The sequence below is a fragment of the Neolewinella agarilytica genome, assembly GCF_900110645.1.
Classification (GTDB): Bacteria; Bacteroidota; Bacteroidia; order Chitinophagales; family Saprospiraceae; genus Neolewinella; species Neolewinella agarilytica.
The window spans coordinates 115,343-173,013 of the sequence record NZ_FOFB01000011.1 but is presented as its reverse complement, the minus strand read 5'-3'; the positions used below and the strand labels follow the sequence as shown (position 1 = coordinate 173,013).

Below are 57,671 nucleotides of genomic sequence, written 5' to 3'. Positions count from 1 at the left end.
ATGCAGGCCTTGTTTCACCTCTGTGCCGTTGCGGCTGAAGGTGAGCTCCACCTCCTTGTCCACGCTGGGCCGGCTGAAGTAAAACTCCCGGTTCTGCTTCGGGTCAATCCGCTGGCCGTCAATCGCCACGAGGCGATCTCCCGGGCGGATGTCTACGCCCTTTCGGTCTGCTGGCCCATCCGTAATTACCCGGTCAACCAGGTAAGCATCCTTGCTCCTGAAAACCAGGCCTGCATCCAGCGTCCGCGCCCCTTCTTTTGTCTCCTCCTCTTCCCCGCGGGAGCTAAACCCGTAGTGAGAAGTGTTCAACTCGCCCAGCATATCGTTGGTGATCCGACGCAAGTCTGCCCGGCTGGAAACGTACGGCAGAAAAGCCGCATACTGCTCGCGCTTGGCGTCCCAGTCCACCCCGTGAAAATCTTCATTGTAGAAGTTCTCCTCCATATTCGCCCAGGTCTCCTGAAACATCTGCTTAAACTCTGACTCCAGCGTACGGCGGAAGGTTTTCTTAAGCTCGATAGCTTTCGCCTTTTTCGTCCCCAGATTAACCAGCTGGATTTTACCCGCCCCCACCAGATAATGCTTTCCTTTTACCGTTATCAGATCCGTTGCATTCCCTACGCCCTGCGCCGCGATGGCCTCGGTCTTGGGCGACTCAAAAGGCTCAAAGACCGTCATGAACAACTTGCCGCGGCCTTCGTCATGGTTAGAGCCATAAACGACAATGGTCTTGTCCTTCTCCTGAACTACCATTGGCCCCGACTGGGTTCCAAAGCGCGGGCCCACCGTCTGCATTCGCTCCATAATACCGTCAAAATCGATACTAACGACGACAGAATCTTTCTTCTCCTTAGCCTTTTTCTCCTCTTCGTCCGCGAACAACTCATCCACTTTTTCGGAGCGGTAGGGCTGGTCATATGACTCCAGCGGCAGTCGGTAAAGATTGACGTCTCCCCCACCCCGCGGATAACTGGGTTGGTGACGGGCCGAGGTGAAATAGATGTACTTTCCGTCAGGAGACCAGACGGGATCTTTCTCCGACACGCCCGTCTTCGTCAGGTTAATGACCCGCATGTCTTCCTTTAGGTCCGCCAGAAAAATGTCCTCTTCAAAGTCGATAAAACCGGTAAACATCAGGTAACGATCGTCGGGCGACCAGCGGGGAATCGCTCCGCGAAACCAAACTTCCCGCTTAGCAACGGTGCTAACGGAGAAATCACTGAGGTCCATAATCCGGACTTCATCCCGGCCGCTCAAATAAGCCACCTGACTCGTATCGTGCGCCATTTCCAGGTTACGGCTATTGCGGGCGTCAGAAGTCCGTCGCGTCGGAGCAGCACTGCCATCTGCCGGGATTGTGTGCAGGTTCTGGTAGCCGTTGTAGGTCTGGGTAAACAATAGGGTTTTATCGTCTTTCAGCCACTTGACTTCGAGCACACGGTCGGGGCCGGTCTCCAGCTGACGGATGAATTTGCCTTCTATATCCGAGATGAACAACTCTCCCCTGGAAACGAAGGCGATCTTCTTCCCGTCGCGGGCAACATCAAAATAGCTGACTTTACCATCGGTGCTGAAGTCTTTCGTTTTGGCCAGTCCCGCAAAAGCATTCAGCTCTACCGGAACGGTACGGCTCTTTCCCGATTTCACCTCATAGACCTGCAGCTGATAATCCCGGATAAAGACGATCGCGCTGCCGTCAGCGCTGATGGAAGGGGAAAAGACGGAGGTTTTGAATTTGGTCAGTCTTTTGGCGTCTTTGCCTTCCAGCTGGTACAGGTTGTATTCCTCATTTCCCCGGTCGGAGACGAAGTAGCTTTTGCCGTTCCGGTCTACCATCGGCCACATATCCTTCCCTTCCCAGTCCGTAAGTTTCTCCACTGCGCCGGTGGCGGGGTCGAAGGTCTTGATGTCGGGGCTGTTGGGCCCTACGTAGCGTTTACGATTGGGGTAACGGCTGCTTTCGGAGCTTTCGTTGAAGAAGATCTTACCGTTTGCAGGGTGCGGAACGGCATGATGGAAAGTATTAAAGTAGTGCTTCGTTAAGGCTACCGGCGTGCCGCCAGCGGCCGGCACGGTAAAGGTTGTTCCGCCGTTATAACGGTTGGAAGTAAAATGAATGGACTGACTGTCCCAGCTCCAGCTGGCCACCTCATCGCTGGCCTGGTGAAAGGTGAGCTGTTTGATTGCACCACCGCCCAGCGGAGTGACGTAAATATCATTATTGCCATACTGGGCGGAACTGAAGGCCAGCCATTTGCCGTCCGGGGATACTTTCGGCTTACTCTCTGCACCGTCCAGGGCGGTAATCCGGTTGGCCTGGCCGCCGGTGGCGGGCATTTGCCACAGGTCACCGGCGTAGGCGAAGATGATCGTTTTGCCGTCGGGGGTTAACGCCGGGTCGTCAGGGAAGTAAAGGCCCTGGCCATAAAGAGAGCTCACGGAAAAGAACAGCAGGGCCAGAAGGGGTGTCAGGTTTTTCATTTGGTGGGGTGGTTAAGGGCCTCAATTTAAGAATTTTGGGGGAGAACCTCTGCTGTTGTTAACCGAGCATTACAGCGTAGTCGCTTTAATACAGTTTAGTGGCTTTGTGACCGGCGGCCTGGGGTGGAAACCGATCTAGAAACAGCCCCTGAGCTTGTTGCGTACGGAGCTTGCTGAAATATCGAGGGGGCAGAAATCGACTTAGACTTTTCTAATTCGACTTCCCTGACCAAAGAAGGGAAACTGCCGCTCTTTTGGAAATAATTCCGTAATTACCGTCTATATAAAAGGATTCCACCTTATGCCCATTAACCGGTCAGCAATTCTCTGCTTCAGAATGCTCTTATTTTTTTGCCTTCCGGCTACGGCTTATGCGCAATCTGAGCCTCTTACTTTTATCGACGCTACGAATATGGCAGGTCTGGGCGGAATTCAACATCTGCTGGAACAGCGATTTGCCACCACAACTGAACAAACAAGCGGAGGCATTGCCGTTGAAGATGTTAACCTGGATGGCTACGCAGATTTTTTTGTCATTACGGGCGAAAGATCTGGCGGAGAATTATGGCTCAACCAACAAGACGGAACCTTTAAGCAGGCCAATCACAATGGCCACATAGAAGCCCCGGATGCCGCCACCGGACCATTATTTTTTTATTACAACAATGACCCACTTCCCGACTTATTCATTGGGTCTGCTAATGGGGCAATTCCCGTCTTGTATCTGAATATGGGCAATGGTAATTTCAGCCTGGTGGAAAATACCGGTCTGGAATTATATGAAGGACTCAGTACAACCGGAGCTACTGCCATCGATTTTGATCGGGACGGATGGGAAGACCTTTTCCTTTGTCATTGGAACGAACCCTTTACCCCCTTCCATTTCTTTCGTAACCAGCAAGGAAATGGGTTTTCCCCCTATGATACTAAACTCAATTTTTACAATCTGTTCGCTCCGGAGCTTGATCATGGCTTTACTGCCAATTTCCGGGATCTGAACCAAAACGGGTTCCCGGATTTACTGCTAAGTGGAGATTTTGGCACCACCCAGTTGTGGATCAATGAAGGTGGGCAACAGTTCGTTCCTACCGATCCGGCAGTATTCACGGATCAAAATGGTATGGGAGCTGCCGTTGGCGATTATGATAATGACGGAGACGAAGACTGGTTTGTTACGGCAATCTTTGACGGAGACGGTGTACTGGAAGGGAATTGGGGAGGCAGCGGTAACCGTCTTTACCGGAATGAAGGAAAGGGGAAATTTATGGAGACCCCTCCCCACCCTTCCATCACTCAAACCGGCTGGGGCTGGGCAGCTTCCTTTGCTGATTTTAACCATGACGGTTGGTTAGACTTAATGGTTACCAATGGCTGGCCACGGGGGGAAGACAGTTTTAAAGGGGATACCAGTCGCTTACTCATTAACAATCATAGTGGGCAATTTCTTCCCCTGCCCAACTTTCCTCCAGACACCTTTCAAGGCAGAGGTATTGGTATTCTTGACGTAGAGCTGGATGGAGACCTGGATATTCTCATAGCCAATAATAACGGGCCTCTAAGACTATACAAGAACCAATTAAACGACGACAACTGGCTACGCATACTTCCGCTGCAAGCCGGCAGGACCGCCCATGGTGCTTTAGTCATTCTTTACACTACGTCCGGCGTTTTTCAACGACAGGTCGGGGAGAGCTCAAATTATGTCAGCCAAAATGAAACCGTTGCTCACTTCGGTTTACCCCAGGCAACGAATATTGACTCTTTGATCATCCAATGGCCCGATGGCGCCTCCAGCACCTACTACCAGATTGAAACCAAAACGACAAACCTTCTGACCCAAAAGAAAGGTCAGGAGTATTCAACACCCCCTGATTTCCAGGTCTTTCCTAACCCCGTCCGGGCGGGCAGCTTACTTCACATTCAATCCGATGTGTTTATTAATGACAATATCTTCATCTGGTCTTCTTCAGGTCAGTTTATTGGTTCAGCAATGGTAATCCAACGAGACAATCGGCTGCTTACGCTTCAACTCCCCCCTGCTGCATCCTTGCCACTTGGCGAATATTACATTACATTTGTCTTGCCTGAAAGGGATAATCCCTTTCCTCCTATTAAAATAATTATAGAATGAACAAAACCCTGTTATTTTTCATTTTTGGCATTTTCTTAATCGCTGGCTGTGACAGCGATGATGACCCGACTGAGACTGGTGATGGCAAAGGCGATGTTTTTGTCCAGGTGTTTTTCAATGGTCAACCCGTAGAAGATGCCACCATCACAACCGACCCTGAAACCCTCGAGTTCACAACCGACGATCTAGGATCAGTTCTGCTCGAAGATCTCGAGGTAAATAATTATCGCGTTTTTGCGGACCGGGCTCCATTGGGGAGAGGAGTCTCTCCGGTAATGGTGGACGATAACAACCTGACCGAGGTTAGAATTAATCTCATTCCTGGCCAGTACGTCAGTCCTAACCTCACGCTCTCCACCTCTGAGGGGCAAAACACCTACGATATTGAAGATCCGATAACCTTTGTCGGCAACCTATCGGATGATAGCGATCCAAATACTTTTACCATCACCATTACCAGCGACGTTGACGGAGAACTTGGCCAGGTACAACCGGGTGAAAACGGAAACTATTCCCTGCTTGTCAGTGAACTCAGCGAAGGCCAGCACCTTATCACCGCTTCAACGGTAGACGAAGATGGTCTTGAAGCAAGTCGCCAGATTACTATCTTCATGGTTCGGGAACCAGAAGCCGTCATTTTTGACTCCATCGTAGTCGTTAATGGTCAATTTAAGCTGTACTGGCAGCCCTCGCAAGAACCTGAATTTAGCGAATACAACATACTGCGTTCCGATAATGGCGCCGATGGCTTTTTCCGGAATATTAACGTCAATACTGATCAGGCAACCAGCAGTTACCTTGACCCGGATATCGAGTACGCAACCAACTACTTCTACAAAATCCGAGTTGTTACTAATAACGGGGCTGCTGTCGAAAGCGAAAGCTTATCCGCCCGCTATCTACTGGAAGGTATTAACCTGGAAACCGGAATTGTCAGACTCAAAGCAGACCGTACCCGCCCCTATTTATACGGACTGGACCGTGTCAACAACAATTTGCTCTTCATCAACACCTCAACCAACGAGGTAGAAAAAACTATTTTTGTTGGCTCAGCACCCGTTGATATCGCCTTCAGCCTTGACAATTCTGAAGCTTACATCGCCAATTTTGGAAGTACTCAGATTGCCGTCGTCAATCTCGACACTCAGGAAAAAATCCGGGACATAAATGTCGACGTGAACATTGGGACCTGGGACGGAAACCCATACCGTCTGGCCGTTTTGGCCGGGGATCGTCTGGCCTTTACCAGTGAAGACCAATGGAATAATATTAAGGTCGTAAGAACAAGTAATGGTGTAAACCTCTCATCGGCGGGTTCGATCTATCAGCCGGGGCTCCTCACCAATTCGACCGGAACTATTCTTTTCGCTACGGAGTCTGGCTCTAGTGGAAGCTCCGCTATCCGCTACAACCTGGAGGGAGATAACCTTGTAGAGGTATCCGAAAGCGCCAGCCTGTCTAATTCCTTCCGGGATGCCTGCCTCACGGCTGACGATAAGTACCTGTTTTTCAACGGCAACAAACTCCTGACCAGTAACCTCAGTACTTCATTAGGCAGCTTCAATGATAAAATTCTGGCCTGTACAGACTCCGGAGACATCGTTGTCGGAGAAAGAAACATCTGGGATGGCGAAACATTCGCTATTATTTCTTCACTCGTCGTCTCCCCTGACCTGGCGGTGATTCCTCCCGGAAGCCGTCAAGCATATTTGTACGTTAATGAAACTAGCCAGTTAATTATCGTTGATTTGACCGAGTAACTCCTGAAGTTCAATCCTTACCAATGCTTGTGCCTGCCCAAAAGCCTCCACTATCTGTCAGCATACAAAACCTCACCGCCCGATTAATAGTCACCAAAATCAAACTGTCAACCTGATTTAGGACTATTCTGAATCTAGTATCTTTGCGCCCCGAATATCAAAGATATGTCCCGCCAGCGCACTTATAAGATCAAAGAATGCTTCTACACCCTTCAGGGCGAGGGCGCGCAGGCTGGCCGTGCGGCCGTTTTTTTGCGGTTTACGGGGTGTAATCTCTGGAGCGGTCGGGAGGAAGACCGGCACGAAGCCGTATGTAAATTCTGTGATACAGACTTCATCGGCACGGACGGACAGAACGGGGGGCGCTACACGCAGGTGCAATGCGGGGATTTGGTGCAAAGTTTGTGGCCCGGTGGTGGCCGGCCTTACGTCGTCTGTACTGGCGGAGAGCCATTGCTACAGCTGGATGAGCCGCTCATCGGGGAGCTACAGTCTCGTGGCTTCGAAGTTGCCGTAGAGACCAACGGCACCGTCCCGGTACCGGAGAGTATCGACTGGGTCTGCGTCAGCCCCAAAGCTAATGCCGACCTTATCGTCACCCGGGGTGACGAGCTCAAGCTCGTCTTCCCTCAGTCCGAAGCAGAGGCCCAACCCGAGCAATTCACCCAGCTGGATTTCGAACACTTTTTCCTGCAACCCAAAGACGAAGCCGACGCGGACCACACCCCGGCTACCGTTGCCTATTGCATGGCTCATCCGCAGTGGCGCATCAGTTTGCAGACCCATAAGCTGATGGGGATTGATTAAGTGAGAGAATGAATCAATGATTGAATAATGCTAAAAGAAGTCAGCAGTTAGAATCAAGCTCATTCACTCATTCCCACCTTCTCTCCTTCAATTTTCCCTACCTTAAGCCCGTCTTATCTACGCACCCACACTACTCATGCAATTAGGAACACTCGACTGGAGCATCATTGCTGCCTTCTTCATCGTCTCTCTCGCAATTGGTCTTTGGACCAGCCGAAAGTCCGGCGAATCCTCCAAAGAATTCTTTCTCTCCGGCCGGAATATGCCCTGGTGGTTACTCGGTGTCTCCATGGTTGCGACGACCTTTTCAGCGGATACCCCCAACCTGGTTACGGACATCGTACGGAAACAAGGGGTGGCCGGCAACTGGGCCTGGTGGGCCTTTCTCCTCACGGGAATGCTGACGGTGTTCGTCTACGCCCGCCTCTGGCGGCGCTCCGGCGTCATGACCGATCTGGAATTCTATGAAATGCGCTACAGCGGAGCCCCCGCCCGCTTCCTGCGTGGCTTCCGGGCCATCTACCTCGGGGTGTTTTTCAACGTCATGATTATGGCCACCGTCTGCCTGGCGGGAATCAAAATCGGTAGCGTGATGCTGGGCATTTCCGCCGAAACGACCGTCATTCTGGTGGGTGTAATTACGGTTGCCTACTCAGCCCTGGGTGGCCTGCGGGGTATTGTGATTACCGACTTCGTTCAATTCGGCCTGGCCATGATTGGTGCTTTCTGGGCCGCTATTTACATCGTCGGCTTACCGGAGGTAGGCGGACTAGACCAACTGTTCACCCATCCCAACGTCAGCGACAAACTGAACTTCATTCCTGACATGAGCGATCCGGAAATGTACATTCCGCTACTCGTCATCCCCCTCGCCGTGCAGTGGTGGAATGTTTGGTACCCTGGCTCCGAGCCCGGTGGCGGCGGTTATATCGCCCAGCGAATGCTGGCCGCTAAAAACGAACGCCATGCCGTTGGGGCCACCTTTCTCTACAATGCTTTTCACTACGCTCTGCGCCCCTGGCCGTGGATCCTCATCGCCCTGGCTTCGCTGATCGTTTTCCCTGACCTCGACAGCATCCGGACAGCTTTCCCCGGCGCCGACAAAATCGACGACGACCTGGCTTATTCCGCCATGCTCACTTACCTCTCTCCCGGCCTGAAGGGACTCGTCGTGGCTTCCCTCATCGCCGCGCTGATGTCTACCCTCTCCACCCACCTCAACTGGGGCGCCTCCTACGTCGTCAATGATTACTACAAGCGCTTTCGCAAACCGGATGCTACGGAGAAGGATATGGTAAACGTCGGCCGTATCAGCACCGTCGCCCTAATGGTGCTGGCAGCCCTCTTTGCCCTCGTACTCAATAATGCCCTGGAGGCCTTCAACATCCTCCTTCAGATTGGTGCGGGCACCGGTCTCATCTTCATCCTCCGCTGGTTCTGGTGGCGGATCAATGCCTACACGGAGATTGCTGGGATGTTTATCTCCTTTGCGGTTGCCATCTTCATGAACTTTGCCTACCCTTCACTCGGCTTACCAGAACTAGAATCCTGGCAGGTGCTTCTCATCGGCATCGGACTAACGACCGTTGGCTGGCTCGTTGTCACCTTTATGACCCGCCCAACGGACGAAGCCACCCTCATCAGCTTTTACCAAAAGATTAAGCCCGGTGGCCCCGGCTGGGACCCTGTTATCGCGGCCATGCCCGCAGGTACTACCGCCACGGGGAATGGCAACCTCGCCTTCGGCATCCTGGCCATGCTCCTGGGCGCCATGACGATCTACTCCGTACTCTTTGCCACCGGTTTCTACCTCTATGGCAATCTGACGGGAACGATAGTTTCATTGGCGATTACGGCCATTGGCTCCATTTTCCTTTGGATGAACAGAAGCCGGTTCTGAGGAAACTGCCTCCTCCGGGAAGACATAAAAAAAATGCTTCCCGATAAAATCAAGAAGCATCCAAAAAAACACTATGAACAACACGTAGTACTAGATCTTGAGGAAATAAGTCCAATTTCTTTCAGAAACCATACTTACTAACCTCACTGTAAAAGTGCGAACATCCTGCTCCTTCGGAAGTGACAATTGTCAATTTTTTCAATGATTTGGTCCCATTTTTCGAAAAAAGATGCTTTTGCGTGATCACCATCCTTGTCTCATGGCCAGATACACCCCGTTGCTCCAGCCAAAGCCATCCTGTACGGGATACTCTCCTCCACCTGCTTCCAGGCTGATGTCTTCTACATTGTACTTCTCCACCATCTTATTGACGTTGGCGTAGACCCGTTCGTTGTTGTCCATCCAGCGGTCACGGATTTGATTCGCCACTGAGTTTTCGTTGTAATTTTTTAGTCCCTGGCAGGTCATCCATTGTAGCGGTGGCCAGCCGTTCGGAGCGTCCCATTGCTGGCCGGTTTCGGTCAGGCTGGTACGGACACCGCCGGGGGCCAGGAACTTCGCAGCAATTACTTCACCGACGTCAGCAGCGTGGCGGTTATCCACCATTTTCACGAAGAGCGGGTACACACCAGCCAGGGTGAGATAATCGGTGAACTTTCCGGTTGTCCAGTTCAGGTCCTGATAAAAATGCGTGGTCTCATCATAGAGGTATTTATCGATGGCTTCGCCTCGTTTAGCGGCACGATCCTGAAACTGCCTCCGTTTACCGTCTTCAGGATGATGGGCAGCGATCATCGCTTCCAGCTTCCAGAGGAGGCTGTTCAGGTCGGGTGGGACGATGTCAGTCGTCACGATCGAGCTGATGTTTTTGCCATCGGCAAACCAGCGGGCGGAGTAATCCCAGCCGGATTCTGCGCCCGAGCGCAGGTGGCGGGCAACGGTCTGGCTGTCGCGGCCGGATTCCCGGATGGCCAGTACATCCTCCCGGTAAGACTCAGCCCGGGGGCGATCTCCGGCGTCGTAGTAGCGGTTCAGCAGGGTACCGTCTTCAATCCGGACAACGTGGTCGACGGCGGGGGTTTCTGCACTGACCTCGGACTCGCCATTCATCCAAAAAGCGTGCTCACCAAGGAGCTGTGGCATAAACTCCCGGTAGACTTCGGGGCCTTCCATTTGGGCCAGCACCTCCACCATGAAAGCGAAGAAGGGCGGTTGGCTGCGCGTCAGGTAGTAGGTCCGGTTTCCGTTCGGGATGTGGCCCACTTCGTCCATCAGATAGGCAAAGTTCTCGACCATGTCCCGTACCAATTCTCCCTTACCCGCCGTCTGCAGCCCCAGCAGCGTGAAGTAGCTATCCCAGTAATACACCTCCCGGAAGCGGCCACCGGGAACGACGTAATCATTGGGCAGCGGGATGAGGCTGCCGGCGGCCCCTTCATCAGCTCCGGCCTTACGCGTCAGCACTGGCCAGAGCGCATTGATGTGCTCCGTAATCGAACGGGAACCGTCACTGGACCAACCACTTTCGGGCGCCATCGGTGGCGCGAAGTATTTCTCGGTGAAGGCTTTGAGGTTGAAGCCGGGCTTTCCTTTCTCAGCATCGTAAGCGGACATAATCTCACTGACGGATGCCCTGGGAACCATGTCTACGAAGGTTTTACCGTCCGCAAAAATGCGTTCCATCTGTACGCGGCGGAAGAGTTCGCCGAAGAGCAGGTCGGGGGGCTGGCGGTTTTTGGTGGCAGCCTGCGCGTCAGATTTCCGGGCCTCGGTCGCTATCGGGGCAGCGGTTGCGGAGGCCGGAGGGACGGATGTTTCCTGGCAGCCTGTAATGAAGATGATGAATGGTAAAAAAGGTAGAAGAATTCTTTGCATACGAGATCTTTAAGCTCGGTACAAGGTAGGTACTTCAGCGTGAATGAGTGAGCGCCCGAAGATCCTATCAGAACGCTTCGGGCTTCGCTTCACCGGCCGTAGTGCATGATGATCATACCGTACCTTCGCCAAAATTTTTCCAACATGACCTACCACACCGCCCCCTGGATCTACCCCATCACCTCTGCGCCCATTAAGGACGGGATTATCGCCATCAGCGACAACGGGAAGATTGAGGCTCTTTTGGACCCTGCTTCTCCAACCTTCATGGCACCTGCGGCCGCGCCCAAAAAGCACGACGGCATCCTGATTCCCGGTTTCATCAACACCCATTGCCACCTTGAGCTAAGCCACCTGGCGGGTAAAAGTCAAACGGGAAAAACCTTATTGCCCTTCCTGGTGGATGTGGTGACAATGCGCGAGATGCCGCAGGAGGAAATTAATGCTGCCATCGAAAAATGGGACGCCTATATGTGGGAGCAGGGCATCCAGGCCGTCGGTGATATTTGTAACAAACTCGACACGGCCGCCGTCAAACGCAAAAGCCCCATCCGCTACTACAGCTTTGTGGAAATGTTTGACTTCCTGCAACCCGACCGCGCAGAGGCGAGTTTCGAGGGGTACAAAACGGTTTACGAGGGGCAATCTGGCGTAATGGACAGCAACTCTAAAAGTGCCGTCCCGCACGCGCCCTATACGGTCAGCGATCCGCTCTATGAGTTGATCAACGGCCTTAATGACGGCAACGAGACGGTCTCCATCCACAGTGAAGAAACGCCGGCTGAAGACGAACTTTTTCGCCACGGAACCGGCGGCTTCCATGATTTCTTCAAGGGCTTCGGAGCCAGCATCGAAGGGTTTAAAGCAACGGGAAAGGGCTCCATCTTTCACGCCATGGACAAAATGGACCCGGAGAAACGCACCCTCTTCGTCCACAATACCCTCACGACGGCCGAGGGTATCCGCGCCGCGAAAGCCTGGGGAAAAAACGGTGTCTTTTTCGCCACCTGCCCCAACGCCAATCTCTACATCGAGAACCGCCTGCCGCGCTATGACACTTTCATTGCCGAAGGGGCTAAAGTGACCGTCGGCACCGACTCCCTGACCTCTAACTGGCAGCTTTCCATCCTGGAAGAACTCCGGGCCATCAGCAAGTACCAGAGCTATGTCCCCTTCGACACCCTACTGCAATGGGCGACCATCAATGGTGCCGAAGCGCTGCAGTTCGACCATGAACTCGGCAGCCTTGAAGTAGGTAAAAAGCCCGGATTATTATCACTGGCCGGCCTCGAAGGCGATACGCCCGAATCATTTCGGATTGGGGCGCTGACGCGGGTGCAGAGAATTGTTTGAGGGCAGTGTGGGCCCCAGGGCAAACGCATCAAATCTAAAACTGTAATCTAATAGTTGATTTTTGTTTCGATCGAACGCAGTGAGCTGTCACTTGCGGTAGCAAATCAAGAATCAAATATCGAGAATCGCCAATCGCCAATCAAAAACGTAGCAAACGAAGTTTGATGCGTTTGCCCTGTGTGGGCCCGGATAATGCCTGCAACTTATTCAGGAGCTCATTATATTTGATCGGTATTATTCACCTGTACACCCATTAACTATGTTAGGACTTGCCCTCCTCTACTTTCTTGCAAAGCCATTTTACAAACTAGCCGAACAGTACGGTCGCAACCAAATAGGGTATTCGCTGCTGGCCATCATCGTCTATTACGCAGGCGTGTTAGGCTTTGGGCTTATGCTCGGTATTGCGCTAGAACTAACCAGCCCGGGATCGGTAGAAGGTATGAATGACTTTTTCCTTGGTCTGATTTGTATTCCCGCTGGTTTATTTACCGCCTGGATCTTGTACAATTATCTCGAAAAGCGCTTTAAGGGGCACCTTAGCGTAGACCGTCAGTATGACGCCAACATTATCGATGCAGAATTGATCCGGAAGGACGACTGATGGGCTTGGCGTAAGGCGTTACTTTTCCCACTTTCTGTAGCCCCGGAGGGGCGCCTCTCGTAGCGATGAGTGACGGAGTCGACAAAGTCGACGGGGGAACCCATCGTTTTCGTTCGTGTCCTTTTTGCCCCCGCGGCAGGGCCGTTCACGCGCAGGAGCGCGTAGAGACCACCAAAAAGCCCGCCCCTCCACAAGGGAAGGACGGGCGCATTTAAAACTACGAATCAAACTACTCATTAATCGTTTCGGCGTCTTCCGCCGGAGCGGCGGACTGGCCGTTGGTAGCTTTGGGTGCAGCAGGGGCTTCCCCCTGCTTAACCAGACCGGCGGGCAGGCTCATGCCACTCTGACTGAGGAAGTCGTTGAGCTGAGGGACCATACCGTAGAGGCCCTGGACGAAGTTGCCTACACCTTGCCCGTTGCCGTTGTCGTAGACGACGACCTTGTCGATCTCTACGTCCTTGATGGCATCCGTCTGGATTTTCGCCAGTTCGGTGAGCTTATCTACCATCAGGAATCCGATGGCAGACTGGGCGTCTCCGCCGGCAGCTTTGACAAGTCGCTCGAAGCCTTCGGCCTGCTTATTGAGGAGCTCGGCCATACCGTCAGCTTCTGCTTTGTAGCGGGCCAGCACGGCATCAGCTTCACCCTTGGCGATCTCCCGGCGACGCTCGGCTTCTGCCTGGGCGGCAATGACGGCTTTCTGGCGGTCAATGTCAGCGGCAACTACCTCTTCGGCTTCCTGGCGGGCTTTCTCGGAGGCGGCACGGGCAATCTCGGCCTTCTGCTCGGCTCGGTAAGACTCTTCCAGCGCCTGAGCGGCGGCTACCTTACGCGCGGCTTCGGCGCGGCGGTTAGCTTCGGCCATCTCGATGTCACGAGCGGCGTTAGAATTAGCAATTTCGATGGCGGATGCGTTGCGGCCCTGAGTTGCTTTGGCTTCGGCTACGGCTTCACCGATGGCAGCGCGGGAGTCCGCATCAGCGACCTTGGTGCGCTGGTCCTGCTCGGCTTCCTTCTGACCAATTTCACCCGTACGGCGCTCGTTAGCCACCTTAACTTTGGCTTCGTTGATGGCCTTCGCAGCAGCTTCCTGACCAAGCGCGGAGATGTAGCCGGACTCATCCTGAATATCCGTTACGTTTACGTTGATGAGACGCAGACCGACTTTGTGCAGCTCTTCGCCTACGTTAGAGTAGACGCTGGAGACGAACTTGTCCCGGTCCGTGTTCAGTTCCTCGATGTCCATGTTGGCAATTACGAGACGCATCTGTCCCATAATGATGTCCTGGCTCAGCTTAGCCACCTGGTCGCGGTTCAGCGACAGCAAGCGGTTGGCCGCGGCCAGCATCAGGGTTTCATCTTCGCCGATACCGACGGTGAACTGAGAGGGAACATTTACGCGGATGTTCTGCTTGGAGAGCGCATCCTTGAGGTTAACGTCAATGGACAGTGGCGTTAAATCGAGGTAGCGATAGTCCTGAATAACGGGCCATACGAAGGCAGCACCACCGGCATAACATTTAGCGGATTGCCCGCCACCGGTTTTACCATAGACGACGAGGATTTTATCCGACGGACAGCGCTTATAGCGGCTAACCAAAAAGAAAACGAAGAGGACGACGATGAGGCTAATGCCTCCAATTAGTTCTAACATGGTAAAAAGGGTTTAATGCGTGAAAGAGTAGTGTGAACAGGGTTAGTGGGTAATAGGTGTTTACTCGGTTGGGGTAACCACAATGGAGCCATCCGGGCCGAGATCTTCAACGATGACGGGAGTTCCCGTCGGGATTTCTTTATTGTCAGCCGAGCGGGCTTTGAGCTCGCGCTTGCGCCCCCGGACGGGGATGTGCACGAGGCCCTCGCCCTCGGCGGGAATTTTGAGATATACGGTTCCTTCTTCCATTAAGGCGTCTTCAGTGGCCCAGTTTACATTCTCCTGCTGACTGAGCAGGAAGCGAAGAATCATACTCAACACCCAAACTCCCACTGCACCTGCGGCCGCGCCCCCAACGAAGGCCAGCACGGGATCTACCTGTGAAATGAGGAACAACTTGACCACCCAGGAGCCGAGCGAGAAGAAAGCCAACACGCCCTTAATAACACCCAGCCCGCCACCGCCGTCAATATCTGCGTCGGCGTCTCCGAAGTCCAAATCGACGTCGAAGTCCAGCTCCAGACCACTGATAATGGATAGTACCAGCAAGGTAACCAGGATAACGCCGCAGGTAAGCGCAATGTAGGTAAGTATGGCAATCATGGTGCGTTTCGTTTTAACACCAATATAACGTTTTGCCGAGGGGGTTTCGTTGTGCTAAAAATTTGGCATTCGTCGAGATTGGCGGGATGCTCGTCGATGGAGTGCATCGGGCAGGGAACCAATGGAGTCCTTATCAGATAATGAAAAGTAAGAAAGGGGCGCGGCCGCGGGTGCAAAGATTTGTTTTGGAGCCATGCAGGAAGGGGTGTCGCTCTGCGCCACTTACGATACATCCTTCATCTTTTTACCCCGGATTCCGCCTCGGGCTGCGCCCTCGGCTACATCCGGGGCTAAGGGTGTTGGACCACTCCGTGGTCACCCTCATCGCGCCGGGCGCGATGAGTCCGTACACGCGCGGGAGCGCGTGGTGGCCGGGCTATTCCTTTTTATGCCGGGCAATGTGCTTATCCGGATCGAAGGTGAAATTCCAGTTGTCGGCGTATTGCTGGATGGGACCAAGACCGACAGTAGCGCGGATGCTATCAATCTTATGGGGCTCGGCGATTTCGGAGAAAAAGTACTCGTTGGTTTCCTTATCGCGGCTCACCTGGCTACCGTATATCTGAGGGCGACCGTTACGCATCTCGACCCGGTCAATGAGGAGGGCGAGGGAGGACCAGCTTAGCTCCCCGGCTTCCGCCGCTTCGCGTAAGACGGGGAGGAATTTTTCCTGTATGGGTAAGTCAGCGTGCTGGATAACGAGAAAAGCCGTACCGGCCTGATCGCCAACAATTGACTTGCCGGGGTAGCCCATCATTTCAATGGTTGCGGTGATGTATCCTGTATTATAAGAGTCTGACCTGTTCTGTATTTTCCAGAGAGAATCCATTTGGGGAGATTCCCACCCATATTTATCGGAATACTCCCTCATGAGGCCCCGTTGCTCCTGATCAGTTTTGCGGATTTCGGCCAGTTTATCGGCGAGATCCTGATTAAAATTTGGGAAAGCGGCGAGGAAGCGGCTCTGTATCATTTGGGCGAAGGGGGTCTCCCGCAAATAATCGAACTCGTCGTAGTTTTCGAAGATGCCCTTGCTGCCGTCGGGGCTCAGTTCGAAGGCTTTGTCGAGGTATTGGTCGCGGATCTCCGTCTTTCCGGCGGAGTGCGCGCAGGCGGCAGCCCGCAAAGTGGACAGGAAGCTGGTTTGCTTGATGGCGAAGGCGGTGGCGTAGAACGCCAGGCAATCATCGTATTCCCCACCCTTCAGGGCAGCTTCACCGGCTTTGGCGTTTTCGATGTAGGCAGGATCGGTGGAGCTGAAGTTCTGGGCAAGGAGGCCTACACTAAAACAAAGGAACAGGAATGGTAAAAGGAATACTTTCATAGTGGCGTGTGGTTTTGGCGTCGATGACGACCTAAATATAATGCGGCAGTCAGGATGTTTGGCGGGTGTTAACGATGATTAACCTTAATTGGAATGAAGTGATCGATTGTGTTTTCGCAAGGATACCACGCACACATAGCCCCGGAGGGGCACCTACCGTAGCGATGGGTGACGGAGTTGACGTAGTCGACGAGGGAACCCATCGTTTTCGTTGGCCATTCATTGTCCTCAGCGCGCTCCGCGCGATGAGGACGCCCACGCGTGGGAGTGCGTGGTGACCGGGAGCGCGTAGTGGCCGGTATAGCCATCAATTTCCTACCTTCGCATCCATGGCAAAACTACGTCGCAACCACACGCCTCAGGGCACGCCTGCCTCTGGCGGCACCATTGCAAAAGTTGGCATCTTCGGGGCTATCATCGCGGCCCTGGTCTGGGCCTTTGGCAACTTTGGCGGTATGACCGGAGAGGAAAATTCCGCCGATGACCGGATTGACTACGCTGGCGAGGATTATGTAGCTCCCGCGGGTACCCGCGGGCAGGTAATCAAACGCGATGGCTTCACCCTTAGTTATGACGAAGAGTGGGAACAAGCCGAATGGGTTGCCTACGTGCTCGAGCGCAAGAACCTCCAGCAGGAATGGAGTAAGCGGCCCAGAGACTTCAAGTCAGACCCTGAAGTACGAACACAGTCCGCTACTGACAATGACTATCGGGGCTCCGGCTACGACCGGGGTCACCTGGCCCCCTTCGCTGACTTTGCCTGGAACCCGGCGATGGCCAAGGAAACCTTCTACATGTCTAACATCAGCCCCCAGGCCCGGCAGTTCAACCAGGGCGTTTGGCGGGAGCTGGAAGAGCTTACCCGTGATTGGGCCAACCGCTTCAAACGGCTCTACGTTGTTACCGGCCCGGTGATGACCGAAGACCCCAAAGGAACGATTGGGCGGAATAACCGGATTGCCATCCCGGCGGCCTATTACAAAGTCCTGCTCGACCTGGACGACCCCGAGCAAAAAGCCATTGGCTTCGTCATCCCGAACGAGATCAGCTTTGACCCGCTGCCTAAATACGCCATGAGTGTAGATGAAGTGGAGAGTATCACCGGCATCAATTTTTTCTCCGAGCTGATGCCTGCGGATCAGGAAAAACAGTTGGAAGCCATTGGCAATCCGGACTTATGGCCCTTCAGCAAGAAGAAGTACGATAAACGAGTCAATAGCTGGAACAACGTGCGCTAATCAATGACTCCGGTTTTTCATTACATGCTTACCGGCCGAGGGTTTGGCTCAGAAATCAACAATTTGCTTTTTGCGCTACAGTACGCTAAGGACCAGAGTAAGCCGGAGCCACCTGTGTTCGTCCTGAATAGCCAGCATTGGAATGCAGGCGTTGATCGTGGCTGGGAAGATTACTTTGAGCCCAGCCCTTTGTGGCACTCAAGCCTGGACTCAACGAGATTGCGGGCCGTCAACGGTTTGATTTTCCTGGCGGTAAAAGGCGGGCTTTACCTGAATGATTATCCGTCTGTCTGGGACAGAAACCTCAGCGGTAAACACGTCGTGTTTAAGTCTGTACTGAAAACCATCGCAGGAAGGCACATCTTCCTTTTCTTTCCCCTTTTCGGGCAAGCCCGAGAGGCAGGGCGACAGCAAATGATGAAAGATCCGGTAGCGCTGAAATCCTCGCTCCATCAATTTCTCTTATCCCTTTGGCGGCCAAAGCAGACCATACAAAAGGAAATTGAGCAAAGCCGAATAGCGGGTAAATACGCCTGCCTGCACATCCGGCGAGGCGATAAAATCGCTACGGGGGAAGATATTCATTACGCGGTATCAGTCTACGCCGAAAGGTTGAAAGCCCTTAAGCTAAGCACGCCTACAGTTCTGGTACTTTGTGATGACTACCGCGCTTTTGAAGAATTACAAGATGCCCTGCCGGAGTATCAACTCCTCACGAACACCCCGTCCAACGTACGGGGCCACGACCAGCGCACCTTCAACCGACAACCGAAGGAGGTAATTTACCAGGACACCGTAAGATTCATAGTGGACATTGAACTCGCACGTAATGCCCAGGTTTTTATTGGCAGTCATCATTCGAATGTCTTTCGGTTGGTAGAATACTTTAAGCTAAAAAACTGCTACAGCGTAGCACCTGATTTCCGGGACATCGTTTAAGGGTTAGGTCTTGCATACGCCTAAACCCGGGCTTTAGCCTTCTTCTCAGGGCCTTGCGACCTGATCACAGGTGACTTTTGAAAAAGTCATCCGTTTTAAGAAATGTCTGTCAGTTGCAATTCACCGAAGATTGTTCTGAACTTATTACCTTGCCAACCAAAGAAAGTAAACAAGCATGTCCAACCAAGATCAATTCCGTCAGTCCATCGAAGAGGGGTACACTTTTAAAGGCCCCAGCTTTGTGCTTGGTGGAGCGATGCTCGGAGAAGAGACCCTGACGGGCAGCCTGGTCCGCATTCCGCTTGGCACCCTGAACCGCCACGGCCTGATTGCCGGTGCTACGGGTACGGGTAAAACCAAGACGCTTCAGATTCTGGCCGAGCAATTGAGCAAAGAAGGTGTCCCGACATTGCTAATGGACATTAAAGGTGACCTCTCCGGTATCGCCGTAGCCAGCGATGGCCACCCGAAGATCGATGAGCGCCACGCGGCCATCGGTCACCCCTTCACCGCCGGCGCCAGCCCGGTGGAGTTACTGACACTGAGCGACGAGCCCGGTGCCCGCCTTCGCGCTACGGTAGTGGAGTTCGGCCCGGTCCTTTTCTCCAAGATGCTGGATCTGAACGATACCCAGAGTGGTATTGTAGCCGTCGCCTTTAAGTATGCAGAAGAAAATGATCTGCCACTGCTTGACCTTAAAGACTTCCGCAAGATTCTTCAGTGGTTGACCGGTGAGGGCAAAAAAGAAATCGAGGCCGACTACGGCCGAATCAGTTCCGCCAGTACGGGTGCGATTATGCGCAAAATCGTTGAACTGGAAAGCCAGGGCGCGGAGCAGTTTTTCGGAGAAACCAGCTTTGAGGTAGAAGACCTTACCCGCATTGATGAACTCGGCCGCGGGATGGTATCCATTATTCGACTGACGGACGTACAGGACAAGCCCAAGCTCTTCAGCACCTTTATGCTGCAACTGCTGGCGGAGGTCTACGCCACCTTCCCCGAAGAGGGGGATCTGGACCGGCCCAAACTCGTCGTTTTCATCGACGAGGCTCACCTGGTCTTTGAGGAAGCAACGGACGCGCTGCTCGACCAGCTGGAGTCCATCATTAAGCTCATTCGCTCCAAGGGCGTAGGGCTGATCTTCGTCACCCAGAACCCGGCCGACATTCCGAGCGACATCCTCGGCCAGCTGGGACTCAAAGTGCAGCACGCCCTGCGTGCCTTTACGGCTAAGGACCGCAAAGCCATCAAACTGGCCAGCGAGAACTACCCCATCACGGAATACTACGATGTCGACACTGTGTTAACGGAACTCGGAACGGGAGAAGCCCTGGTGACGGCGCTTGACCGGAAAGGCCGCCCTACCCCGCTCGTACGCACCATGCTACGGGCACCGGAGAGCCGGATGGACGTGTTAACCAAATCTGAGATCAAGAGTATTGTTGACAGCAGTCCGCTCGTCAAGAAATACAATAAGGAAATTGATCGGGACAGCGCCTACGAGATGCTGCAAAAAAAGATGGACGCCGCCGCAGCCGCTGAGCATAAAGCGGAGATGGAAGAGCAAAAGGCGAAGGCTAAAAAGACGTCTTCTCGCTCTCGCCGCAAGGAGAAATCCATGCTGGAAACCATCATGAGCAATACAACGACCCGACAGATCGGGCGTACGGTTGCGCGGGAGTTTACGCGGGGGCTGCTGGGCGTATTGGGCATTAATAAAAGACGGTAGTCTTACTGCACGCTCCGCGTGCAGTACAATTCCCGCATCGAAATATGCGGATACCCTGAAAGAGATTAAAAAAATCCTGCACGCGGAGCGTGCAGGTACCCATAAAAAGAGATCATGTCAAGAAAAATAAGAATGGGAATGGTCGGCGGTGGCCGAGGAGCTTTTATCGGTGGTGTTCACCGGATTGCGGCAGCGATTGACCAGCAGATCGAATTAGTCTGCGGAGCCTTTAGCTCTAACCCGGAGAAGAGCCGCCTGAGCGGAGAGGATTTTTACCTGCCCGCCAACCGGGTGTACGGTAGCTACGAGGAGATGATTCTGGAAGAGAAGAAGCTACCATTGGGGGAGCGCATGGATTTTGTATCCATCGTTACGCCCAACCACGTTCATTTCGGCCCGGCGAAGCTCGCCCTGGAAAATGGCTTTCATGTGGTGTGTGATAAGCCCGTGACGTTTAACGTAGACGAGGCCCGCATTCTGGTAAAACTGGTGGAAGAGACCGGTTTGATCTTTGCCCTGACGCACAACTACACCGGTTACCCGATGGTAAAGCAAGCCCGGGTGATGGTGGCCAACGGAGACATTGGCAAGGTTCGCAAAGTCGTAGTGGAATACCCACAAGGCTGGCTGGCCACCAAAAAAGAAAACACGGACCACAAGCAGGCCGGCTGGCGGGTAGACCCCGCCAAATCCGGCATGGGTGGAGCGATGGGAGACATCGGCACCCACGCGGAGAACCTGGCGGAATACATCACCGGATTGAAAATCACGGAAGTCTGCGCTGACCTGACCTCCTTCGTGGAAGGCCGGGTGCTGGACGATGACGCCAACATCCTGCTTCGCATGGAAGGCGGTGCCAAGGGCGTGCTGCACTGCTCTCAGATCGCCGTTGGCGAGGAGAACGGACTCAACATTCGGGTATGGGGAGAAACCGGTGGCCTGGAATGGCACCAACAGGAGCCCAATACATTGATTGTAAAACAGCATGAAGGTCCCGCTACACATTTACGTACGGGAGTAGGCGCACTATCAGACGCAGCTAATGCTCACACCCGGGTGCCGGCGGGTCATCCCGAAGGTTACCTCGAAGGCTTTGCTAATATTTACCGCAACTTTGCATCCTGCGTCCGCGCCCGCCTGGAAGGCACTACGCCCGATCCGCTGCACACCGACTTCCCTACCGTGGAAGACGGGCTGCGGGGCATGATCTTCGTCGAGAAGGTGGTGGAGAACAGTAAGGGGACGGAGAAGTGGACGAAGTTGTAATCACTCCATTTTCTTCAGAAAATTTTCAACCTGTCGCCGGTGCCGCAGGATGTGTACAATCGCATGCTCGAAAAGCTGATCAACATCATAGAGTTGGCCCCAGCGGACTTTGATTTTGTTGACAGGGTCGTATTCTTCCAGCTTCAGGTCGGGATAGTCCCAAAAGAGTTCTTCATTGTAGGCCATCATGGCGTCAAGTTCGGCTACGTAGGCAGCAGCCGTAGGAAGTTGTATTCGGGAAGGGTAATCTAAGGCTTCTCCTTTCGAATTACGGACGGCAATGGCGTAGCCATAGCCGGCTTTAACCACGTGCGTCAGGATGGTCTGGATGGACCGACAATCCTCATCCTTAGTTTCTGTGTCAACGATGCGGCAGAGGGTTTCGTCGTCCAGCCCCGCAATCACGGTCTTCAACTCCGTTATGGCACGGCTGTACTCATCGGTAAGGGCGGATTTGGCGCCGGCGTCGGTGTGGGAGGTAGGGTAGATCATGGAAGGGAAGGTACGAATTGTGCTAATCTTAGATTGCGTAGCACATTCAGTCGCTAAGCGGCACATTTTTCCGGAGGAGTGGGAGGAGAAAAGGAGAAGGAGGAGGAGGAGGGACTTTCAATTCCCTGAAAATCCTGTTTTTATTTCACAGGATTCGTTGCACAAAAATCCACTTCTTCCGGCTTGGTCTATTCTTTGATTCCGTAAGGTTGAGTATCATCTTACTGAGCTTGCCAAATGTACGGGTGCAATGTGATCAGCGGCATTCATCCTGCTAAATTTAGGTTTTTTGAGCGCTGGGAGAGGTTTTTTATGGCGCGGACGCAGGTGCAGGGGGAAGTTTAACGAGCGGTGAATCCGTCTCTACCAGGTTCCTGCAGGAGATAACAGAAAGTCCGTCGGATTATCAATGTCGTATAAATACTGGTGGCTCTTGCTGTCCTTCTGGCAAAACGGGGCCAGCAGCGTCAGCATGTGCCTGTAGCCATCCAGGGTTAAGGCGCAGTAGAAAGTCTCCCCATCCACGCTGAATATGCCCTCGTCAGACTCGTAGATGCCCAGAATCAAATTACAGTTTCGCCGCTCAATGAAATCCACCTGTGACAGGTCTAGTTTTTTCTTCCCCTTCACGATCGTCTTTTCAATTAGATCGCTGAGTTTACTGGCTTCATCTTTATTAAAATTATAGAGCCTCACGATGTTTTCGCCATAGGCGTTCACGTTTCCTATGTAGTCGAGTTCCATGGTGTGTTTATTTGTCAGGGGTTTGCGAAAGAGTTGCCGGAGAAGGCCAGCAGAACTCCTGGCCTTACTTCGTCATTTCGCTGAACTTGATGCCCAATGACTTTTCGATTTCCTTTACCTTTTTCATCTCACCGGGAATGATCAGCGCAATGGACTGTCCGGTTTTTCCCGCCCTGGCCGTCCGGCCACTACGGTGGGTGTAATACTCCAGGTGATCCGGAAGCTGATGGTGCAGGACAAAAGAGAGGTTGTTGACGTCGATGCCCCTGGCGGAAACATCCGTGGACACCAATATCCGCAGACTCTTATTTCTAAAAGCACGCATTACTTTATCGCGTTCTTTCTGTTGCATGTCTCCCTCCAGGGCACCCGCAGCGAAGTTTTTGCTTTGGAGTTGTTTCGCAAGTTTTTGTGTACCGGCTTTCGTCCGGCAAAAAATAATGCCGCGTTCTTCCTTTCGCTCCATTAAGAGCCTGACGATGAGGTTAGTCTTATCACCAATTCTGGTATTGATAAAAAAGTGCGAAATATTTTCATTCACCAGCGCATTCCGGTTGGCTTCCACCCGCATGGCGTCTTTTGACATATACGTCCTGACGATTCGCTTAATGCCTTCGGGCATGGTAGCGGAAAACAACCAGGTATTTCGGCTGGACTTATTGTAACCCAGAATTTTATTCAAATCCTCCTTGAAGCCCATGCTCAGCATTTCGTCGGCTTCGTCGAGGACCAGTGTTTTAACCTTAGAGATATCAACGGCTCCCCGTTCGATCAAATCAAGTAAACGCCCGGGCGTAGCGACGACGATATGCGTAGGTCGCTTCAGGGCTTTGATCTGTCGGGTGATGCGTTCTCCGCCGTATACGCCTTCGGCAAAGATCATCTCGTCGAGATACTTCGTAAACTTGAAAAGTTGCTTTTTGATCTGCTGTACCAGCTCACGGGTAGGAGCAATAACCAAACCCTGCACCTCAGCTTTTTTTGGGTCAACAGCGTGTAGCAGGGGCAATCCGAAGGCTGCGGTTTTCCCCGTCCCCGTTTGCGCCAGGCCAATTAAATCGGTCTTTCGCTTGAGCAGCGCTGGAATGACGGCTTCCTGAATCTTAGTCGGGTTTACGATGTTAAGTTCTTTGAGCGCCTTGATGTAGGGCTTACTTATTCCTAAGTCAGAAAATGTTGCCATTACTTTTGGGCGAAGATAGCCCGTAGCTTTGGTAGTCGATGGGTTAAGGAGCAAAATCACCAGGGCTGGTCGCAAGCTCGGGAAACGCGGACGCTCGAAGGTCCTTTCAGGACGCTATGAGGTCCGCTTAGCCCAACTCAAGGGACCTTTTAGCGTCCCTGCATGGAGCTTGCAATTGCCCTGGCAAAATCACCAGGCTGGTCGCCATCTCCAAACGGGGCGCTTTTCACTGAAGTTCTTGCGGGTAAAAATTCATCCGGCAACTGATTATGATTTTATTCCCACCCGACCGAACAGCACGTATTGAGCCCGGGTTGTACCGAATATCTCAATTCCGGGATAATTCATGCAGCCAAGAATCATACTGAGTCATGTCCAAGAATCCGTCTAAATATCCTAAGCCGGAAATGGCGATTAAGGATGGGGAGACTCAACGTCATGTCTGGGCTCCGAACGCTAAAGCCGTTGCCCTCCTGAATGAATTTAACGACTGGGAAGAAGTTGGGCCAGACTTCCAGGAAGATGAACATGCATTTTGGTCAGGCAGTATCAATCAATTGGATACGGACGACGAATTATAAGTTCGCCATCAGCACCTTCGGTAGTGACCAACTCTGTGGCGACAAACATCCCTTTCAAATAGTTTTATTCGGCAAGGCCACGACTTTGCCATACTGACACTGAACCACTCCCGACCCAGGTATTTCACGGATTTACTACTGTGTATCGTAACCTGATGCAGACGGGTATAACCGAGGCTTATCCGTAGCTTTGGGAGTCGATGGATGCAAAGACAAAATCACGTTATAGGGGCTACCTTGCCACTCAATTGCTTTGGGTCAGCGAGCAAGTGTCTCCATTTCCCCAAATTAAGTTAAACAAAAGCGTTGACCTCATCGGCGAAGGCGCTGTCTTTAAGCATCGGCGCTTAGGTAAGCTTGTCGAAGAGTTCGTTTTTCACCAGCTAAAAAACGAGCCTTCGGTCACCTGGATCAGCGATAATCTGCAAATTCAGGACGGTAAGCGAACGGTTGGAGAAATGGACGCGCTCTACTACGAAGGAGAAACGCCCATTCATCTGGAGGTTGCCTACAAGTTCTACCTCTACGATACTGTTGATACCTACACTGAGCCATTGGCGTATTGGATTGGTCCGAATCGTAAGGACAACCTGTCCTACAAACTGACCAAGCTTCACCGCAGGCAGTTTCCATTACTGCATCACCCATTGAGCAAACCGCTGTTGGCCGCCTACGGCCTGGCGGCCAATACCATTGTCCAGAAATTATGCTTTAAGGCGCAGTTGTTTCTACCCTACCAAAACAGGGCTATGGACGTCGGTCCGCTCAACAAGGATTGTATTGCGGGCTTCTACATCTCCTATTCAGCTCTACGTCAGTTAGCAGGCTATGTGTTCTTCCTTCCTGCGAAGCTGGATTGGATCGTCATCCCCCACCCTTCCGTTACCTGGCTGGAATATGCTGTGGCGGTAGCGCTGCTTGAGGCTGACATCCGTAACGGGCGGTCTCCGATGATTTGGATTAAGGGACCAGACGGTAAGATTAGGAAGGGGTTCGTGGTTTTCTGGTGATATTTCCATTGGGTGGAGGAGGAGTTCCTGCTCCGACTAAATAAGGGATCGGAGCGATTTTGCTTTTACAACACCATCAGCTGGCGGTGAGACTGCACTTACACGCTTCGGGAGCCTGCGGCCCCGTTCGGGGTCGGAGCTGGAGCTCCTCCTCCCATGCTCCTACTCTTTCTTCATCTTCAGATAAAGCGCCTCGACTTTGTCTCTGGCCCAGGGCGTACGCCGCAGAAATTTGAGGCTGGACTTTACCGAAGGGTTACTCTTAAAGCAGTTGATGTTGATTTTGGTGGCCAGGGTTTCCCAGCCGTAGTGTTCTACTAAGGACTCTACGATCGTGGCTAGTTTGACGCCGTGGAGAGGGTTATTAGGTTGCCCTTCAGGGGGGGTATTTTCTTCGGCCATGGTTTTGCTTGGTCTGGTGGAGATGGAGTGCAAGGTAGCGCTCTTGTAAGGTTTACGTTGGGCGGAGGAGCTCGACTTTACCAGGAAAGCTAAAGGTTTTCCCCATTCATCTGCCTCCAGCGTCCGTTCGTCGATCAATGGGGTAAATGAGCAAAAAAGGCTGGGTTAGTTGCAGCCATAGAAAGACCTTTGCCGTCTTTCCGGGAGGAACGACTATTTCACCAACACTCCTATCCAGATGAAACTAACAATACTACGCGCTTATTTTCTTTGCTCTTTCAACCTTTTACTCTGCACCTGCGTCAGCGCCCGGAAGAGTCAGGTAGTCAGAAAGTTAAATGGTCAAATAGTAGCTACCGCGAATACAGGGCTCGCTCCGTTCGTGAAATTGTCCACTTGGGGTTTCCTGCTGGCACTGCTTTCCTCCTTCAACCTGCAAGCCCAAACGGCCGTGGCTCCCGCCATTGACGGTATAGAACTAACCGGCGATTATGAGATCAAGGGCCAGGTACAAGACGCCGACGGACTTCCCGTTCCCTTCGCCAACGTTGCGCTTTACACCACCCCGGACGGTAAACTCGTGAAGGTGGAAACCACCGACGATGCGGGCCTCTTCAAGATGGAAGGCATTGCCGATGGGATATACGATCTGGTGGTGACCTACCTCGGTGCGCCGGATCTTCGCAAGGAAGGCATCGAAGCCCAAAACGGGGTACTGGACCTCGGCGTACTACAAATGGCACCCGCCGCCGTGGAGCTGGCCGAAGCCACCGTCACCGCCACCCGCGCCCTGGTGGAAGTGAAGCCCGACCGTACCGTTTTCAACGTTCAGGGCACCATCAATGCCGTAGGCCAAAACGGGCTCGACCTCTTGCGCAAAGCCCCCGGCGTGACGATCGACAACAACGAGAACATCAACGTGCTGAGTCGCTCCGGAGTGCTGGTTTACGTCAACGGTAAACGCCTGCCGCTGGCCGGCGAAGAACTGGCGAACTACCTGCGCAGCCTCACCGCCGAGCAAATTGACCGGATCGACATCATCACCAACCCCGGAGCTAAATACGAAGCGGAAGGGAATGCTGGCATTATCGACATCCGGCTGGCGAAAGCCGAAAACGAGGGCGCCAACGGAACCGCTAACCTGACCTCTACCCAGGGCCGCTACAACCGCTCCAACGCCTCCGTGGCGGGCAATTACCGAAACGCAAAAATGAACGTATACAGCCGGGTGGGTACCGTTCGTAGTGAAAATTTCAACCGCATCAATTTCGACATGATTCAGAACGGGCTGAATCTGGTGGAAACCATGTTCGGCAGAAACAATGCACGGGATTACTTTGGCCAGTTCGGCACTGACTTTTTCCTGAGTAAAAACAGTACCGTTGGTTTCCTGGCCAGCGGAAGTATGCAGGACGTAAGTGGTTATGGCACGGATGATTTCCTGATTTCTACCGTCGGTGGACCAGTAGACAGCATACTACTCGCAGGTTCCTCCGGAAATGGCGAACGAAACCGGGCCGAATTCAACCTTAATTACCGCTACGACCCAGGAAAGGGTAAAAGTCTGAACGTTGACCTGGACTACGGTACTTTCCGAAACACCGAAATGCGCCGACAGCCTAATATTTACGTTAGTCCAGACCGGGAAACAGTACTCACAGAAGTAATTAATACTTTCGACACACCGCGCGACATCGACATCTACACCTTTAAAGTGGACTATGAGCAGCCGATTGGCAAGGGGCAGTTTGGTGCGGGCATCAAGCTGAGTCAGGTAGGTACGAACAACACCTTCCTCTTCTTTGATGAGATTGGTAACGAGGAAATCCGTAGCGACGTCCGCTCGAATATCTTTGACTACGACGAAAACGTGTACGCCGCCTATCTGAGCTACGCCGGAAAGATCAACGATAAAATCAGTTACTCCGCGGGACTGCGAACGGAGATCACCGACGCTACCGGAGCACTTACGGCCTTCCGGGAAGACCTGCAGGAAGACCCCGTGGAGATTAACTACGAAAGTTTGTTCCCATCAGCGGGTATCACCTACACGCTGGACCAGCGCAAGGGCAACACCATCGCGCTGAACTACGGCCGCCGGATCAACCGGCCGGATTACAACGTGCTCAACCCCTTCCGCAACCAGATCAGCCAGCTCAGCTACGAGCGGGGCAACCCTAATCTGCGGCCCGAGATTGTCGATAACCTCGAAATTGGCTATACCCTGGCCTGGCGCTACAACTTCAAGCTGGCTTACAGTAAGACCTCTGACCAGATCACACGCCTCATTGGCCCGGACGACATCGACCCGCGGGCCGGCTTCATCGGCTGGGACAATCTGGCCGAAAAAACGGTCATCAGCTTCAACGCCAGCCTGCCCTTCACGGTCACCAAAAGCTGGGATGCCTTCGTGAACTTCAGCGCCAGCCACATCAACAATCAGGCGGACTACGGCGAAGATGGCACCATTGACCTGCAAGCCTTTAGCTACAGTGTCTTTCAGCAGCAAACCTTCAAGTTGCCCGGTAAATTCACCTTTGAAGTGTCGGGCTACTTTGCCGGCCCCGGCATCTGGGGTGGCGTGTTTGAGTACGACGAAAGCTGGGCGCTGAACCTGGGGTTGCAGAAGAAATTCCTCAAAGATCAACTCAACGTCAAGCTCAGCGCCAATGACATTTTCTTCCAGAGTGGCTGGACGGGCGTATCCGACTTCAACGGACAGTTCAGCCGGGGTGGCGGTAACTGGGACAGCCGCAACGTGGCCCTTTCCCTCAGCTATGCCTTCGGCAACCAGAAAGTCAAGAGCCGCAAGCGGAAGACGGGGCTGGAGGATGAAGCGGGGCGGGTTAATTAGTATGGTAGTTTGGTAGTATTGGTAGTTTGGTAGTAGCTGCCGCTGGTTCAGGGCACGCTGCTGCGCAGCTGGAGGGGGAGGTAGTCTTGTAGGGCTGCCGCTGTTGCGGGGCATGCTGCTGGAGGGAGAGTCTGGGCGTTAAGCAGTGCCCTACGGTTTGACTGTTTGACTTCCTAACTATTTGACTAAAAAAGAGGCGCGGACGCAGGGTGCAGGGGAAGGGTTTAGGAGCAATGTTTGACGCTACTTCCCTGCTAAAAGAACAGCTTCCTGAATCTGGCCGGAAGTTCATCCTCCAAAACCATCCTCTTCCCCGTAAATGGATGAATAAAGCTTACCGAATGGGCGTGGAGGTACATTCCCTTACCGTGTAAGATTAAGCCTTCGATGCCATAATCTTTATCCCCCAGTATCGGATTACCGATGCCGGAGAGGTGTTTTCGCAACTGGTGCCTGCGGCCCGTTTGGGGCTTTAGTTCCAGGAGGTTAAGCTGGCCAAACCTTTTTGAGGGCACCGATTTATGTCGCTTATAAATGGATTGGGATGGCTTGCCGTCAATGGCAGTAGTAATTTCTCCTTGTTCGCTGATATCGCCAATGGCGACGGCGTAGTAGATCTTCTCGATTTCTTTGTTGGCAAACATCCGGTTAAGTGCCCGGATGCTGCTGCTCGTTTTACCAACCAATAGTATACCCGTTGTGGCATAGTCCAGCCGATGAACGGGTTGTGGCCGGGTTGCATCCGGCAACCGACTTTGCTGAAGGTTTTGCGGTAAGGCATTAGTAATGGTTTTAAAGCTGTTCCCACTGACCAATATACCCGCAGGCTTATGGATTGCCGCCAGGTGATCGTCTTCGAATAAAACCCTGAGGGAAAATACCAGCTTTTTCCCCGGCTTTATTTCCTCAGGGAAGGACAAGCTGATCTCCTCCCCGCCGCGGATGAAGGTAGCCGTAGTAGCCATCTCTCCGTCAACCCTTACGAGCCCTTTCTTTATCGCCTTCTTCAGAGCAGACTTCGTTCTCGCCCCAATGAAAATACCCACCCCATATTCTTGTAATCGAATGGGGGCCGGGAGATTGGGGGCCCTATGGGTTTCGGCTGGCTTACTCAGGGTCTTCGCTTTCAGGCTTATTTACCAGCTTATATATAAAGTATAAGGGGATAATGGCGAAGAAGCCAAAGCCGTTTTTAACGAATCCGAAAACAAGGACCCCAACTAAAAAACCGATCAAAAGGGCATTAAGGATAGCCTTTGATCTAGCTTTTTTTGCTTTCTCTGAAGATTCCATAAAATTTGCCTTTTGGGTGTAGAACCCGTTTAATCTTTTAGTCTTTCGTTCGGTTGAAGAAATAGCGGTTGATGGCATCTGAATTGGCTTCGATGATTTCGGGCAGTCCGTCACCATTCAGGTCGGCGGCGATGATGTCGTAGGTATTAAACCCATCCTCCGTAAGGGGATATATTTGCCAGGCCTTGCCCTGGCCTTTATTTAAGTAAACAGCGTTAGGGCTTTCGTAATCCCCGACGATGATGTCTTGATCACCATCGCCGTCTACGTCAGCGATGGCGATAGCAAAGCTGTAACGTTCTTCCGGTCCAAGGCTTTTGCTGCGGGAGAAACTCCCTGCTTCACTACCGAAATAGATCACGTTCGGCTCTCCGATATTAGCCGTGATAATGTCTGGGAAACCGTCTTCGTCAATGTCTGCGATACCTACAGAGCGCGTGTTGTCTTTGCCGGTGCCAAAGGGGACCTTCTCCGTGAATCCCAGCTTACCGTCATTGAGATAAACGTAGTTCTGTTGATCGTCCCGATTGGCCAGAATTAGATCGAGCTGCCCGTCGCCGTTCATGTCCGCAATTTCAACGTCGATGGTCGAATCGCTTTTATTGCCGAATTCCCGGGTATCTGAGAAGCCGCCCTTTCCGTCATTTAGGCAAATCTCATTAACGCGGCCCCGGTTGGTGATGAGGATGTCAATGTCCCCGTCCTGGTCCAGGTCTCCCAGGGTAAGGTTACGGGTGGAAGAATAGGCCTGACCAAAGGTGCCGGCGTAGGTAAAATGGCCCGTCCCGTCATTCATAAACAAGGCATTCGGGGCCATATCGTTGCCTACGGCTACGTCCAGATCACCGTCGCCATCCAGGTCCGCCAACTCAGTGGCGTAAGTAGTGGCCCGGTCGGTGCCCAGGTCACGCTCTACGGTGAAGATGCCTCGGCCGTTATTCACAAACACGCGGTTTTGTCCGGGCCAATGACGGCCATTGGCGACTAACAGGTCATTGTCTCCGTCTCCATCGATGTCTCCGCAGGAAACGGAAGCCGTCCGCTCAACGTAGGTACCCAGAATAAGCCGGCCGCTGGCCTGCATTTTTAGCTCCTGGGCCTTAATCGTAAGAGACAGAAGGCCGCAGAGGATAAAGAGAAGTGCTTTCATAAAACGTAAGTTATGGCAACTTAGAGGGATACGCGATATTTTTAATGGATGAAAGAGCGGCGGAACGCCTCTCCCCCATGTTTCGCGAGCGACATTTAATCATACACCTCCACCACCAATTCGATTTCTACCGCCTGTGCCCGGGGCAAAGAAGCCATACCTACCGCTGCGCGGGCGTGACGGCCCCGATCACCAAAGACCTCCACCATGAGGTCAGAGAAGCCATTGATCACCTTCGGCTGTTCGACGAAATCCGGGTCAGAGTTTACCATTCCCAGCACCTTGACGATCCTTTTCACCTTTCGCAGGTCCCCCAGCATTTCTTTCAGGACAGATAATTGGTTGATCGCCGTCAGCCGGGCGCCTTCATAACCTTCTTCGATGGTCACATCTTGCCCGAGTTTGCCCGTTAGTTCCGTGCCATCGGCACGCTTAGGACCTTTACCCGCCAGAAAAATCAGATTGCCTGCCCTTACACCATTAACGTAGTTCGCAACGGGTTGAGGTGGCGAGGGCAGGGTGATGTTAAGTGCCGTAAGCTTTGCCTCCGGATTATAGTCTGCTTCCGGAGTTTCCTTTGTTTCGCAGGAAAAACATAGTGTAAGGACGGATAGAAAGGTAAACAAGTAGAGACGTGGCTTTCCCATAGTAATTCAAGTTTAAAGTGTGTGGAATATGGCCTGCTGTTTGGTGTGAACATGCTGGCTTCGTACATGAATATAGGACAAAGGAGGTGAAGGGCAGGATGCCCGTCAGAACGGAGGCCGCCGGACGGATCAGGAGGAATCAGACAGTATTCCTGCACGTTCGTTTCAGACTGCCGGCGGGCCAGGCCTCCTTTTCCGGGAACCGGGCCGGCGGCTTTGTGTAAAAACACAATCGCCACCCAAAGGATTTAGCGCCGGCCGGGGTCAAAAGCGGTAGATAATCATCTACGGGATAATGTCTGATGTCTCCGTCCTGCTGTTAACCTTTGTCGCTCATCCCCGTCTTGGCACCGTATTTTTAAATCATCAAAAAACGCCCTATGAAAGTCGCCAGAAAATTCTCCCTTTTATTGGGTTTACTTTGTTTATCAATTACTGCCTACGCTCACCAACCTGATCTTTCCTCCACCATTTTGGCGGAGAAGGGAGACAACGAATGGGTATTGCAAATCAGAGCTTCGCTCACTGCCTTTGATTATGAAGTAAAAGCCCGGTTTGGCGACTCTGCTTACGCCAGCCCGGAGGAGTTTCGGGAGCTCGTCATTGAACATCTTCAGCGGGAAATCATCCTCCGCTTTAATGACGGCACAATAACGGCTTTACAAGACGGCGTAGTAAAGCTGGGACACGAAACAACAGCTACATTTCACATTGCTGATGTACCGGGTGAGATTACCTCCCTATTCGTCAGAAACGCTGCCTTCAGCAACATTTCTCACAACCAGAGTGCGCTGTACGTCGTCAAAGAGGGTTTTGATCGCAAGCAATTTGTGTTGAAGGGCAGCAACGATCATTCTGCTACCTTGGAAGTAAGCGGCACTCACTTCGTGCTGGCAGAACCGGGCGGAAAGGCAGAATATTTGCTGCCAATGCTATTACTTATTGTTGGTTTGGCCGGTGCACTGGCTTACTTCGCTTGGTCCCGCCAGTCATCTATCAGATCAGCGGCGACGAAAGCCTGAAAGGTTTCTTTTCTGACTACAGGCTACTACCAATTGCGTTAGTATCGATGAGCAGCCCCACCCTGCTCCCTCCAACTTCCCCTTGCACCTGCGGCCGCGCCGGGCAAGTCAAATAATTGCTACCGTACGGGGCAGCTTCGCTCTGCCTGTGGCTATCTGCCGCCGTAACCGATTCGCAAAACGGGGCGCTGACGCAGGTGCAAAGAATGGATTAAAAGAGCAATGCCGGCCACTATCCCCCAAAGGATTTCTCGAAAATTGCGGTCTGATGGGTAAACAAACTTGCCCATGAAAACCGCTAACCATTACACCTTCCTGTTATTGCTCATAGCCCTGAGCCTGAGCCTGGCTACCTCCTGCGACGACGACGACGATTCCTTCTGCGAGGAGGTCACCTGGTATCTGGATGCCGACGGAGACGGATTCGGCGACCCCAACACCAGCCAACTGGCCTGCGAACAACCTGACGGCTACGTGGCGGACAATACGGACGACGACGACGGAACCGCCTATGTCGTTAACGAAGTTGATCCTGCACTGTTCCTGACGGGCGATGGTAACGTTACGATTACCACCGTTGCCTGTACATTATCCGACGGGACAGAAACCGAATGCTACCAGATTACCTCCACCCACACGCCGACCGATCATGAGATGGGCCCCTGGTGCCCTGAGACCATCACCGATGGACCGGAAGCAGGCGGTCTGTGGATCGACAACGGTACCGTATATGATCTCGATGGCCCCTTCATCGAAAACCTGGCGACCTTTTACAACGACGACGGCTGGCGGATGTATGATGAGGACGGCAATGTGCGTCGCTTCCTCACCCAGGAGGACTGTGAGCGGGGAGCCGACCCTAACATCGAAGATGAATTCATGAATATGTGCGCCCAGTGCCTGCCCGGTCAGGTTGCCGTAGAACAAACCTACCTGATTCCCATCCGGCCGGTCCGGCTCAGCAGCTCCACCCAGCTCGGTGACGGCCCGACGCTTGACCAACCCGGTGTGGAATACGGCCCGTTGGTCCGCGGGTTAGCCTTCAACGGTGTACGGTTCGATCATCCTGCGGACCTGAACATCATCCTGAGTGGCTACCAGGTTGCGCCGGTAGACGACGCCGGCGGTCACATCAACAACCGCCTGGGCTACCACTATCACGGAGATATGGGAGCCAGCACCCGGGTCGAGCAGGCCGACGGTCATGCCGACCTGATCGGTTATGCGATGGACGGGCACGGCCTCTACGCCCAACTCGACGCCAACGGAAATGAGCCCGTTGGCCTTGATGATTGCCGCGGCCACTACGACGAAATCCGGGGCTACCACTACCACGTAATGCCACTGGCCAACAATGAACTGCTAGACTGCTATTACGGAGCCTGGGCCGAATGAAGGCCACCATGGCAGCGTACCTTTAGGTTCTTCAAATTACGCTGGTTGGTTCCGTTGATTATCATCATCGCTCTATTTTGGTTGCTGCTTATTCGGCGGAGGCATAGCTGATCACCCCGCCTGAGCGACGCATAAACGTCTTCAGATTTAAAAGCCATTTTATGAGAATCTTCAATCAGCTTCGCAAATTTCAGATCGAAAAACAAAAGATCAAAAATTACTTCATCTATGCCCTGGGGGAGATCGTACTGATTGTGGTCGGCATTTTGATCGCCGTGCAGATCAACAACTGTAATCAGAGTGTGAGCGAGGAGAAGCAACGAATGGAAGCTCTGGAAATATTACAGCAGGCCTTTCAGACCAACTCCCTGGAAATTGAGAATACCCTGAGTAACTTTGAAAGGCTGAGCAGAAGAACCAACCTTAGAATTAGTCATTCCGGCCCCGAGGCAGAAGCCATCAGTGACAGCCTTATCAAGATCATAAGACAGATCGACATCGTTAAGCTCAATCTGGTGAACGAAGGAGAGGTATCCACATTTAATTTGTCGCTGCTCAGCGAGGAATTGAGGAATCTGTTACTCCACTATTCAACGGTTCATAAAGCCTATAAACAGCAGGAAGACAACGTCACAAACCTGAGCATGAAACTGCGGGAAAATCATCAGCAATACGTTTCTCTGCTGACCCAGCGAACATACGATGAGGGCTTTTCGATTATGGATCGAAACATCTTCCCGTCTGATTACGCCGGATGGCTGAGTGATCGGAACAATCAGAACCTCTCCGTAGAAATCAAATGGAAAGCCGAAGTGTCCGTCGAAAAACTGAAGAGCCTTCAGGAAATTAATGAAGTAGTGCTACAGACAATCTGGAATAAGCTTTACGATAAAAAAGGAAGCCGGGAAAGCGCGGTTGCGCTTCCCCGGTCCTGAAATAAACACCTAAAACCCTATTAACCCTTCTGCTTTCGCTTGGAAAGCGTTTATCGGTTTGTCCCTTAGACGGTGCCTGGAGGATAATCCTTCGGTGAGGGCCTGTTTTTTTTTGTTTAGGGAATGGGCACTTTGCCGGTCAATTTTTATAGATTGAGTAAGCCAACTATCGAACAGACAAAAGCCAAAAACTCAAAGGCGGTCCTGCCCCAGTGCCAATTTGCCCACCTGTTTAATTCCGCAGGAAGTTCTTCGGGGGAAATGCTTGCTTCCGCAAAACTTCTGTTAGCGCGCTTGAAATACAGATAATAAGTTGAGAAAAACATCACCGTAAAGCCTCCCATCAAAATTAACGATACTGGAACAGACCTATCCGTCATTACTCCACAGGCTAAAGTCGACAAGGGGAAAAGCGTAGCTGCAATCGTTAAAGGCGCAAAGAACTGGTAAATCTTTTTGCCATAATTTTGGTGTAATGCGAAGAAATCTTTGGGCGACAAAGCCTTCCAATACGGAACAAAGAGAACCCCTTCCGTAATCTGTGAACCCAGGAAAACGCCCAGTATTCCGGCAGACAGAGCCAATAGAATTTCAAATAGCATCTCCGTTTAGCTTTTTGGAACAGGTGCAAAGAATGGTTGAGACAGGAATAGTTGGATGCCAGTTACGGGCTTTGATTATTCCTACGATTCCAAACGGGCCAACGGAGCCATGGTTGGAGTATACGTTATTCCCTTCTTTGGCGCTTTTATTCATTGCTGCTGTCATCGGGCAGGCTTAGCAAACACGTCAGTACCCCTTAACCGAGCTTAACCGAAAGCGCCAACTCCCTCAGCTCCCGGCCTCACTCAAAACGGCACTTCAGTTCCACCTCAGGCTCCATCCAATAGCTAAAAACCAGAGACTCTTTCTGCAAAGGCTGTTCGATCGTCATTTCCAGCGGCAGGGTTAGGGGAGATTCATTCCTGCATAACCAGATGTCCTCCCGGACATGCACCCGGGTATCCAGCAACAGTCGGCTGGTATAACCCCGATTCAATAGGCTCAGGTCTACTTTTTTATCCGGTAATTGGGCGGGGACAGGACCGGAGTGCGACGCGATGGCCTTCCGTACGTTCAGGACTTCCCCCATTTCCTGCTCTCTGGCGCCAGGGCCTTCTTCAGGGCCGGGTAAGCAGGACAAGCTCAAGACCACGTTTTCCGGAATCAACATCACTTCCTTGCGGAACTGCGGAAGCAAATTCATCAAAATGGGAACGTAGCACTCCCGGAACAAGACGGCATCCAGCGTTTCACTGATGAGCATATGGAAAGAGTCCGCTTCAGGGACCATGAAGGTCGTAGCATCTGCGGTGTAGAAATTGACGACGTGATCCGATAGCCCCAAAGCATCGATCAGCCGCTTAGCGGAAGCGACCGACTTTTCATTGATTTCCAGTAAGGAGAACTGCACCTCGTCGGAGGCGAAGAGCGGAGCCGATAAAGTCATCAGTGTAGCGTAGGGCCCGCAGCCTGCATAGAATACCCGGATCAACTCTCCGGGGTGTTTCTTTTGTGCGGCCTGGATGCCGGAGACAATTGCCCGAAGGAACTTTGTTGTCCGCTTATAATCGAGCAGGCACTTAGCGGCATAATTCAAGCCCAGGGCTTTGCCCTTCGCTGCCGGGATGGCGGCCAGGTGCTCAATGCTAAGGTCATCCCCCGATACCTCCGTGATGCGCTGAAAGTGAGCGTGAACCCCGTTAATCAATTCTTCGGCCTCTGCTGAGGAAAGGATCTCTTGCTGAACAGCGGAGGTGAATGCTTTGATGGCCTTTACGGCCTTAGGTTTGGTCATGGAGAGAGGCTGGTTCTGAGTGAAGATATAAAATAATGAAAAGTAAGTTAGTGACCTGGCGGCTAAGAGCTTCGCCAGCCCCCGGGTGTTTCCATCGGGCGCAAGGGGGGGGAAAGTGTTTACTACACTGCTTCCTCCAACTTTCCTTGCACCCGCGGCCGCGCCCTGTTCTGCTTCAAACAAGGAAGGGGGCGAGGTCGCAGGTGCAAGGAAAGGATCAGGAGCAGGGCTTATGGGCGCTTACACCCGGATTACTTCGTACACAACGTTGCCGTTTGCTTCCAGCACTGCTTTGTAGTAAGTTTCGTTAAGCCGGTAATATACCTTCCCGTCCAGCTCAACGGTTTCGTAATCGTCAGGCAGCCGGTCGATGATTGCACCAACCGGTGCATCCACCACTTCGTAGACGTCGTTACCTACCGGCAGGTAATAAACGCCCTGATAAAGGTAATAACGGTTGTTACCCCGACGCAGGTACGGAAGGTTGGCCGGCAGGCTTGTAATGCGAACGCCAAGGGGGGGATTTACCACCAGATAAGTGCCATTCGTGGGCCGGTAGTAAACTCCGTTTCGATAGTGGTAGTTGACGTTTCGATGGGTTAACACCTTCGTATTTTGCGGAAGAGCGGCGACTTTCGATCCCCGGGCCCCACCCTTATTAACTGAAGTACTTCGGTTAATTACCTTGACCCGATCGGGTTTACGAGACTGGTTGCGTTGGGCCTGAGCCTGAATTGGAAGTGTAAAGCACAATAGCATGATGGCTAAAGTCCAGAGACGAAGGCTTCTTAAAATTCGATTGTTCATGGCAAATACATTTAGTTAATCATTCAAAATTACTGGCAATAAAAGCTTACTTATCAAGCAATTAAGCCAAAGAACCATAGCGGCTCGTTCATTTATCTGACCACCTCAAAACAGGATCGCTTAACGATGTTCGGTCTCAATCTACCATCCATAGAGAAGGATCGACGAAAGGGCGTTCTGGCCTCTTTTCCGCCCCCTGGCCCATAAAATTCGGATGGTAGAGAATAATGGCTCAATGGTAGATTCCCCATACTTTACCAACCAGAGGAAATAACCTTTTATCGGGGGAAGGGTGTTTCACCTGGCATTCAAGCAAATGCTGAGACACTATGTGGACAACATTAATAACTAAGTTTTTCTTTCTCTTCGTAGTGGTTGACCCGATAGGTTCTGTCCCCGTTTATCTGGAAGCAACCAAGCAACTGGATGAAAAGCTCAGAAAGAAGGTTGCCATCCGGGCTCCCGTTATTGCCTACTTCATTCTACTCTTTTTCATCATTGTGGGCCAGATCATCCTGGAGGGGATGAATGTCACCCTCGATGCCTTTCAAATTTCCGGAGGTGTGATTCTGTTTCTCTTTGCCCTGACGATGATCTTTGGGGAGGGCAAACCCGAATCCGAAAAGATGATGATTCAGGACCACCGTCAGGTGACGATTTTCCCTGTTGCCATTCCCTCGATTGCCTCTCCGGGGGCAATCATGGCAGTCGTTCTGCTAACGGATAACAATACGGTGGGGCTTCAACAACAAATGATTACCAGTGTACTGGTCCTGGCCGTGATTATCACTACAATAGCGATACTCCTCTCAGCAAAATATGTACAACGGCTAATCGGGGAATACGGGATTACGGTGATCAGCAAGGTAATGGGGCTGATTCTGGCGGCGTATGCGGTCCAGAGTATTCTTACCGGACTCAAAGACTTTTTCTCCTTATGATGAGTACGGGATTGTATTCCGGTTAACGGATGAGGTGGCAAAAATCTACGACGCGGGGTTTGATCTCCATCGTTTTAATGGTGATGACTCCGACGAGCTCCCCCTGGCCGCGACTTACATAATCGACGAAGACGGTAAAATCATTTATGCTTTCCTGAACGCGGATTACCGCAACCAGGCAGAGCCCTCCGAACTAACTGATTTTCTGGCGCAAAACACACTGAATTAACTCCGTCAAGCTGAATTGACGAATATCCATAACCCAATCAAATTCAAACAATGAAAATCCAATTTTTGACTCCTCTCTTCCTTAGCGGCCTGTTTGCTGCCTGCAGCAGCGGAGAGCAGGCAAGGCTGGCGCCTGCCCCTACGCCTACGCCTGAATACCAAAACAAAGGCCACCAACTCGTTGCGACCATGGTCGAGAAGGTAGGCGACTATAGCATGCTTAATGGCAAAAAGGATGTCGTTTACACTTACACCTACCAAACACCCGATGGCAAAAAAGACGTCTCGACCGAGAAATACATTTTCGACAAAGAGCTTTCTTACGCCAGATACGAGCAGCACGAAAGAACTCTACCTCAACTAACCGGACTAATTGAGCAGGGCTACGATGGAACGGAGTTTTGGCTAAAGCATGACGGGAAAGAACTGACTGACGAAGAATACATGAAAAGAGTCCGGTTTAACCGGCCCACTAATTTTTACTGGTTTGCGATGATGCAGAAGCTCCTGGACCCCGGTCTGGTTTACGAATACATCGGAGAAAAGGCGGTGGACGGCCAGGATTACGACATTGTAAAAGTCACCTTCAGTGATCAACCGGAGAAACCGACCGATATTTATCAGTTATACATTAATAAAGAAACCTCGCTGGTTGATCAATTCTTGTTTACCGTGGCTGATTTCGGCGTGATGGAGGCTCCCTTTCTGATGAAGGTGACCTATGAAGAGATTGATGGCATGCTGATACCTACACAGAGAAAATACAAGCCATCCACCTGGGAAGCGACGGTAAGCGACGAGCCGTGGATAACCGTCAATTGGACGAACATTAAGTTCAGTAACCAGCTGAGCAATCAGGACTTCAAAAAATAGCCCTTCGCCGATGGGATCGGCTTACAAACGGTAAATATTCGGGAGCTGACGGCGGACAATGAACTGGTTTTCAGTCTTTGTCCGGCGCAGCTCCCGACTAAGTTCTGGGTGGCTGTACGGAGATCCCGGAGGTAAGGTCACACAGTGCCTAACGAGCTCCCACCTCCTTCTCCGGACCAAAAAGTGTTCATTATCTGCAATCCTGTATAACATAACCACCTTCATCTTGCCTCACCTTTGTAGTATCAAAAAATCAACAAGATGAGTAACAATCAATTTGGCCGGCAGGGATGGACTCCCACACGAATCGGCAATCAAGACGGAAAGACCTACGTCATAACGGGAACCACCAGCGGAACCGGGTTTGAAGCGGCAAAAATTTTACTCGCGAAAGGGGCCCGGGTAATCATGCTGAATCGCAACGCTGCAAAATCTGCCGCCACCGTTGCTTCCCTAAAAGAACAGTTGGGTGACGAGATCGATGTGTTGAACGTGACTATGGATCTGGCGGAGCAGGCTTCCGTAAAAGAAGCGGCAGCAGAAGTACTCGAAAAGGCAGATCGCATTGATGCCCTGATCTGTAATGCTGCTATCGCCCAGGTCCCCAAAAGAGTCCTCACGGTGGATGGTTTTGAAAGCCAGCTCGGCGTGAATCACTTTGGTCATTTCACCCTGCAAGCCCTGCTTTTCCCTCTGATCAAAGCCTCAAAAGGTCGAATCGTAACCGTTGGAAGCCTGGGCTACGACATGGGGCTAAAAACGATCAAGTTCGATGACCTGAACTGGGAAAACGATTACACACCAAACGATGCGTACAGCCAAAGCAAACTGGCGCAGATCATGTGCATCTACGAGTTACAGGACAAGCTGAAGCAAGCCGGTGTAACCGGGGTGAAGGCCTACGCCTGCCATCCGGGATCGTCAAGAACTTCCCTCATTGCAACAAGTGGAAGCTGGATGATGCGCATCATTTTCGGCCTTATGAAGCTATCCCCACTGACGCAACCGGCTGAAAACGGAGCTTACCCCATGTTGATGTGTGCCACGGAGCCCACGCTCGATCAAAGCGCCTTCTACGGACCTACCGGCAGAAACAACTGGGTTGGGCCCGTAGGCGCCCATAAACTGGAACCCCACGCTAAGGATAAGGCTGTAGCAGAAAAACTGTGGCAGGTGTCAGAGATGGCAACTGGTGTAAGCTGGACGATCTAGCCACGGTCTACGGGCTTTTGCGGAGTGCAGCAATTCATCCTGTACTATGCTCACCTGATTTCACACTGGCGGACTAGCACGTTACCGTCCGAAGGACTTCGTAACAGTACCTACGGCGGTTAGCTGGTAAAAGGTTGCCTACCCCAATTTTCCCGACCTTCGCCCCTCCAACAGTGTTCCCTTCCCAGCATGAAGACATTTCGCCCCCCCCTACCCTGCTCCTTTACTTTTCTTTGCACCTGCGTCCGCGCCCGGCTGAGTCAAGCAGTCTGGAAGTCAAGCAGTCAAGCAGTAGCTACCGCTGGTAATCGACACGCTGCTGCGCAGCTGGAGATTAGTCAAGCAGTCTGGAAGTCAAATAGTCAAACAGTAGCTACCGTTGTGACAGGGCACGCTGCTGCGCAGCTGGGGGATAGTCAAATAGTCTGGAAGTCAAATAGTCAAACAGTAGCTACCGCTGTGACAGAGCACGCTGCTGCGCAGCTGGGGGATAGTCAAATAGTCTGGAAGTCAGATAGTCAAACAGTAGCTGCCGCTGTGGCAGGGCACGCTGCTGCGCAGCTGGAGATTAGTCAAGCAGTCTGGAAGTCAAATAGTCAAACAGTAGCTACCGTTGGTAATCGACACGCTGCTGCGCAGCTGGGGGATAGTCAAATAATCTGGAAGTCAGATAGTCAAACAGTAGCTGCCGCTGTGGCAGGGCACGCCATTTCCCGCCGTCCCCTACTCCTCCTCGCCCTTCTCCTTTCCGCCCTATCCCCTTTACTCGCCCAAAATACCCTCACCGGCCAGCTTCAAAACGCTGAGGCGGAGCCCGTCGCTTACGCCAACGTGGCCCTCTACGCCGACTCGAACCTGGTGAAAGTGGAAACGACCGACGATGCGGGGCTCTTCCGGATTCGGGAGGTAGCGGATGGCCCCTATGTCCTCATCGCTACCTACCTGGGCGCACCGGACCTGGTGAAAAACCTCGCCGTCAACGGTGATCTTGACCTCGGCATACTGACCATGGCTCCCGCCGCCGTCGAGCTCGACGCGGCCACCGTCACCGCCCGCCGCGCCATCGTGGAGATCAAGCCCGACCGCACCGTCTTCAACGTGCAGGGAACGATCAATGCCGTGGGCGAAAACGGGCTCGATCTGCTGCGCAAGGCTCCCGGCGTGACAATTGACAATAACGACAACATCAACGTACTGAGCCGCTCCGGCGTGCTCGTCTACGTGGATGGCAAGCGCCTTCCCCTCGGCGGCGCGGAGCTCGCCGCCTACCTGCGCAGCCTCACCGCCGAGCAGATCGACCGGATCGACATCATCACCAACCCCGGCGCGAAGTACGAAGCTCAGGGCAACGCCGGCATTCTCGACATCCGGCTGGTGAAAAACGAAAACGAAGGCGCCAACGGAACGGCCAACTACACCATCAGTCAGGGGCGGTACCAGAAAATGAACGGCTCCGTCGGTGGCAATTACCGCAATAAGCGATTAAATGTGTTCGGACAAGTGGGCTCGATGGACGGGCGGCAGTTCTCCCAGATCGACTTCCTGACCTTCCAGAACGGGCTGCAAACGCTCGAAGACACCCGAAATTTTTTCACCTGGAACCACGTGAACGGCCGCTTTGGCACCGACTTCTTCCTCTCCGACAAACACACGCTCGGCTTCCTGGTCGACGCCCAGACCCAGCACGGGATTCAGACGAACCGCTCGGATATCGAGATTGCGGGGATCGACCAGCCGGTGGACAGCATCCTGCTGGCCCGTTCCCGCTCCGACGACGATCAGGACCGCGCCACCTTTAACCTCAATTACCGTTATGAGGCGGGCAAAGGAAAAAGCCTGAACGTCGACCTCGACTACGGTCGCTTCCGCAACCGGGCCTTCCGCCGGCAGCCAAACGTCTACTTCGCGCCCGACCGCCTGACGGAACTGAGCGAGATCACCAACAACTTCGATACGCCAACGGACATTGACATCTACACCTTCAAAATTGACTACGAGCAAGCATTGGGAACGGGAAAACTAGGCACGGGCATTAAGCTGAGTCAGGTGGGGACGGACAACAGCTTCCGGCTCTTCAACGTAGTGGGCGGCAACGAGACTTTTGACGTCAATCAATCCAATCTCTTTACCTACGATGAGAACGTGTACGCGGCTTACCTGAGCTATGCGGGCAGCATCTCCGACCGGATGAGTTACTCCGCCGGTCTCCGGGCGGAGATCACTGATGCGACGGGAATACTGACGGCCTTCAACGGTCAGTCGGAGCCACCGGTTGACCTGAACTATGTCAGCCTCTTCCCCACCGCTGGCCTTACCTATCAGCTCGACCAACAGAAGGGTAACAGCCTGGCGCTTAACTATGGCCGCCGCATTAACCGTCCGGATTACAACGTGCTGAACCCCTTCCGCATTCAGGTAAGTCAGCTCAGTTTCGAGCTCGGCAATCCGACCCTGAACCCCGAGATTGTCGACAATCTGGAGCTGGGCTACACCCTGGCCTACCGCTACAACTTCAAGGTGGCGTACAGCAAAACGAGCGACCAGATCACGCGGCTGATTGGTCCGGATCCGGTGGACCCGCGCGCCGGTTTCATCAGTTGGGACAATCTGGCGGAGAACACCGTCATCAGTTTCAACGCAGCGCTACCCTTCACCGTCACGCCCAAATGGGACGCCTTTTTCAACCTCAGCGCCAGCCACATCAATAATCAGGCGGACTATGGCGACGGGGCCGTGATCGACCTGCAGGCTTTCAGCTACAACATTTTCACGCAACACACCTTCAAATTGCCCTGGAAGCTCACGGGGGAAATCGGCGGCTTTTTTGCCGGTCCTGGTATCTGGGGCGGGGTGTTTGAATACGATGAGAGTTGGTCGTTCAACCTCGGTTTACAGCGAAAGTTCCTGAATGACCAGCTGAACATCAAACTGGCAGGTAGTGATCTGTTTTATCAGGTGGGCTGGTCGGGCGAGACGAACTTCAACGGTCAGCAGGGCTTCGGTGCGGGCAATTATGACAGCCGGCGGGTGGCGCTATCCCTGAGTTATGCCTTCGGCAATCAGAAAATTAAGGCGCGGACGCGGGATACAGGCTTGGGTGAAGAAGCAAGGCGGGTTAATTAGTAGTGTAGTATTGTAGTTCGGTAGTAATGTAGTAGCTGCCGCTGTTGCTGGGCGCGCTGCTGCGCAGCTGGGGGGAGGTAGTATTATAGTTTGGTAGTCTCGTAGTCTGGTAGAGCTACCGCTGTTTCAGGGCACGCTGCTGCGCAGCTGGAGGATAGTAGTGTAGTATTGTAGTTCGGTAGTAATGTAGTAGCTGCCGCTGTTGCTGGGCGCGCTGCTGCGCAGCTGGGGGGAGGTAGTATTATAGTTTGGTAGTCTCGTAGTCTGGTAGAGCTACCGCTGTTTCAGGGCACGCTGCTGCGCAGCTGGAGGATAGTAGTGTAGTATTGTAGTTCGGTAGTAATGTAGTAGCTGCCGCTGTTGCAGGGCGCGCTGCTGCGCAGGAGAGAAATCACCGCGTCGTTTCTTTTGCCCGGTACAAATAATTGATTACAGATGGATTGACAATAATGATTGGCAAACTAAAATGCCCGAAGGAATCTCTTCCTTCGGACATCAATAAATCAACGTAGTAGTGACAGGGTCCTTAATTGGACTAATTCGGACTACCTCAATCCTTAATAGCCTGGGTTTTGTTCCAGCGAGGGTGCTTTTTCAATTTCAGAAAGAGGTATGGGCAGGTGATAATGCCGCTCGAAGAAAGGTCGGGTAACAACGGTGTACTCCTCGTTACTATAGGTTCCATCAATTTTACGGGTCCAGCGCAGCCCCCTGACGTCAAATCCAAGGTGGTTTTCGATCATCCAGCGTCGCTCATCGAAGAAATTATGGCCTTCGAAGCTTAATTCCACGCGGCGCTCTCGGCGAATAGCTTCAAGCAGGTCATCACCACTGGCTTCAATTTCAGGTTGTAAAGCTCGAGTTGATACGCGGTTAACATACTCACGAGCGAGCACCTCGTTTCCAAGGTGGAATTGTGCTTCAGCGTAGTTGAGATAAATTTCTGCGAGGCGATATAGAATATAGGGGCGCTGAGAGGAAATGCCTCCGGCGACGGGAACATTTTCATCCTGAAACTTTCGAATATTATACCCCGTCTTGGAAGAGTGCAATGTATTTCCCAGCCCTTCCGGAGAATCTACTCCATGGGGAGCTACGTTGACATCTTCGGAAAGAAAATATTCTACCGGCCGACCACGGAAAGGGGCATCATTAAATAGCAGGTTGGCATAATAGCGCATCTCCCTGTTTTCGTTGGGCTGAGTGGGATCATAGTTTCCTGTTTGCGTTGTTTCCCCATTAGCCATATTGAATTCCATAGCGAAGTTGTGCGTAGGAGAAGACAGGGCCCATCCAGTATAACCATTGGGCGACTGGGTTTGATCCCAGAGCGAGTTGGCGTCCGTTCCAAATTCATAGAACTCAGAATTGTAAGGACGAGCGAAGAGAATATCCTGATTGGGGGAAAGAAAGAGTTTCTGATATTCCGTTGCATCAGCTACGGGAATTAAATCCCGGTCACCAACGAGATCAATAACATCCTTAGCAGCATCGGCAGCATCCTGCCATTTCGTAGGAACTGCGTAGTCAAACAATGGGCCATTTGGTACAGTCGAGGGATCGTGCAAGCTACTGGCAGCGTAGAGTAAGGTCCTGGCTTTTACGGCCATCGCTGCCAGTTTGGTGGCTCTGCCGAACTCACTGTCTGGGCGGGTAACTGGCAATAGGTCAGCGGCTTCGTCGAGTTCCCGCACGATAAAGGCGACGCAGTCTTCGTAGCTGTCACGGACCAGATCGAAGTTATCATCCAGCCCAAGGGCCCGGTCAAGAATTGGTACTCCCCCGTAGTACTTAATGAGCTTACTGTAAAGATTTGCCCGAAGGAATTTCATTTCTCCTTTCAGGACATTAACTTTTTCTGGATTGAGGGCCATCGCTTCACTGTCATCAATACGGTCAAGAAACTCATTAGTTCTACGTACGTAACTCCAGTAATTTGACCATTTCTGGTTAAAGATGCCGCTATTGCCAGGCGTCCAGCCAGCGCGTAAGCGAAAGAGGTCCAGGTCCCGAAAATTAAACTTAGCTTCATAGGACCCTGCTTCGATGTTAAAACGCCGGCCCCACCACTGAAAGCGGTTAATGGCCCAACTTTCCGTACTGTTATAGGCCGTGAACACCAGACGTTCTACTTGATTGGGGTCACTGTAAATGAGGTCTTCCCCAAATGCATCCCGGGCTACTGTATCCAACACTTCGTCATTGCAGGCTGCAGATGAGAAGACCACAATAAGCAGTAGGAGTATTCTAGAAATTAAATGTTTCATTAGTTCGACTTTTATGTTGCCTGGGAGAGAAGCCTTATCTCCCCTCCCATGTCACTCTTAAGTAGGATTTATTTGAAGGTTACGTTGACGCCAAATGAATAAGACGTCAGAGAGGGGTAGGTGCTGGCGCGGAAATTGTTGTAGGCCGCAGCCTCGGGGTCCAGTCCGAGATCATACACTTCGGAGAACATGGTGAGGACGTTTAGCCCCCGGAAGTAAAAGCGAAGGTCAGCGAACTTCAGCTTGTCCTGGTTGAGGGAGTAGCCCAATTCAATTTCCTTCAGGCGCAGAAAAGATGCATCGTGCAGCCAGAGATCGGCTCCTTGGAAATTCTCTGCTGTGTTCTGATTACCACTAATGGCATCCCCCTGGGCAAATGCCCGCGGGTAACGGGCGGTAGGGTTCTCTGGTGTCCAGCGCTCGGTGAATACGTATTCTGGTTTTGCTCCTGCCTGATCAAAGAAGACGAGCATTTCTGCTTTTGCCTGCCCCTGAAGCAGAAAGCTAAAATCGAAATTTTTGTAGCCTAAGCTCCCGAGGAATCCATATTGAATTTGTGGTGTATTAGAGGAAAAGATGCGCACCCGATCACCGGCATCAATAACCCCATCCTGATTGGTGTCGACATAAACGGGCTCACCAGGTACGGTTCCCTCCAGGCGCGCTTCAGTAGCCTCTACCTGGGCCTGGTTCTGAAAAATTCCGTCAGTAGGATATACGATGTAGGAATCGATGGGAAATCCTTCACGGCGAAGCTGATCAGAAACATCTTCTGCCTCATCAAGGAAAACGACTTCGTTTTTTGCCTGGGTAAGGTTAGCCCCAAAAGAGTAAGTCAGGTCACCGGCTTTGTCTTGCCAGTTAAGTTGAAACTCCCAGCCGAAGTTATCAACAATGCCAAGGTTTTCCTGCGGCAATGTGATACCTGCAGCATCAGGAATTGAAGCATTCCGGGTTATCAGGATATCTTCTCGCTTTTGAAAAAAGTAATTTACATCTCCGGTAAGCTTATAATCGAAGAGTGCAAAATTCAGTCCGAAGTTCCGCATCTTAGCCGTTTCCCAGGTGATGTTCGGGTTCGGCACGTTGGCAGGCGTAAAGCCGTTTTCACGCACGCCGTTGACACCGAAAGTGTAGAAGTTGGGTTGCGGAACATTAGTATTGCCACCAAAATTAAAGCGGGTCAGGTACTGGAAGGGAGCGATTCGGTCATTGCCCAAAATGGCCCATGAGGCACGAATTTTAAGAACATTGAGCCAGCTATCAGTACCGTCCATAAAGGCTTCATCACCCAATGACCAGGCTGCAGCCACACTGGGGAAAGTGCCAAAGCGATTACCTCTTCCGAAGTTGCTTGACCCATCACGACGAACGGTAAAATCAAGGAAGTAACGCTTATCAAAATTGTAGGACAAAGAACCAAAGTAGTTGAGCCGGACAAACTCCGCACTTGTACCATCAGAACGCTGGCCTTCGTCACTGCCAGCAAAAAGCTCCGGGTGATCATCCGTAGGGAAGCCCCGCCGCTCAGCATAAAACGTACGCTGCTCAGAATCAAACCGTTCAATACCTGCAAAACCTCCCAACGCATGTGGCCCGAAAGTTCGGTTGTAGCGAACGGTAGAGTTCAGCATTAATTCATTGAACTTCCAAAAAGTCTCCCGCAGAATACGTTGGTTGCCTCGTTGAGAAAACCCTGGTTGAGGAATGTATTCATCAGTACCTTCCTGAAAAGTAAAAACTTCCCAGGGGGTGTACCAGGATTTTGTATCCGTACTCCAGTCTCGTATACCCGCAAAACCCTGTACGCTGAGACCTTTTACCAGCGAATTAAGATTAAGATCATAGGAAATACGAGTTCTGAGATTTTTATCTTTTGCATTAACAAAACCTGATTCATTGCTTGACATAATGAGAGGGTTAGCTCCATTTTCACCACCAAAAGCAATTAATCCGTTAGGGTAAACACCAACTTCCGTTGGCAGGTTATTATAAATATGCTTATAAATAAATCCGGCATCAACTCCGGGTTCATTTCGATCGCCGAAACGACCGGATAAATCCAGCCCGACAGTCAGGTTTTCCAGCAGCTTAACGTCAATATTTGACCGTACCTGATATTGTTGAAAATTCAAGTCTCCCGAGTCAAACATACCCACCTGGTCGATATGGTCACCACTAACGAAATATTTAACCCGCTCCGACCCTCCAGAAACAGAAATAGTATTTCTCCATTCCGGTGAGGTTTCGGCAAAGGTCAGGTCTGCCCAATCAGTATTGGGAAAATTGATGGGGTCCGCACCCGAAGCGTATCCATTGATTTGCTCCTGGGTAAACTCCAATGGCGTCCCGTTCCGTTCAGCAATTTCATTGGAGTATATAGCATACTGTTCAGAACTCATCAGATCAGGAAAAGCCGAAAAGCCAGACAGGCTGTAACTACTCGACAGGTTAACTACGGGAGTTCCGGCAGTACCTCGCTTGGTGGTAATTAAGATTACCCCGTTTGCTGCTCTGGCACCATAAATAGCCGCAGCTCCATCTTTCAGTACGGAAATAGACTGAATATCCTGCGGAGAAAGGTGAGAAAAAGACGCCGCAGGAATGTTATCGATCAGAATCAGCGGCGAATTATTATTGAGCGTTGACTTACCCCTGATGAGAATCGAAACATCTCCGGTGGCCCCCGGGTACCCTCCACGGTCAGACACAATTAGCCCAGGTACTTTACCGGCCAGTGACTTCGCCAAATCTTTATTAGTGGTTCTTTCGATCTGACCTGATTCAATTGAACTCACCGAACCGGTAAGTTCTCCACGTTTCCGGGTGGTATAGCCAACTACTACCACCTCATCAAGAGCTGTTGATGTACCATCCAGCATAATATTTAAAGTACTCTCATCACCAACAGTTACAGCCTGGGTTTCATAGCCGGTATACGAAAATTTCAATACCGCCCCTTCTCCAGGCACACTAAAAGTGTACCCACCGTCAAGATCAGTTACTGTTCCCGAGGATGTTCCTTCCAGAATAACAGTAACACCAATAAGGGGATCTTTAGTCGTTGCATCCAAAACGGTACCGCTAATTGTTTTTTGCGCATAAGCAGCCTGCATTACAAACAGAAGTACAGCACAAAACAACCATCGGTTCCTGGTAAATAGTAAGGTCATTGTCATCGATTTTAATTTAAATAAATGAGTGTAAAACTTTACCGGCTTGCTCCCTAAATCAGGCATAGCACAGCATATACCAGAACCTAAGCGACCTGAGGATATACCACTCGCTATTTCAACACCTGACTGCGCCACCAAAAACCTTATCCATCCAGATACAGATTTGGCTTTCAGCGCCTTACCAGCTACTGTAATAACGGTGCGCCACCTTCAAAAACCACTTCGGTTCAGGCATAGTCACCTCGACCATTTTGAAAATAATATTTAAACAAGTTGATATATTTTACCGAATAAGCATCAGTATCTAATCAAACGCAGAGGGCGTTCGAAAACCAGGTAGCAAACTTGTGTAAAAAATTTTAATTACATGATCGAAATTGAATTATCTTGACGATACTTTTAGTATCAAGATGATCTTATCACAAAGAACGCCCGGACAAAACACACCGGGTGTGTTAAAATTAACTTAGGTTCACCCTATTTTACCATGATCAGAAGAATACGCTCCCAGCTTGATGGTTCTGCAATCATGTTTACACTTAAGTGTGATAATTAATCCCTTTAATTCGCGAGCTCCTCTGTTGCAGTTAGAAACTTATCTTTCCAGCATGAAAAAACTAATTCCCCTACTCTGTTGTATTTTCCTGATCGGTTGTGAATCAAGCCCGTCAGGTACCGTTAGTACGGCAGCAGAAGATTTACAAGTCAGCAGAACCAACGTTGAAGCCCGGCTTCAGGAGCTTCAGCTAAGCCTCCCCACCCTGGGTCAGCCACTGGCCAACTACGTCCACGCGGTCCAGTCCGGCAAGCTCGTCTTCCTGGCGGGCAAGGGGCCAACGCGTGCCGATGGCACGCGCATCAACGGCAAGCTCGGGGCCGACCTGACCGTCGAAGAAGGCTACGAGGCTGCCCGCCTCGTCGGCCTGCAACAACTCGCCGCCCTCAAGCTTGAACTCGGTGACCTGAGCCGCGTCAAACGTATCGTCAAGGTCCACGGCATGGTCAACGCCACGCCGGATTTCACGGACCACTCCAAGGTCATCAATGGCTTCTCCGACCTGATGGTCGAGGTCTTCGGCGAAGCAGGCAAGCACGCCCGCGCAGCCGTTGGCATGAGCTCGCTGCCGGGTGGCATGGCCGTGGAGATTGAAGCGATCGTGGAGGTCTATTAGCAGATTACACTTACTAATCTCTCCCGTGGCCCAGCAAGATCAGCACCCCACACTGCACCTGCGTCCGCGCCGAATGTTCCTTCCACCGCTATCTGACAATGATATGCCCTGGATGCTGACGGTTTAAAAACTCCTGCAACTAAAACATCTTTGGCCAGAGTCCTTCCCAGGCCGACCAGCGCTCCTCCCCTTCTCTTATTTTATCTCTCAGGTCTTCCTTAAAGCTTGCGTAATGGTCAAGCTGGTTGATTGTCTTGCCGTCTATTTTCAGATGTTTCAGACCATTCATATAGATAATTCCTGCGGGGATCTTCGTTAGCGGATTCTGGCCCAGGTTTAATAATTCAAGACGGGCCAGTGCGTGCAAATTATCGGGTAACTCCGGTAAACGGTTATGGCTTAAGTCCAGCGTTCGGAGATGGATGGCGTCCATAAAGTCAATCTCTACCTCGTCTATGTGATTGTGGTGAAAGTCAGCATGCAGCAATTGGGGTAACTCCCCGAGAAAACCATTGAGGTAGGTAAGGCGGCTATTGATAATGCTTAGCTTTTTCAGCGATTTACAGTCTAAAACAGAGTAGGGAATGTCATCTATACCCGTGCTTTCTATGTGTAAGTTCTGCAAGTCCGTCAGCCCTCCAATCTTCAGGGGTAGGCTATCCAGTTTTGGCGCATTGATGATGCGAAGATGGCGTAAGCGTTTAAAAGCAGCGATACTATTGCCTAGTCTGGAAAGGCCGCAGGAATCTATCGTCAGGTGCGTCAGGTTCGGAAAGCGATAAAAGACGCGGGGAAGCTTTCCGCCGGGGAGCCGGCAAAAGCGAAGCTCCAAACGCTGGACACTATCGGCCGGCAGGTGTTCAAAGGCTTCCTCAAGGTAACTTTCATTAGCATCTTCGATAAGTACACCGTAGGAGTCCTGAATGGTCAGCCGCCCCGTAGGGTTATTCACTTCGAGCTTTGCCAGTGGCGGTCCTGCCGGAACATCCCGTCGCACAAAAGCCTCCCGCTCTGCTTCCTGTTCCGGCGTGAGACTTTTGACTGGCCGTTGCTGCAGGGCAAGGCCGAGGGTAGTTGCCTGCACCAGTGTTTCCGTTCGCTTTTTCAGAGGGTGGTCCGTTAACCGTCCGGGCAGCAATTGCTCAGCATCCTGAAAGGCTTTCCACGAAGAGAGATAGGCCTTGGCGTAGTAATTGTAATTCCCCCGGGCCCGTAGCCGAAAGAAGGCTAACTCTGTTTCGGAATACGTTTCGGTTGTGTCCTTCAGCAAACGCTGCATTTCAATTTCTATGCCCTCGGCGACCCAGGCCTCATCGGCACTTACCTGCAGCCCCATCATGGCGTTTTCGGTCATCTTAGCCATTAGCCTGGGCAGGTAACGATAATCTTCCGGTGTGTGGGGCAAGCCGGCAATAGCCGCAATGACGGGCGGCACCTCAAGCTTTTCCTGCTGAAAGAGACGCTCCAGGACTGCCCCGGCGAAGCGGGGCCGGACGAGCTTCTCCCGCTTATCCGTAGGGTCCAGCTCTTCAATGAGCCGTTGTAGCAGAAGTGTATATTCTTCCGCCTCCAGGCAAAAGTGAATGTCTCGTTCGGGCCCCGTGAAGGCGGTGGGATCGGAGAGGAAATCGGGGGTGAGGTGCATATCCGTCGGTCTGAAGGGGCAAGGTAACGGTTGAAAAGGTAGTGATGACGCCTTATCGGCAATCGCTATACTTCACCAAATACTTCAGCCCTTTTTGCAGGGCTCTCCGTCCTATGGAGGGCTCTCCGTAATCGTATTGATACCATTTTTTATCCTCGGTTATATTCAGGGTTCCGTTGACCGTAATGGACTTGATTTCTGAGCCATCCCCGAGATCAAAGACAAAGAGCCGGGAGTAGGCTTCGCGGTCAGCACCAAAGCCGAGGGGTTGACCGGTACCGGCGTCCGCACGGCCGGGGCCGGCGTCGATGTAGATCAGGTAATCCAGGTCGGTATTTTCGGTAAAGTACTGGATATGGGAATCGGAGAGGCCTTCGCCAAAGATGGCTGGTAAGCGATCAGTCTGGTTGAGTTGTTCTTCGGTAAAAACGGTGGTCTCCGGGCATTTCTCCAGCTTCTTCATTCCTAAATCTACCTCCCGTTGGGCGGCCTCATCGCCGAAGACGCCCCGGGGCTCCAGCACGCCGATCTTCTTGCCGGCGAAGGGTAATTGTACTTTGTTAAAGGAGCCCATGACGGTGTAGTGACCACGATTGGCACAGCTGGTAAATAGGGCGAGGGTGATAAGCAGAAGTAAAGGCAAATGTTTCAAGTAAAAGGTGTTTAGCCAGACTAACGTGCTCTAAAGGAAAGAAAGTGCTTTAGTAAACTCTTGAGGTAAGAAACCACTTCATTTTTAGGATATCCTTAGCAATCAGTTGCCCCCCTGAATACGTTCGTACATTTACCGCTGCATTATCCTTCAGACTATGAACCGTGTTTTCCTCCTCTGCTTTTTATTAACCCTTCTCTGCACCAGCGTCCGCGCCCAGCAAACTGACTATTTTGCTGACCACTCCTTCACGCTTGCCGATACCCTTCGCGGCGCCCTCCGGCCGGAACGGAACAGCTTTGACGTCACCTACTACGAGTTACATCTGGAGGTAGACATTAACGACCGCGCCATCGAAGGACGGGTGGACATGGACTACAAAATCACGGCCCCCACCAAGCGCTTACAGGTCGATCTTTTCCGCAATATGCAGATCGACAGCATCACCAAAGACGGCCGGCATTTAGCCTATGACCGGCTGGAAGACGCCGTATTCATCCAGCTTCCCCGCCTGGCCAATCCTAATGACAACATCCACCGCATCAGCATTTACTACGGTGGGCAACCCACCGCCGCCCGAAACGCGCCCTGGGACGGCGGCTTCGTCTGGTCCCTCGACCAAAAAGACCGCACCTGGGTCGGCATCGCCTGTGAGGGCGACGGCGCCAGCCTCTGGTGGCCCAACAAAGATCACCTGGGAGATGAGCCGGACTCGATGCTCGTCTCCGTCACGGTACCCAAGCGCCTCTTCGTTGCCTCCAACGGGAACCTCCGCGAAGAAGTAGAGCTCGACAACAATTACCAAAAACGCTACGACTGGTTCGTCTCCTACCCCATCAACAACTATAACATCAGCCTGGGGATCGGCTCCTACGTTCACTTCGACTCCACCTACGTGGCCTTCGACGGCGAAGAGCTGGCGCTGGATTATTACGTCCTCGATTACAACCTCGAACGCGCCCGCAAACAGTTCGAACAGGTACCGCCCATGCTGGCTGCCTACGAGCACTACTTTGGCAAATACCCTTTCTGGAACGATGGCTACGCCCTCATCGAAACGCCTTTCCTCGGCATGGAGCACCAGAGTGGTATCGCCTACGGCAACCGATATATGCGGGGTTACCTCGGTGGGCTCATCCCTGCGGATATGGACTGGGATTTCATCATCATCCACGAGTCCGGCCACGAATACTTTGGCAACTCCATCAGTGTCGCTGACCACGCCGAGATGTGGATACATGAAGCCTTCACGACCTATATGGAAGCCCTCTACGTGGAGTACCTCCACGGGGAGGCTGACGCCCGTCGCTACCTGAAAAGCCAGCTGGCCTTCATCAAAAACGAATCGCCCATGCTCGGGCCACTGGGCGTGAACTTTGACGATTTCGGCAGCTCCGACCATTATTACAAAGGCTCCTGGATGTTGCATACCCTGCGGCATATGATCAATGATGATCCTGTTTTCTTCGGCATGCTTCGCAGTTTCTACCAGGACCACAAGCGCAGCATCGTCTCCACGGAACAGGTGGTGGACTACTTTTCCAACTTCGCCGAGAAAGACCTGCATCCTTTCTTTGAGCAGTATCTCCGTCACCCGGATGTGCCCGTGCTGGAGCTTCGGCAAAACGGAAGCAGCGTTGAATACCGCTGGCGGGTACAGACTCTCAACTTCAACTATCCCGTTGGCGTACTGATCGGTAAAGAACCCGTCCGTTTAGACGCGACGGCGGACTGGCAGGTAATGGGTAAAGGCTTTAGCCCGAAGGAAGTATCTATCGACCGTAGCCGCTTTTTGGTCGATATCGAACTGACCGAGTAAACACAAAGCAGGAATTGCTTGTACACTTTTTGCACCTCTTTTAATATCTCAAAGCGCACCCATGGGCCCCGAAGTAATTCTTTTCTTTTTTGCTTTTCTGAGTCTTGGCTCTTTCGTCCTTACCATTTGGGCGATCGTTGATATTATTCAAAAGCCCTTTAAGAAGAAGAACGATAAAATCCTCTGGGCGGTCGTCGTATTGGCCATCGGTCTCATCGGTCCCATTGTTTACTTCTTCAACCGTAAGAATCTCTACCTGGACAATGACCACCGGGAGTACCTACCTGATCTGGAAGACGAATGGGGAGAGCCGCAGCGGCAGCCGCGGTACAATGAATCTGATGATTATGTGTAAAGGTGGGCGCGGCCGCGGGTGCAGGGGAATGCGCGGTGAAAGCAAGGATGCTTACTTCAGCTCCAGCAGCTCAATCTTCCGAAAGTCAATCGGATGGCTCTCTGCCTGTAGGGCGATGTAGCCACTCGTTAAAACCTCTCCCTCCCGGGCGATCCAGTCAGCTTTATCCTCCACGACTTTGAACTGGTCCCAGTCCTTACCCTTCTGAGCCTTACTGATCATACCTCCACCGATCTGGGGTTGCTGAAAAGAGAGCACGGTGTCTCCTTCAATCAGGAAGTGCATGGCCTCCCCGCCTAATACAACGGCTTCAGCCTTTACCCATTGATCCCCGTCGTAGGTTTTGGACGACGAGCTGATGCAATGGTTATAATTAATGGTATCTCCCATTACTACGGCCGTGCCTGGCGTACAGACATTACCTGTCGTTCTTTCCTTGCCGTCACTCAAACCACCGAGTAACTGCAGCTCAACCGATACCGGAAACCATTGCCCGTAGTCATTGCTCTCCGCCGATTGACTGTGGAGCATCACCCCGCTGTTGCGAACGTTCCAGGGCGAGCCTCCCGGTAATTGCTCACCGGTAAAACGATACTCGAAGCGGAGTTTATAACTGCTGTAAGGCTGCTCATAGTAGAGATGGCCAAAGTCGTTGCGGAAGCTATCGTATTCCATGTAGTTGATCCGAATCATACTGTCTTCCACCAGCCAGGTATTCCGCCAGTTGGAGTTGAGGTCTTTGCCGGCAATTTTGCCCGTCCAGCCACTGAGGTCCTTGCCGTTGAAGAGGGATATCCAGTTTTCGGCGGGCGTATCGTGGCCGACGTCCTTCGGCGCGTCTCCGCAGCTTAGCAGACCAACGAAAAGAAGGAAGGTAAGTCCTGAAAAAAGTATGTTTTGCATGATGGGGGCTTTGTGTCCGCTAAATGTAGGGGATTAGATCTAAACTGTTCTCCCGATGTGTCGTCTCTTAACCCGCCTTCGACGCATAGTACTACGGAGTACAGTCTCTCAACCAAAAGCGACCTACTCCTTCATCCAGGCCATTAAATGCTCATAGACTAAATCAACCGGCAGCCCCATAATATTAGGGTAAGTGCCCACAATCTTACGGATTTTCGCCAACCCGATCCATTCCTGAATACCGTAGGCGCCAGCCTTATCGAAAGGTTGACATTCATCCACGTACCATTCTATTTCCGACCGGCTCAGTTCGTTGAAATAAACATCACTTACACCGCTGAAGACCATCTCCCGTTGCCGGTTCATCAGGCAGCAACCCGTTACTACGGTATGCATCCGGCCAGACATCTTCTCTATGGTGGCAATCGCCTCGGCCCGATCCTTTGGCTTGCCGTAAATGATCCCATCAATGATGACTACACTGTCTGCCGTTAGCAGTACTTCGTCCTCCGTCTCCAGTAAATGCAGGGAGCCCTTCGCTTTAAGTTTCGCTAAATAGGGTGCGACCTCCAGCGCCGGCAGATCATCAGGATAAATTTCTTCCACGTCCGCCGTGCGAACCGTAAAGGGAATAGCGGCTTGCTCCAGCAAATAAGACCGGCGGGGAGACTTGGAGGCGAGGATGATGGTGGGGTATTTCATGGAGGCGAAGGTAATAGTCAAATAGTCAGGCAGTCAAACCGTCAAGCTATATTCCGACTGCTTGACTACTTGACTACATGACTCCCTGACTATTTGACTCTCTCACTCCCAGACTGTACCTTCGCCCCATGTCCCAATTCGTAGTTTCCGCCCGTAAGTACCGCCCCGTCAGGTTTGACGAGGTAGTCGGGCAGCAGCACGTGTCACAGACACTGAAAAATGCACTGCAGACGGATCACCTGGCACATGCCTTTTTGTTCTGTGGGCCACGGGGTGTTGGTAAAACGACCTCGGCCCGGATTCTGGCCAAAGTCCTTAATTGTCAGAACAGGACCGAAGACTACGAGCCCTGCAACAAATGTGACAGCTGTGTTTCCTTTGATGACAATGCCAACGTCTACATCCGCGAGCTGGATGCAGCGAGTAATAACTCCGTAGACCACATTCGTTCCCTGAACGAGCAGGCACGGATTCCGCTGGACAAAGGCCGCTCGCGCATCTTCATCGTGGATGAGGTACACATGCTTTCCCAGGCGGCCTTTAACGCCTTCCTGAAAACGCTGGAAGAGCCACCGCCGAATACG

At 52.1% G+C, this 57,671-nt stretch carries 46 protein-coding genes (2 of these 46 running past the window's edge); 25 read left to right on the top strand and 21 right to left on the bottom strand.

Annotated features, from left to right (window positions below; all coding sequences use genetic code 11):
- Window positions 1-2,481 carry the 5' portion of a S41 family peptidase gene (locus BM123_RS11605; protein ID WP_090168565.1) on the bottom strand. The gene continues 639 nt to the left of window position 1, outside the view, so 2,481 of the gene's 3,120 nt are visible here — the first part of the coding sequence; it begins with the start codon at window positions 2,479-2,481; its stop codon lies beyond the left edge, outside the window.
- Window positions 2,482-2,818: 337 nt separating this feature from the next.
- Here BM123_RS11605 and BM123_RS11600 point away from each other — a divergent pair, with 337 nt between their 5' ends.
- The 4 genes from BM123_RS11600 to BM123_RS11585 all read left to right on the top strand — a co-directional run bounded on the left by BM123_RS11600 (window position 2,819) and on the right by BM123_RS11585 (window position 9,079).
- Window positions 2,819-4,612 (top strand): CRTAC1 family protein, encoded by a 1,794-nt coding sequence (locus BM123_RS11600; protein WP_175489341.1) that lies wholly within the window; start codon window positions 2,819-2,821, stop codon window positions 4,610-4,612.
- Window positions 4,609-6,372, top strand: coding sequence for a hypothetical protein (locus tag BM123_RS11595; RefSeq protein ID WP_090168559.1), 1,764 nt, complete (start codon window positions 4,609-4,611; stop codon window positions 6,370-6,372). Before BM123_RS11600 ends, BM123_RS11595 begins: the two co-directional genes overlap by 4 nt.
- A gap of 165 nt (window positions 6,373-6,537) precedes the next feature.
- Window positions 6,538-7,179 (top strand): 7-carboxy-7-deazaguanine synthase, encoded by a 642-nt coding sequence (gene queE / locus BM123_RS11590; protein WP_090168556.1) that lies wholly within the window; start codon window positions 6,538-6,540, stop codon window positions 7,177-7,179.
- A gap of 136 nt (window positions 7,180-7,315) precedes the next feature.
- Window positions 7,316-9,079, top strand: coding sequence for a sodium:solute symporter family protein (locus tag BM123_RS11585; protein ID WP_090168552.1), 1,764 nt, complete (start codon window positions 7,316-7,318; stop codon window positions 9,077-9,079).
- Window positions 9,080-9,322: 243 nt separating this feature from the next.
- Here the strand turns inward: BM123_RS11585 and treF are convergent, their stop codons facing one another.
- Window positions 9,323-10,954, bottom strand: a complete 1,632-nt coding sequence (treF, locus tag BM123_RS11580; protein WP_090168548.1) for an alpha,alpha-trehalase TreF — start codon at window positions 10,952-10,954, stop codon at window positions 9,323-9,325.
- Between the two features lie 144 nt (window positions 10,955-11,098).
- On the opposite strand from treF, the gene BM123_RS11575 reads away from it, so the two are divergent.
- Entirely contained in the window at window positions 11,099-12,307 is a 1,209-nt protein-coding gene (locus BM123_RS11575) for an amidohydrolase family protein (RefSeq protein WP_175489340.1), read from the top strand.
- Between the two features lie 259 nt (window positions 12,308-12,566).
- A complete protein-coding gene (locus BM123_RS11570) occupies window positions 12,567-12,911 on the top strand; it encodes a hypothetical protein (RefSeq protein ID WP_090168545.1) in 345 nt (114 codons plus the stop codon).
- Between the two features lie 229 nt (window positions 12,912-13,140).
- Here the strand turns inward: BM123_RS11570 and BM123_RS11565 are convergent, their stop codons facing one another.
- The 3 genes from BM123_RS11565 to BM123_RS11555 form a co-directional block, all read right to left on the bottom strand.
- Window positions 13,141-14,568, bottom strand: coding sequence for a flotillin family protein (locus BM123_RS11565; RefSeq protein ID WP_090168542.1), 1,428 nt, complete (start codon window positions 14,566-14,568; stop codon window positions 13,141-13,143).
- A 60-nt stretch (window positions 14,569-14,628) separates the two neighbouring features.
- Complete coding sequence (locus BM123_RS11560; protein ID WP_090168539.1) at window positions 14,629-15,171, bottom strand: hypothetical protein; 543 nt, start codon at window positions 15,169-15,171, stop codon at window positions 14,629-14,631.
- Window positions 15,172-15,547: 376 nt separating this feature from the next.
- Window positions 15,548-16,495 (bottom strand): DUF6624 domain-containing protein, encoded by a 948-nt coding sequence (locus BM123_RS11555; RefSeq protein WP_090168535.1) that lies wholly within the window; start codon window positions 16,493-16,495, stop codon window positions 15,548-15,550.
- 329 nt (window positions 16,496-16,824) lie between these two features.
- On the opposite strand from BM123_RS11555, the gene BM123_RS11550 reads away from it, so the two are divergent.
- From BM123_RS11550 to BM123_RS11535, 4 genes are all read left to right on the top strand, one after another.
- The gene (locus tag BM123_RS11550; protein WP_090168532.1) at window positions 16,825-17,733 is read left to right on the top strand and encodes a DNA/RNA non-specific endonuclease; all 909 of its coding nucleotides are present in this window, start codon (window positions 16,825-16,827) and stop codon (window positions 17,731-17,733) included.
- A gap of 24 nt (window positions 17,734-17,757) precedes the next feature.
- Window positions 17,758-18,672 carry an O-fucosyltransferase family protein gene (locus BM123_RS11545; protein WP_139211856.1) on the top strand — a complete coding sequence of 305 codons (915 nt, stop codon included), beginning with the start codon at window positions 17,758-17,760 and terminating at the stop codon, window positions 18,670-18,672.
- A 175-nt stretch (window positions 18,673-18,847) separates the two neighbouring features.
- Window positions 18,848-20,401, top strand: coding sequence for a helicase HerA-like domain-containing protein (locus tag BM123_RS11540; RefSeq protein ID WP_090168525.1), 1,554 nt, complete (start codon window positions 18,848-18,850; stop codon window positions 20,399-20,401).
- 114 nt (window positions 20,402-20,515) lie between these two features.
- Window positions 20,516-21,667, top strand: coding sequence for a Gfo/Idh/MocA family protein (locus tag BM123_RS11535; protein ID WP_245748524.1), 1,152 nt, complete (start codon window positions 20,516-20,518; stop codon window positions 21,665-21,667).
- On the opposite strand, the gene BM123_RS11530 is transcribed toward BM123_RS11535, so the two are convergent.
- The 3 genes from BM123_RS11530 to BM123_RS11520 all read right to left on the bottom strand — a co-directional run bounded on the left by BM123_RS11530 (window position 21,668) and on the right by BM123_RS11520 (window position 24,086).
- Complete coding sequence (locus BM123_RS11530) at window positions 21,668-22,159, bottom strand: DinB family protein (RefSeq protein WP_090168520.1); 492 nt, start codon at window positions 22,157-22,159, stop codon at window positions 21,668-21,670. It abuts the gene before it with no gap.
- A gap of 363 nt (window positions 22,160-22,522) precedes the next feature.
- Complete coding sequence (locus BM123_RS11525) at window positions 22,523-22,903, bottom strand: hypothetical protein (protein ID WP_090168517.1); 381 nt, start codon at window positions 22,901-22,903, stop codon at window positions 22,523-22,525.
- Between the two features lie 64 nt (window positions 22,904-22,967).
- On the bottom strand, window positions 22,968-24,086 hold the full coding sequence (locus tag BM123_RS11520) for a DEAD/DEAH box helicase (protein WP_090168514.1): 1,119 nt from the start codon (window positions 24,084-24,086) through the stop codon (window positions 22,968-22,970).
- A 371-nt stretch (window positions 24,087-24,457) separates the two neighbouring features.
- Here BM123_RS11520 and BM123_RS11515 point away from each other — a divergent pair, with 371 nt between their 5' ends.
- Together BM123_RS11515 and BM123_RS11510 are read left to right on the top strand one after the other, a co-directional pair.
- Entirely contained in the window at window positions 24,458-24,667 is a 210-nt protein-coding gene (locus BM123_RS11515; RefSeq protein ID WP_090168511.1) for a hypothetical protein, read from the top strand.
- A gap of 269 nt (window positions 24,668-24,936) precedes the next feature.
- Complete coding sequence (locus BM123_RS11510) at window positions 24,937-25,677, top strand: DUF1853 family protein (RefSeq protein WP_245748522.1); 741 nt, start codon at window positions 24,937-24,939, stop codon at window positions 25,675-25,677.
- A 162-nt stretch (window positions 25,678-25,839) separates the two neighbouring features.
- Here the strand turns inward: BM123_RS11510 and BM123_RS11505 are convergent, their stop codons facing one another.
- On the bottom strand, window positions 25,840-26,079 hold the full coding sequence (locus BM123_RS11505) for a VF530 family protein (RefSeq protein ID WP_090168635.1): 240 nt from the start codon (window positions 26,077-26,079) through the stop codon (window positions 25,840-25,842).
- A gap of 238 nt (window positions 26,080-26,317) precedes the next feature.
- Here BM123_RS11505 and BM123_RS11500 point away from each other — a divergent pair, with 238 nt between their 5' ends.
- A complete protein-coding gene (locus BM123_RS11500) occupies window positions 26,318-28,933 on the top strand; it encodes an outer membrane beta-barrel protein (RefSeq protein WP_090168506.1) in 2,616 nt (871 codons plus the stop codon).
- 254 nt (window positions 28,934-29,187) lie between these two features.
- On the opposite strand, the gene BM123_RS11495 is transcribed toward BM123_RS11500, so the two are convergent.
- The 3 genes from BM123_RS11495 to BM123_RS11480 form a co-directional block, all read right to left on the bottom strand.
- Window positions 29,188-29,979: an RluA family pseudouridine synthase gene (locus BM123_RS11495; RefSeq protein ID WP_090168503.1), complete on the bottom strand. Its 792-nt coding sequence runs from the start codon at window positions 29,977-29,979 to the stop codon at window positions 29,188-29,190.
- A 284-nt stretch (window positions 29,980-30,263) separates the two neighbouring features.
- Window positions 30,264-31,376 carry an FG-GAP repeat domain-containing protein gene (locus tag BM123_RS11485; RefSeq protein WP_090168499.1) on the bottom strand — a complete coding sequence of 371 codons (1,113 nt, stop codon included), beginning with the start codon at window positions 31,374-31,376 and terminating at the stop codon, window positions 30,264-30,266.
- Between the two features lie 95 nt (window positions 31,377-31,471).
- Complete coding sequence (locus BM123_RS11480; protein ID WP_090168495.1) at window positions 31,472-32,023, bottom strand: RidA family protein; 552 nt, start codon at window positions 32,021-32,023, stop codon at window positions 31,472-31,474.
- A gap of 380 nt (window positions 32,024-32,403) precedes the next feature.
- Here BM123_RS11480 and BM123_RS11475 point away from each other — a divergent pair, with 380 nt between their 5' ends.
- From BM123_RS11475 to BM123_RS11465, 3 genes are all read left to right on the top strand, one after another.
- Window positions 32,404-33,045 (top strand): hypothetical protein, encoded by a 642-nt coding sequence (locus BM123_RS11475; protein WP_090168491.1) that lies wholly within the window; start codon window positions 32,404-32,406, stop codon window positions 33,043-33,045.
- A 288-nt stretch (window positions 33,046-33,333) separates the two neighbouring features.
- The gene (locus tag BM123_RS11470; RefSeq protein ID WP_090168488.1) at window positions 33,334-34,440 is read left to right on the top strand and encodes a YHYH protein; all 1,107 of its coding nucleotides are present in this window, start codon (window positions 33,334-33,336) and stop codon (window positions 34,438-34,440) included.
- A gap of 161 nt (window positions 34,441-34,601) precedes the next feature.
- Entirely contained in the window at window positions 34,602-35,375 is a 774-nt protein-coding gene (locus BM123_RS11465) for a hypothetical protein (RefSeq protein ID WP_090168486.1), read from the top strand.
- Between the two features lie 146 nt (window positions 35,376-35,521).
- Here the strand turns inward: BM123_RS11465 and BM123_RS11460 are convergent, their stop codons facing one another.
- The 3 genes from BM123_RS11460 to BM123_RS11450 form a co-directional block, all read right to left on the bottom strand.
- Window positions 35,522-35,977, bottom strand: a complete 456-nt coding sequence (locus BM123_RS11460; protein ID WP_090168483.1) for a DUF1772 domain-containing protein — start codon at window positions 35,975-35,977, stop codon at window positions 35,522-35,524.
- A 242-nt stretch (window positions 35,978-36,219) separates the two neighbouring features.
- The gene (locus tag BM123_RS11455; RefSeq protein WP_090168631.1) at window positions 36,220-37,212 is read right to left on the bottom strand and encodes an SAM-dependent methyltransferase; all 993 of its coding nucleotides are present in this window, start codon (window positions 37,210-37,212) and stop codon (window positions 36,220-36,222) included.
- Window positions 37,213-37,452: 240 nt separating this feature from the next.
- Window positions 37,453-38,019: a DUF6515 family protein gene (locus tag BM123_RS11450; protein WP_090168482.1), complete on the bottom strand. Its 567-nt coding sequence runs from the start codon at window positions 38,017-38,019 to the stop codon at window positions 37,453-37,455.
- Between the two features lie 329 nt (window positions 38,020-38,348).
- Here BM123_RS11450 and BM123_RS11445 point away from each other — a divergent pair, with 329 nt between their 5' ends.
- The 5 genes from BM123_RS11445 (at window position 38,349) to BM123_RS11425 (ending at window position 44,396) form a co-directional block, all read left to right on the top strand.
- A complete protein-coding gene (locus BM123_RS11445; protein WP_090168480.1) occupies window positions 38,349-38,960 on the top strand; it encodes a MarC family protein in 612 nt (203 codons plus the stop codon).
- Window positions 38,911-39,189, top strand: a complete 279-nt coding sequence (locus BM123_RS11440) for a thioredoxin domain-containing protein (protein ID WP_139211855.1) — start codon at window positions 38,911-38,913, stop codon at window positions 39,187-39,189. The genes BM123_RS11445 and BM123_RS11440 overlap by 50 nt, the downstream gene beginning before the upstream one ends.
- 50 nt (window positions 39,190-39,239) lie before the next feature.
- Window positions 39,240-40,061 carry a DUF6503 family protein gene (locus BM123_RS11435; protein WP_090168475.1) on the top strand — a complete coding sequence of 274 codons (822 nt, stop codon included), beginning with the start codon at window positions 39,240-39,242 and terminating at the stop codon, window positions 40,059-40,061.
- Between the two features lie 261 nt (window positions 40,062-40,322).
- A complete protein-coding gene (locus tag BM123_RS11430; RefSeq protein ID WP_090168472.1) occupies window positions 40,323-41,273 on the top strand; it encodes an SDR family oxidoreductase in 951 nt (316 codons plus the stop codon).
- Between the two features lie 459 nt (window positions 41,274-41,732).
- The gene (locus BM123_RS11425) at window positions 41,733-44,396 is read left to right on the top strand and encodes an outer membrane beta-barrel protein (protein WP_245748521.1); all 2,664 of its coding nucleotides are present in this window, start codon (window positions 41,733-41,735) and stop codon (window positions 44,394-44,396) included.
- A 557-nt stretch (window positions 44,397-44,953) separates the two neighbouring features.
- On the opposite strand, the gene BM123_RS11420 is transcribed toward BM123_RS11425, so the two are convergent.
- Together BM123_RS11420 and BM123_RS11415 are read right to left on the bottom strand one after the other, a co-directional pair.
- Entirely contained in the window at window positions 44,954-46,663 is a 1,710-nt protein-coding gene (locus BM123_RS11420) for a RagB/SusD family nutrient uptake outer membrane protein (RefSeq protein ID WP_090168469.1), read from the bottom strand.
- A 68-nt stretch (window positions 46,664-46,731) separates the two neighbouring features.
- Window positions 46,732-49,836, bottom strand: a complete 3,105-nt coding sequence (locus BM123_RS11415; protein ID WP_245748519.1) for a SusC/RagA family TonB-linked outer membrane protein — start codon at window positions 49,834-49,836, stop codon at window positions 46,732-46,734.
- A gap of 611 nt (window positions 49,837-50,447) precedes the next feature.
- Between BM123_RS11415 and BM123_RS11410 the strand changes: the two genes are divergently transcribed.
- Entirely contained in the window at window positions 50,448-51,011 is a 564-nt protein-coding gene (locus BM123_RS11410; protein WP_090168626.1) for a RidA family protein, read from the top strand.
- A gap of 139 nt (window positions 51,012-51,150) precedes the next feature.
- On the opposite strand, the gene BM123_RS11405 is transcribed toward BM123_RS11410, so the two are convergent.
- Window positions 51,151-52,656: a leucine-rich repeat domain-containing protein gene (locus BM123_RS11405; protein WP_090168461.1), complete on the bottom strand. Its 1,506-nt coding sequence runs from the start codon at window positions 52,654-52,656 to the stop codon at window positions 51,151-51,153.
- 52 nt (window positions 52,657-52,708) lie between these two features.
- Window positions 52,709-53,308, bottom strand: a complete 600-nt coding sequence (locus tag BM123_RS11400) for a hypothetical protein (protein ID WP_139211854.1) — start codon at window positions 53,306-53,308, stop codon at window positions 52,709-52,711.
- Between the two features lie 157 nt (window positions 53,309-53,465).
- On the opposite strand from BM123_RS11400, the gene BM123_RS11395 reads away from it, so the two are divergent.
- Both BM123_RS11395 and BM123_RS11390 read left to right on the top strand, forming a co-directional pair.
- Window positions 53,466-55,127, top strand: coding sequence for a M1 family metallopeptidase (locus BM123_RS11395; protein WP_090168454.1), 1,662 nt, complete (start codon window positions 53,466-53,468; stop codon window positions 55,125-55,127).
- Window positions 55,128-55,188: 61 nt separating this feature from the next.
- The gene (locus BM123_RS11390; protein ID WP_090168451.1) at window positions 55,189-55,482 is read left to right on the top strand and encodes a PLD nuclease N-terminal domain-containing protein; all 294 of its coding nucleotides are present in this window, start codon (window positions 55,189-55,191) and stop codon (window positions 55,480-55,482) included.
- Between the two features lie 51 nt (window positions 55,483-55,533).
- Here BM123_RS11390 and BM123_RS11385 read toward each other — a convergent pair whose 3' ends face one another.
- Both BM123_RS11385 and BM123_RS11380 read right to left on the bottom strand, forming a co-directional pair.
- The gene (locus BM123_RS11385) at window positions 55,534-56,385 is read right to left on the bottom strand and encodes a 3-keto-disaccharide hydrolase (RefSeq protein WP_090168449.1); all 852 of its coding nucleotides are present in this window, start codon (window positions 56,383-56,385) and stop codon (window positions 55,534-55,536) included.
- A 123-nt stretch (window positions 56,386-56,508) separates the two neighbouring features.
- The gene (locus BM123_RS11380) at window positions 56,509-57,087 is read right to left on the bottom strand and encodes a Maf family nucleotide pyrophosphatase (RefSeq protein WP_090168445.1); all 579 of its coding nucleotides are present in this window, start codon (window positions 57,085-57,087) and stop codon (window positions 56,509-56,511) included.
- Between the two features lie 128 nt (window positions 57,088-57,215).
- Here BM123_RS11380 and dnaX point away from each other — a divergent pair, with 128 nt between their 5' ends.
- On the top strand, window positions 57,216-57,671 hold the start of the coding sequence (dnaX, locus tag BM123_RS11375; RefSeq protein WP_090168443.1) for a DNA polymerase III subunit gamma/tau. The gene runs 1,314 nt beyond the window's last position; only the first 456 of its 1,770 coding nucleotides appear in the window; the start codon lies at window positions 57,216-57,218; the stop codon falls past the right edge of the window.

Bases quoted from the DNA above. Each gene is read 5' to 3' on its own strand.
- BM123_RS11470 (WP_090168488.1), top strand. From the start codon at position 33,334: ATGAAAACCGCTAACCATTACACCTTCCTGTTATTGCTCATAGCCCTG.
- BM123_RS11485 (WP_090168499.1), bottom strand. From the start codon at position 31,376: ATGAAAGCACTTCTCTTTATCCTCTGCGGCCTTCTGTCTCTTACGATT.
- BM123_RS11445 (WP_090168480.1), top strand. From the start codon at position 38,349: ATGTGGACAACATTAATAACTAAGTTTTTCTTTCTCTTCGTAGTGGTT.
- BM123_RS11525 (WP_090168517.1), bottom strand. From the start codon at position 22,903: ATGGAACTCGACTACATAGGAAACGTGAACGCCTATGGCGAAAACATC.
- BM123_RS11420 (WP_090168469.1), bottom strand. From the start codon at position 46,663: ATGAAACATTTAATTTCTAGAATACTCCTACTGCTTATTGTGGTCTTC.
- BM123_RS11385 (WP_090168449.1), bottom strand. From the start codon at position 56,385: ATGCAAAACATACTTTTTTCAGGACTTACCTTCCTTCTTTTCGTTGGT.
- BM123_RS11430 (WP_090168472.1), top strand. From the start codon at position 40,323: ATGAGTAACAATCAATTTGGCCGGCAGGGATGGACTCCCACACGAATC.
- BM123_RS11545 (WP_139211856.1), top strand. From the start codon at position 17,758: ATGCTTACCGGCCGAGGGTTTGGCTCAGAAATCAACAATTTGCTTTTT.
- BM123_RS11440 (WP_139211855.1), top strand. From the start codon at position 38,911: ATGCGGTCCAGAGTATTCTTACCGGACTCAAAGACTTTTTCTCCTTAT.
- BM123_RS11520 (WP_090168514.1), bottom strand. From the start codon at position 24,086: ATGGCAACATTTTCTGACTTAGGAATAAGTAAGCCCTACATCAAGGCG.
- BM123_RS11555 (WP_090168535.1), bottom strand. From the start codon at position 16,495: ATGAAAGTATTCCTTTTACCATTCCTGTTCCTTTGTTTTAGTGTAGGC.
- BM123_RS11405 (WP_090168461.1), bottom strand. From the start codon at position 52,656: ATGCACCTCACCCCCGATTTCCTCTCCGATCCCACCGCCTTCACGGGG.
- BM123_RS11460 (WP_090168483.1), bottom strand. From the start codon at position 35,977: ATGCTATTTGAAATTCTATTGGCTCTGTCTGCCGGAATACTGGGCGTT.
- BM123_RS11475 (WP_090168491.1), top strand. From the start codon at position 32,404: ATGAAAGTCGCCAGAAAATTCTCCCTTTTATTGGGTTTACTTTGTTTA.
- BM123_RS11390 (WP_090168451.1), top strand. From the start codon at position 55,189: ATGGGCCCCGAAGTAATTCTTTTCTTTTTTGCTTTTCTGAGTCTTGGC.
- BM123_RS11565 (WP_090168542.1), bottom strand. From the start codon at position 14,568: ATGTTAGAACTAATTGGAGGCATTAGCCTCATCGTCGTCCTCTTCGTT.
- BM123_RS11415 (WP_245748519.1), bottom strand. From the start codon at position 49,836: ATGACCTTACTATTTACCAGGAACCGATGGTTGTTTTGTGCTGTACTT.
- BM123_RS11560 (WP_090168539.1), bottom strand. From the start codon at position 15,171: ATGATTGCCATACTTACCTACATTGCGCTTACCTGCGGCGTTATCCTG.
- BM123_RS11575 (WP_175489340.1), top strand. From the start codon at position 11,099: ATGACCTACCACACCGCCCCCTGGATCTACCCCATCACCTCTGCGCCC.
- BM123_RS11410 (WP_090168626.1), top strand. From the start codon at position 50,448: ATGAAAAAACTAATTCCCCTACTCTGTTGTATTTTCCTGATCGGTTGT.
- BM123_RS11550 (WP_090168532.1), top strand. From the start codon at position 16,825: ATGGCAAAACTACGTCGCAACCACACGCCTCAGGGCACGCCTGCCTCT.
- queE (WP_090168556.1), top strand. From the start codon at position 6,538: ATGTCCCGCCAGCGCACTTATAAGATCAAAGAATGCTTCTACACCCTT.
- BM123_RS11435 (WP_090168475.1), top strand. From the start codon at position 39,240: ATGAAAATCCAATTTTTGACTCCTCTCTTCCTTAGCGGCCTGTTTGCT.
- BM123_RS11450 (WP_090168482.1), bottom strand. From the start codon at position 38,019: ATGAACAATCGAATTTTAAGAAGCCTTCGTCTCTGGACTTTAGCCATC.
- BM123_RS11455 (WP_090168631.1), bottom strand. From the start codon at position 37,212: ATGACCAAACCTAAGGCCGTAAAGGCCATCAAAGCATTCACCTCCGCT.
- BM123_RS11600 (WP_175489341.1), top strand. From the start codon at position 2,819: ATGCTCTTATTTTTTTGCCTTCCGGCTACGGCTTATGCGCAATCTGAG.
- BM123_RS11530 (WP_090168520.1), bottom strand. From the start codon at position 22,159: ATGATCTACCCTACCTCCCACACCGACGCCGGCGCCAAATCCGCCCTT.
- BM123_RS11395 (WP_090168454.1), top strand. From the start codon at position 53,466: ATGAACCGTGTTTTCCTCCTCTGCTTTTTATTAACCCTTCTCTGCACC.
- BM123_RS11595 (WP_090168559.1), top strand. From the start codon at position 4,609: ATGAACAAAACCCTGTTATTTTTCATTTTTGGCATTTTCTTAATCGCT.
- BM123_RS11535 (WP_245748524.1), top strand. From the start codon at position 20,516: ATGTCAAGAAAAATAAGAATGGGAATGGTCGGCGGTGGCCGAGGAGCT.
- BM123_RS11585 (WP_090168552.1), top strand. From the start codon at position 7,316: ATGCAATTAGGAACACTCGACTGGAGCATCATTGCTGCCTTCTTCATC.
- treF (WP_090168548.1), bottom strand. From the start codon at position 10,954: ATGCAAAGAATTCTTCTACCTTTTTTACCATTCATCATCTTCATTACA.
- BM123_RS11570 (WP_090168545.1), top strand. From the start codon at position 12,567: ATGTTAGGACTTGCCCTCCTCTACTTTCTTGCAAAGCCATTTTACAAA.
- BM123_RS11540 (WP_090168525.1), top strand. From the start codon at position 18,848: ATGTCCAACCAAGATCAATTCCGTCAGTCCATCGAAGAGGGGTACACT.
- BM123_RS11500 (WP_090168506.1), top strand. From the start codon at position 26,318: ATGAAACTAACAATACTACGCGCTTATTTTCTTTGCTCTTTCAACCTT.
- BM123_RS11380 (WP_090168445.1), bottom strand. From the start codon at position 57,087: ATGAAATACCCCACCATCATCCTCGCCTCCAAGTCTCCCCGCCGGTCT.
- BM123_RS11515 (WP_090168511.1), top strand. From the start codon at position 24,458: ATGTCCAAGAATCCGTCTAAATATCCTAAGCCGGAAATGGCGATTAAG.
- BM123_RS11465 (WP_090168486.1), top strand. From the start codon at position 34,602: ATGAGAATCTTCAATCAGCTTCGCAAATTTCAGATCGAAAAACAAAAG.
- BM123_RS11480 (WP_090168495.1), bottom strand. From the start codon at position 32,023: ATGGGAAAGCCACGTCTCTACTTGTTTACCTTTCTATCCGTCCTTACA.
- BM123_RS11505 (WP_090168635.1), bottom strand. From the start codon at position 26,079: ATGGCCGAAGAAAATACCCCCCCTGAAGGGCAACCTAATAACCCTCTC.